The 55,494-nt window shown below is 54.1% G+C and carries 56 protein-coding genes, 2 tRNA genes, 2 rRNA genes and 2 pseudogenes (1 of these 62 cut by a window edge); 27 read left to right on the top strand and 35 right to left on the bottom strand.

Translation table 11 applies throughout. The features are described 5' to 3' along the window. Window positions 1–923: 923 nt before the first annotated feature. Window positions 924–1,979 carry a DNA polymerase IV gene (gene dinB / locus A6A26_RS09755; protein ID WP_063878548.1) on the bottom strand — a complete coding sequence of 352 codons (1,056 nt, stop codon included), beginning with the start codon at window positions 1,977–1,979 and terminating at the stop codon, window positions 924–926. Between the two features lie 246 nt (window positions 1,980–2,225). Here dinB and dpaA point away from each other — a divergent pair, with 246 nt between their 5' ends. Further along, complete coding sequence (gene dpaA, locus A6A26_RS09750; protein WP_063878547.1) at window positions 2,226–2,966, top strand: peptidoglycan meso-diaminopimelic acid protein amidase; 741 nt, start codon at window positions 2,226–2,228, stop codon at window positions 2,964–2,966. On the opposite strand, the gene A6A26_RS09745 is transcribed toward dpaA, so the two are convergent. Together A6A26_RS09745 and lpcA are read right to left on the bottom strand one after the other, a co-directional pair. Then, window positions 2,937–3,704: a class II glutamine amidotransferase gene (locus tag A6A26_RS09745; protein WP_063878546.1), complete on the bottom strand. Its 768-nt coding sequence runs from the start codon at window positions 3,702–3,704 to the stop codon at window positions 2,937–2,939. The genes dpaA and A6A26_RS09745 overlap by 30 nt on opposite strands. Before the next feature lie 54 nt (window positions 3,705–3,758). Further along, entirely contained in the window at window positions 3,759–4,337 is a 579-nt protein-coding gene (gene lpcA / locus A6A26_RS09740) for a D-sedoheptulose 7-phosphate isomerase (protein ID WP_063878545.1), read from the bottom strand. A 254-nt stretch (window positions 4,338–4,591) separates the two neighbouring features. On the opposite strand from lpcA, the gene fadE reads away from it, so the two are divergent. Then, window positions 4,592–7,039, top strand: coding sequence for an acyl-CoA dehydrogenase FadE (gene fadE, locus A6A26_RS09735; RefSeq protein WP_063878544.1), 2,448 nt, complete (start codon window positions 4,592–4,594; stop codon window positions 7,037–7,039). A gap of 32 nt (window positions 7,040–7,071) precedes the next feature. Here the strand turns inward: fadE and mtnK are convergent, their stop codons facing one another. Further along, window positions 7,072–8,271: an S-methyl-5-thioribose kinase gene (gene mtnK / locus A6A26_RS09730; RefSeq protein ID WP_063878543.1), complete on the bottom strand. Its 1,200-nt coding sequence runs from the start codon at window positions 8,269–8,271 to the stop codon at window positions 7,072–7,074. Between the two features lie 137 nt (window positions 8,272–8,408). Here mtnK and mtnA point away from each other — a divergent pair, with 137 nt between their 5' ends. Continuing rightward, a complete protein-coding gene (mtnA, locus tag A6A26_RS09725) occupies window positions 8,409–9,431 on the top strand; it encodes an S-methyl-5-thioribose-1-phosphate isomerase (protein ID WP_063878542.1) in 1,023 nt (340 codons plus the stop codon). Window positions 9,432–9,484: 53 nt separating this feature from the next. Here mtnA and A6A26_RS09720 read toward each other — a convergent pair whose 3' ends face one another. Genes A6A26_RS09720 through A6A26_RS09710 form a run of 3 tightly spaced genes read right to left on the bottom strand, consistent with a single transcriptional unit; the run spans window position 9,485 to window position 11,323 of the window. Next, the gene (locus A6A26_RS09720) at window positions 9,485–10,027 is read right to left on the bottom strand and encodes a 1,2-dihydroxy-3-keto-5-methylthiopentene dioxygenase (protein ID WP_014606507.1); all 543 of its coding nucleotides are present in this window, start codon (window positions 10,025–10,027) and stop codon (window positions 9,485–9,487) included. Between the two features lies 1 nt (window position 10,028). Beyond that, complete coding sequence (gene mtnC, locus A6A26_RS09715) at window positions 10,029–10,712, bottom strand: acireductone synthase (RefSeq protein WP_063878541.1); 684 nt, start codon at window positions 10,710–10,712, stop codon at window positions 10,029–10,031. Beyond that, window positions 10,709–11,323 (bottom strand): methylthioribulose 1-phosphate dehydratase, encoded by a 615-nt coding sequence (locus A6A26_RS09710; RefSeq protein ID WP_063878540.1) that lies wholly within the window; start codon window positions 11,321–11,323, stop codon window positions 10,709–10,711. Before A6A26_RS09710 ends, mtnC begins: the two co-directional genes overlap by 4 nt. 115 nt (window positions 11,324–11,438) lie before the next feature. On the opposite strand from A6A26_RS09710, the gene A6A26_RS09705 reads away from it, so the two are divergent. Then, window positions 11,439–12,599: a pyridoxal phosphate-dependent aminotransferase gene (locus A6A26_RS09705; RefSeq protein WP_063878539.1), complete on the top strand. Its 1,161-nt coding sequence runs from the start codon at window positions 11,439–11,441 to the stop codon at window positions 12,597–12,599. Next, complete coding sequence (locus A6A26_RS09700; RefSeq protein ID WP_063878538.1) at window positions 12,587–13,360, top strand: amidohydrolase; 774 nt, start codon at window positions 12,587–12,589, stop codon at window positions 13,358–13,360. The genes A6A26_RS09705 and A6A26_RS09700 overlap by 13 nt, the downstream gene beginning before the upstream one ends. Before the next feature lie 34 nt (window positions 13,361–13,394). On the opposite strand, the gene katG is transcribed toward A6A26_RS09700, so the two are convergent. From katG to hpxU, 10 genes are all read right to left on the bottom strand, one after another. Next, entirely contained in the window at window positions 13,395–15,593 is a 2,199-nt protein-coding gene (gene katG, locus A6A26_RS09695) for a catalase/peroxidase HPI (protein ID WP_063878537.1), read from the bottom strand. A gap of 136 nt (window positions 15,594–15,729) precedes the next feature. After that, entirely contained in the window at window positions 15,730–16,065 is a 336-nt protein-coding gene (gene uraH, locus A6A26_RS09690; RefSeq protein ID WP_063878536.1) for a hydroxyisourate hydrolase, read from the bottom strand. After that, on the bottom strand, window positions 16,062–16,556 hold the full coding sequence (gene uraD, locus A6A26_RS09685) for a 2-oxo-4-hydroxy-4-carboxy-5-ureidoimidazoline decarboxylase (RefSeq protein WP_063878535.1): 495 nt from the start codon (window positions 16,554–16,556) through the stop codon (window positions 16,062–16,064). The genes uraH and uraD overlap by 4 nt, the downstream gene beginning before the upstream one ends. After that, entirely contained in the window at window positions 16,557–17,810 is a 1,254-nt protein-coding gene (hpxK, locus tag A6A26_RS09680) for an allantoate amidohydrolase (RefSeq protein ID WP_063878534.1), read from the bottom strand. Continuing rightward, on the bottom strand, window positions 17,807–19,042 hold the full coding sequence (locus tag A6A26_RS09675; RefSeq protein WP_063878533.1) for a pyridoxal-phosphate-dependent aminotransferase family protein: 1,236 nt from the start codon (window positions 19,040–19,042) through the stop codon (window positions 17,807–17,809). Before A6A26_RS09675 ends, hpxK begins: the two co-directional genes overlap by 4 nt. A 21-nt stretch (window positions 19,043–19,063) precedes the next feature. Continuing rightward, the gene (locus A6A26_RS09670; protein ID WP_014592994.1) at window positions 19,064–19,795 is read right to left on the bottom strand and encodes an amino acid ABC transporter ATP-binding protein; all 732 of its coding nucleotides are present in this window, start codon (window positions 19,793–19,795) and stop codon (window positions 19,064–19,066) included. After that, window positions 19,776–20,432, bottom strand: a complete 657-nt coding sequence (locus tag A6A26_RS09665) for an amino acid ABC transporter permease (RefSeq protein WP_063881111.1) — start codon at window positions 20,430–20,432, stop codon at window positions 19,776–19,778. The genes A6A26_RS09670 and A6A26_RS09665 overlap by 20 nt, the downstream gene beginning before the upstream one ends. Beyond that, complete coding sequence (locus tag A6A26_RS09660) at window positions 20,432–21,097, bottom strand: amino acid ABC transporter permease (RefSeq protein ID WP_063878532.1); 666 nt, start codon at window positions 21,095–21,097, stop codon at window positions 20,432–20,434. Before A6A26_RS09660 ends, A6A26_RS09665 begins: the two co-directional genes overlap by 1 nt. Before the next feature lie 10 nt (window positions 21,098–21,107). Beyond that, complete coding sequence (locus tag A6A26_RS09655; protein ID WP_063878531.1) at window positions 21,108–21,893, bottom strand: transporter substrate-binding domain-containing protein; 786 nt, start codon at window positions 21,891–21,893, stop codon at window positions 21,108–21,110. Between the two features lie 191 nt (window positions 21,894–22,084). Beyond that, window positions 22,085–22,924 carry a MurR/RpiR family transcriptional regulator HpxU gene (gene hpxU, locus A6A26_RS09650; protein WP_063878530.1) on the bottom strand — a complete coding sequence of 280 codons (840 nt, stop codon included), beginning with the start codon at window positions 22,922–22,924 and terminating at the stop codon, window positions 22,085–22,087. 156 nt (window positions 22,925–23,080) lie between these two features. Between hpxU and A6A26_RS09645 the strand changes: the two genes are divergently transcribed. The 4 genes from A6A26_RS09645 to hpxZ are packed head-to-tail and all read left to right on the top strand — an operon-like array spanning window position 23,081 to window position 26,639. After that, a complete protein-coding gene (locus A6A26_RS09645; protein WP_063878529.1) occupies window positions 23,081–24,667 on the top strand; it encodes a gamma-glutamyltransferase family protein in 1,587 nt (528 codons plus the stop codon). Window positions 24,668–24,679: 12 nt separating this feature from the next. After that, a complete protein-coding gene (gene hpxX / locus A6A26_RS09640; RefSeq protein WP_063878528.1) occupies window positions 24,680–24,862 on the top strand; it encodes an oxalurate catabolism protein HpxX in 183 nt (60 codons plus the stop codon). Further along, window positions 24,859–26,259: an AtzE family amidohydrolase gene (locus A6A26_RS09635; protein ID WP_063878527.1), complete on the top strand. Its 1,401-nt coding sequence runs from the start codon at window positions 24,859–24,861 to the stop codon at window positions 26,257–26,259. The genes hpxX and A6A26_RS09635 overlap by 4 nt, the downstream gene beginning before the upstream one ends. Next, window positions 26,256–26,639, top strand: coding sequence for an oxalurate catabolism protein HpxZ (hpxZ, locus tag A6A26_RS09630; protein WP_063878526.1), 384 nt, complete (start codon window positions 26,256–26,258; stop codon window positions 26,637–26,639). Before A6A26_RS09635 ends, hpxZ begins: the two co-directional genes overlap by 4 nt. A 124-nt stretch (window positions 26,640–26,763) precedes the next feature. Here hpxZ and A6A26_RS09625 read toward each other — a convergent pair whose 3' ends face one another. Beyond that, on the bottom strand, window positions 26,764–27,669 hold the full coding sequence (locus A6A26_RS09625) for a LysR substrate-binding domain-containing protein (RefSeq protein WP_063878525.1): 906 nt from the start codon (window positions 27,667–27,669) through the stop codon (window positions 26,764–26,766). Window positions 27,670–27,767: 98 nt separating this feature from the next. Between A6A26_RS09625 and A6A26_RS09620 the strand changes: the two genes are divergently transcribed. Next, complete coding sequence (locus tag A6A26_RS09620; RefSeq protein ID WP_063878524.1) at window positions 27,768–28,541, top strand: 2OG-Fe(II) oxygenase family protein; 774 nt, start codon at window positions 27,768–27,770, stop codon at window positions 28,539–28,541. A gap of 52 nt (window positions 28,542–28,593) precedes the next feature. Here A6A26_RS09620 and A6A26_RS26270 read toward each other — a convergent pair. The 7 genes and pseudogenes from A6A26_RS26270 to A6A26_RS25815 all read right to left on the bottom strand — a co-directional run. Further along, window positions 28,594–28,758: pseudogene (locus tag A6A26_RS26270) on the bottom strand (acetylornithine deacetylase); the annotation flags it as partial. 2 nt (window positions 28,759–28,760) lie between these two features. Further along, a pseudogene (locus tag A6A26_RS26265) lies at window positions 28,761–28,934 on the bottom strand (acetylornithine deacetylase); the annotation flags it as partial. Beyond that, complete coding sequence (locus A6A26_RS09610) at window positions 28,912–29,586, bottom strand: DUF1028 domain-containing protein (RefSeq protein WP_063878522.1); 675 nt, start codon at window positions 29,584–29,586, stop codon at window positions 28,912–28,914. The gene A6A26_RS09610 and the pseudogene A6A26_RS26265, both read right to left, overlap by 23 nt. Next, window positions 29,583–30,017, bottom strand: a complete 435-nt coding sequence (locus A6A26_RS09605) for a RidA family protein (protein WP_063878521.1) — start codon at window positions 30,015–30,017, stop codon at window positions 29,583–29,585. Before A6A26_RS09605 ends, A6A26_RS09610 begins: the two co-directional genes overlap by 4 nt. A 17-nt stretch (window positions 30,018–30,034) precedes the next feature. Then, window positions 30,035–31,300 (bottom strand): flavin-containing monooxygenase, encoded by a 1,266-nt coding sequence (locus A6A26_RS09600; protein WP_063878520.1) that lies wholly within the window; start codon window positions 31,298–31,300, stop codon window positions 30,035–30,037. Between the two features lie 246 nt (window positions 31,301–31,546). Beyond that, window positions 31,547–32,458 (bottom strand): LysR substrate-binding domain-containing protein, encoded by a 912-nt coding sequence (locus A6A26_RS09595; protein WP_063878519.1) that lies wholly within the window; start codon window positions 32,456–32,458, stop codon window positions 31,547–31,549. Window positions 32,459–32,462: 4 nt separating this feature from the next. Next, window positions 32,463–32,648: a hypothetical protein gene (locus tag A6A26_RS25815; protein WP_109718271.1), complete on the bottom strand. Its 186-nt coding sequence runs from the start codon at window positions 32,646–32,648 to the stop codon at window positions 32,463–32,465. A 233-nt stretch (window positions 32,649–32,881) separates the two neighbouring features. Between A6A26_RS25815 and A6A26_RS09590 the strand changes: the two genes are divergently transcribed. The 4 genes from A6A26_RS09590 to A6A26_RS09575 are packed head-to-tail and all read left to right on the top strand — an operon-like array spanning window position 32,882 to window position 36,921. After that, complete coding sequence (locus A6A26_RS09590) at window positions 32,882–34,405, top strand: amino acid ABC transporter permease/ATP-binding protein (protein WP_063881110.1); 1,524 nt, start codon at window positions 32,882–32,884, stop codon at window positions 34,403–34,405. A gap of 27 nt (window positions 34,406–34,432) precedes the next feature. Further along, window positions 34,433–35,305, top strand: a complete 873-nt coding sequence (locus A6A26_RS09585) for a phytanoyl-CoA dioxygenase family protein (protein ID WP_063878518.1) — start codon at window positions 34,433–34,435, stop codon at window positions 35,303–35,305. Window positions 35,306–35,333: 28 nt separating this feature from the next. After that, window positions 35,334–36,146, top strand: a complete 813-nt coding sequence (locus A6A26_RS09580) for an ABC transporter substrate-binding protein (protein ID WP_063878517.1) — start codon at window positions 35,334–35,336, stop codon at window positions 36,144–36,146. Between the two features lie 43 nt (window positions 36,147–36,189). Further along, on the top strand, window positions 36,190–36,921 hold the full coding sequence (locus A6A26_RS09575) for a class II aldolase and adducin N-terminal domain-containing protein (RefSeq protein WP_063878516.1): 732 nt from the start codon (window positions 36,190–36,192) through the stop codon (window positions 36,919–36,921). 100 nt (window positions 36,922–37,021) lie between these two features. On the opposite strand, the gene puuE is transcribed toward A6A26_RS09575, so the two are convergent. The 3 genes from puuE to A6A26_RS09560 are packed head-to-tail and all read right to left on the bottom strand — an operon-like array spanning window position 37,022 to window position 39,466. Then, window positions 37,022–37,981: an allantoinase PuuE gene (gene puuE, locus A6A26_RS09570; RefSeq protein WP_063878515.1), complete on the bottom strand. Its 960-nt coding sequence runs from the start codon at window positions 37,979–37,981 to the stop codon at window positions 37,022–37,024. A 34-nt stretch (window positions 37,982–38,015) separates the two neighbouring features. Next, a complete protein-coding gene (hpxA, locus tag A6A26_RS09565; RefSeq protein WP_063878514.1) occupies window positions 38,016–38,747 on the bottom strand; it encodes an allantoin racemase in 732 nt (243 codons plus the stop codon). Next, window positions 38,744–39,466, bottom strand: a complete 723-nt coding sequence (locus A6A26_RS09560) for a GntR family transcriptional regulator (RefSeq protein ID WP_063878513.1) — start codon at window positions 39,464–39,466, stop codon at window positions 38,744–38,746. Before A6A26_RS09560 ends, hpxA begins: the two co-directional genes overlap by 4 nt. A 141-nt stretch (window positions 39,467–39,607) precedes the next feature. Between A6A26_RS09560 and A6A26_RS09555 the strand changes: the two genes are divergently transcribed. From A6A26_RS09555 to A6A26_RS09515, 9 genes are all read left to right on the top strand, one after another. Continuing rightward, on the top strand, window positions 39,608–41,107 hold the full coding sequence (locus A6A26_RS09555; RefSeq protein WP_063878512.1) for an NCS1 family nucleobase:cation symporter-1: 1,500 nt from the start codon (window positions 39,608–39,610) through the stop codon (window positions 41,105–41,107). A gap of 507 nt (window positions 41,108–41,614) precedes the next feature. Further along, window positions 41,615–42,163 (top strand): PTS glucitol/sorbitol transporter subunit IIC, encoded by a 549-nt coding sequence (locus tag A6A26_RS09550; RefSeq protein ID WP_013024730.1) that lies wholly within the window; start codon window positions 41,615–41,617, stop codon window positions 42,161–42,163. Window positions 42,164–42,180: 17 nt separating this feature from the next. Next, on the top strand, window positions 42,181–43,197 hold the full coding sequence (locus tag A6A26_RS09545; protein ID WP_063878511.1) for a PTS glucitol/sorbitol transporter subunit IIB: 1,017 nt from the start codon (window positions 42,181–42,183) through the stop codon (window positions 43,195–43,197). A gap of 24 nt (window positions 43,198–43,221) precedes the next feature. Beyond that, on the top strand, window positions 43,222–43,581 hold the full coding sequence (locus tag A6A26_RS09540) for a PTS glucitol/sorbitol transporter subunit IIA (RefSeq protein ID WP_063878510.1): 360 nt from the start codon (window positions 43,222–43,224) through the stop codon (window positions 43,579–43,581). 9 nt (window positions 43,582–43,590) lie between these two features. Continuing rightward, the gene (srlD, locus tag A6A26_RS09535; protein WP_063878509.1) at window positions 43,591–44,370 is read left to right on the top strand and encodes a sorbitol-6-phosphate dehydrogenase; all 780 of its coding nucleotides are present in this window, start codon (window positions 43,591–43,593) and stop codon (window positions 44,368–44,370) included. A 42-nt stretch (window positions 44,371–44,412) separates the two neighbouring features. Then, window positions 44,413–44,778, top strand: a complete 366-nt coding sequence (locus tag A6A26_RS09530) for a transcriptional regulator GutM (protein WP_063878508.1) — start codon at window positions 44,413–44,415, stop codon at window positions 44,776–44,778. Window positions 44,779–44,860: 82 nt separating this feature from the next. Further along, complete coding sequence (locus A6A26_RS09525) at window positions 44,861–45,634, top strand: glucitol operon DNA-binding transcriptional repressor SrlR (RefSeq protein WP_063878507.1); 774 nt, start codon at window positions 44,861–44,863, stop codon at window positions 45,632–45,634. Further along, complete coding sequence (locus A6A26_RS09520) at window positions 45,627–46,586, top strand: KpsF/GutQ family sugar-phosphate isomerase (RefSeq protein WP_063878506.1); 960 nt, start codon at window positions 45,627–45,629, stop codon at window positions 46,584–46,586. The genes A6A26_RS09525 and A6A26_RS09520 overlap by 8 nt, the downstream gene beginning before the upstream one ends. Before the next feature lie 46 nt (window positions 46,587–46,632). Next, window positions 46,633–47,301: a transaldolase family protein gene (locus A6A26_RS09515; RefSeq protein ID WP_063878505.1), complete on the top strand. Its 669-nt coding sequence runs from the start codon at window positions 46,633–46,635 to the stop codon at window positions 47,299–47,301. Between the two features lie 175 nt (window positions 47,302–47,476). On the opposite strand, the gene A6A26_RS09510 is transcribed toward A6A26_RS09515, so the two are convergent. Both A6A26_RS09510 and dnaQ read right to left on the bottom strand, forming a co-directional pair. Next, window positions 47,477–47,553 (bottom strand) — tRNA-Asp (locus tag A6A26_RS09510). Between the two features lie 134 nt (window positions 47,554–47,687). Beyond that, window positions 47,688–48,419, bottom strand: a complete 732-nt coding sequence (gene dnaQ / locus A6A26_RS09505) for a DNA polymerase III subunit epsilon (protein ID WP_063878504.1) — start codon at window positions 48,417–48,419, stop codon at window positions 47,688–47,690. A gap of 53 nt (window positions 48,420–48,472) precedes the next feature. Here dnaQ and rnhA point away from each other — a divergent pair, with 53 nt between their 5' ends. Then, on the top strand, window positions 48,473–48,940 hold the full coding sequence (gene rnhA, locus A6A26_RS09500) for a ribonuclease HI (protein WP_063878503.1): 468 nt from the start codon (window positions 48,473–48,475) through the stop codon (window positions 48,938–48,940). On the opposite strand, the gene A6A26_RS09495 is transcribed toward rnhA, so the two are convergent. Continuing rightward, on the bottom strand, window positions 48,925–49,659 hold the full coding sequence (locus A6A26_RS09495) for a class I SAM-dependent methyltransferase (RefSeq protein ID WP_063878502.1): 735 nt from the start codon (window positions 49,657–49,659) through the stop codon (window positions 48,925–48,927). The two genes, rnhA and A6A26_RS09495, sit on opposite strands and share 16 nt — an antisense overlap. A gap of 41 nt (window positions 49,660–49,700) precedes the next feature. On the opposite strand from A6A26_RS09495, the gene gloB reads away from it, so the two are divergent. Both gloB and mltD read left to right on the top strand, forming a co-directional pair. Then, entirely contained in the window at window positions 49,701–50,456 is a 756-nt protein-coding gene (gloB, locus tag A6A26_RS09490; protein WP_063878501.1) for a hydroxyacylglutathione hydrolase, read from the top strand. 75 nt (window positions 50,457–50,531) lie between these two features. Next, on the top strand, window positions 50,532–51,908 hold the full coding sequence (gene mltD / locus A6A26_RS09485; protein WP_063878500.1) for a murein transglycosylase D: 1,377 nt from the start codon (window positions 50,532–50,534) through the stop codon (window positions 51,906–51,908). 114 nt (window positions 51,909–52,022) lie between these two features. Here mltD and A6A26_RS09480 read toward each other — a convergent pair whose 3' ends face one another. Beyond that, a complete protein-coding gene (locus A6A26_RS09480; protein ID WP_063878499.1) occupies window positions 52,023–52,814 on the bottom strand; it encodes an endonuclease/exonuclease/phosphatase family protein in 792 nt (263 codons plus the stop codon). A 295-nt stretch (window positions 52,815–53,109) separates the two neighbouring features. Here A6A26_RS09480 and yafC point away from each other — a divergent pair, with 295 nt between their 5' ends. Then, window positions 53,110–54,048, top strand: a complete 939-nt coding sequence (gene yafC, locus A6A26_RS09475) for a DNA-binding transcriptional regulator YafC (protein WP_063878498.1) — start codon at window positions 53,110–53,112, stop codon at window positions 54,046–54,048. A gap of 131 nt (window positions 54,049–54,179) precedes the next feature. Here the strand turns inward: yafC and A6A26_RS09470 are convergent. The 3 genes from A6A26_RS09470 to A6A26_RS09460 all read right to left on the bottom strand — a co-directional run. Beyond that, a tRNA-Asp gene (locus tag A6A26_RS09470) sits at window positions 54,180–54,256 on the bottom strand. A 235-nt stretch (window positions 54,257–54,491) separates the two neighbouring features. Further along, a 5S ribosomal RNA gene (gene rrf / locus A6A26_RS09465) occupies window positions 54,492–54,607 on the bottom strand. Window positions 54,608–54,833: 226 nt separating this feature from the next. Next, window positions 54,834–55,494, bottom strand: a 23S ribosomal RNA gene (locus A6A26_RS09460); it runs 2,246 nt beyond the window's last position.

Genomic DNA, 55,494 nt, shown 5'->3' with positions numbered 1-55,494 from the left:
GGCATCCAGTCATGTAACTCTGAGAAGGTTTCGCTCGCCAGGCGGCGGGCAGTTTCAGCCCGCCCCGTGCGGGCGACCGACAAGGGGCCGCCAGTCGCCGCGGCCCCTTGACCCCGGGCTGCCGGGTTGCCGGGTTGCCAGCCTGAGCGGCGTTCAGTCATAAAGCTCCGGGAAGGTTTCGCTCGCCAGGCGGCGGGCAGTTTCAGTCCGCCCCGTGCGGGCGACCGACAAGGGGCCGCCAGTCGCCGCGGCCCCTTGACCCCGGGCTCCCGTCCTGCCCACCCGCCGCTGCGCGGTCCCTTCGCGGCTTCAGGATTTCTGCCGGACCGCCAGGACGCGCCATCCCTGGCGCGGCCTGGCTTTCGCCGACGTCCTGTCGGCTCATCCGGAAATCCTGCATCCGCTCAGCGGGACGGGAAGGCCGGCCCACTCCCCCGCTTTGATACCTGTGCCAAAACTACTTTCCGCGTCGCTTCAGATGCCAGAAAAGCATCACAGCCCATTTTTGTTTCATCAGACTTCCACTGTATCCCTTTAATAACAGGCGAAGCCGGTCTTTGGGAAAAATATACGCCCTCACAGGCGAGGGTTTGCTGGAGGCATCCGGCGCGCTGAGGAGAGAACGGAGGCCAGGACGGCGCGGCAGGGACGCCGCGACGAGGACGGCTGCGCCACGGAGGGCGCATCCGGACGGTCCGTCAGGCCGCAGTGAGTGACGAAGGGACAGCGACGGCTGCCGGACGCCTGGCGGGCGGAACATACTCAGTGCAAAACCGTAGCGCCCGGCCGCGCAGAATATGCTCAGCGGCAAAACCGTATCCCAACCGCCTCGCAGGCGGAACATGCTCAGAGCAAAACCGCATCGCCCGGGCCAGCCGGGCAGAACCAAAGCAAACCCCATCCCCGCCAACGGCGGCCCCCCCCTATAATCCCAGCAGCAGTTGCCGCTCCAGTTGCGGGTCCACCAGCGTCACATGCAATCCCACCAGCCGCACGCCGCGTCCAGCACGGCGCTCATCCCAGGTTTTACGCGCCACGGCAATCATGTCGTCTTTATTCAGCACCGGCCAGACATGCTCCTGGGTCGTCTGCTGAAAGTCACTGAACTTCAGTTTCACTCCCTGACGCGCAATATGCTTATCGGGCCGTATCTGAGTTAAGCGCCGATCAAGCTCGGCATAGAGGTAATCAATAATCTCCAGGCAGCGTTCCCAACTGTCGATATCGTCAGCCAGCGTGCGCTCAACGCCCAGCGATTTACGTTCGCGTTCAACCACCACACCGCGTTCATCAATACCGTGGCTGCGCTCCCATAAGATCCGACCAAATTTACCGAAGCGCTTAAGCAGTAACGCCAAATCGGCTTTTTGCACATCACCGCAGGTATGTAATCCCAGCTCTTCCAGCTTTTTTGCCGACACTTTTCCCACACCGGGAATTTTCGCCAACGGCAACGCCAGTAAAAAATCAGACATCTGTGCAGGAGTAATGACAAACTGGCCATCAGGCTTGTTTAAGTCAGAAGCAATTTTGGCGAGAAATTTAATCGGTGCGATGCCCGCAGAGGCCGTGAGTTGGGTTTCCCGATAGATAGTGGCGCGGATTTCCTGGGCAATCAGCGTAGCTGATCCCTGACAGTGCGTGCTGTCGGTGACATCCAGATAGGCTTCATCCAGCGACAGTGGCTCGATGAGGGAGGTAAAACGTGAAAAGATGGCGCGAATCTGGCTGGATGCCTCTTTGTAGACTTCGTAGCGCCCGGGTAATAAACGCAGATGAGGACATAGCTTCAGCGCCATGCCCGTTGGCATCGCACTGCGCACGCCATATTTGCGTGCCGGATAGTTAGCGGTACTGATCACTCCGCGCCGATCGCGGCTGCCGCCAATCGCCATGGGAATATCGCGCAATGAAGGGTCATCACGCATTTCCACTGCGGCAAAAAAGCAGTCCATATCGACATGAATGATCTTACGCATCGCCCCTCCAGCACTGGATAAGTATACAGTCCAAAGAGGCTTGTGCAATATTTCTTGCAGTTGCTAACAAACTTTACAAATTTTCGGCGCTATTCCGTCAAAGAAATGGACATTTTGCTCTGCGCTGTATTGCTAAAAAAACACACAATGTTTAATGTTGCGCTGCGGTAGCGGAAAGTTCCGATAATGCAAACAGAGGCGCACTTATCGCGCCGTTGTTCTTCTTCACTTCAAGGTGTACACAGCATGGGCAAAATCGCACTTCTGTTTGCGATGATTTTACTGCCAGCCCTCAGCATGGCAATGACTCCTGAGCCGGTTCAGCCACTGGCGCCGGTGAGCAAAGAATTAAAGAAACAGTTAATCGGTACGCCGGTTTATATTCAGATCTTCAAGGAAGAGCGTACCCTTGAGCTGTACGGCAAGATTGGCAACGAATATCGCTTACTGGATACCTATCGCATCTGCAACTTTTCTGGCGGCCTGGGGCCAAAACGTCGTGAAGGCGATTTTAAAAGCCCGGAAGGTTTTTACAGCGTAAAAATGAATCAGCTAAAGCCGGACAGCCGTTTCTATCGCGCGATTAATATTGGCTTCCCCAATCAATACGATCGCGACCAGGGCTACAGCGGTAACTATTTAATGATTCATGGCGACTGTAAGTCTATCGGCTGCTATGCCATGACCAATGCCTATATGGATGAGATTTTCACCTATGTGAATGCGGCATTACGTAATGGTCAGCAGGAAGTGAATATTGCCATTTATCCGTTTCGCATGACCGACAGCAATATGCAGCGTCATCGCTATTCCACCTATGCGGATTTCTGGAAGCAACTTCAGCCCGGCTACACCTACTTTGCGCAGTATCATCAGCCGCCGACCGTGAATGTGACCAGCGGCAGATATGTGATGAACAGCAGCCCGGTGATCACCCAACCTGAAGCGGCATCCCAGTCATTCCTGGCGCTCTCCAAGGTAAAATAATGCCCATTCGCCTGGCACAATTCGGTGCCAGGTTTCATTTCCCGTCAGCGGTTGTGTGGCAATGACGGTCACTATATCGTTCGCGCTGGTGTGTTTCTGGAAATCAATCTCCACGTCCTGATCAAGCAGCTGCGCCCGACCAAAAGGTGCACGGCGGGTAATCCAAAACAGATTGGTTGAGCAGAATGCCATTAAGTAGCGACCATCCGACAGCAGCATATTAAATACGCCTTTCTGCCGCAGCTCACCCGCCAGCTCCCCAATGTAGCGAAAGACTGCAGGCCAGTTCCCCGGCGTGCGTGGATAGCGCGTGGCCAGCTTATGCAGAATCCAGCAAAATGCCTTCTCGCTGTCGGTTTCCCCTACCGGACGAAACGTCCCGGTCTCCAGTTGCCTGTAGCCTTTAAGCTGCCCGTTGTGTGCATAAGTCCAGTGACGGCCCCATAATTCCCGGGTAAACGGATGCGTATTCTCCAGGGAGACCGGTCCACGATTCGCCTGGCGAATATGTGCCACGACCGAATGAGATTTAATTGGATATTCCTGCACCAGACGCGCAATAGGGGAATTAAAACTCGGTAAGGGATCTTTAAAGGTGCGGCAGCCTTTATCTTCATAAAACGTAATGCCCCAGCCGTCTTTATGCGGCCCTGTTCCGCCGCCACGCTGCACCAATCCGGTAAAACTGAAACAAATATCGGTGGGAACATTGGCGCTCATCCCGAGCAATTCGCACATAGCAACCGCCTTATGTCAAAACGCCTCCTGTCGACCAGGAGGCCAGTCGTGCTGTTACCTGACCATCTCTTTTTCAATCAGCAGCATCAGGATATGGATCACTTTGATATGGATCTCCTGAATGCGATCAGCATAACCAAAATGCGGTACACGAATTTCAATGTCCGCGCTGCCCGCCATCTTACCGCCATCTTTGCCGGTCAGGGTGATCACTTTCATGCCCTGCGCGCGCGCGGCTTCAACAGCCTTGATGATATTGGCAGAGTTACCCGAGGTAGAGATCCCCAGCAGCACGTCGCCTGCGCGCCCTACCGCTTCAACATAACGGGAAAAAACGTGGTCATAGCCAAAATCGTTACTCACGCAGGAAAGATGGCTGACGTCTGAAATGGCAATAGCCGGGTATCCAGGACGATTTTCACGGTAGCGGCCGGTGAGTTCTTCCGCAAAATGCATCGCATCACAGTGAGAGCCACCGTTGCCGCAGGAAAGCACTTTGCCGCCCGCTTTAAAGCTGTCAGCCAACATCACCGCAGCCCGCTGGATGGTGTGAATGTTCGCGTCGTCACTCAAAAAGTTATTCAACGTCTCTGCAGCCTCGTTCAGCTCTGAACGAATAATGTCCTGATACATAGACTTGTCCTTTGTAGGGGAGGTTAATCGCAGCAAGTTTAACGGAATGGCTGACGCGCGCAAAGCACCACACAGCCAGATACCGCATGCCCAGCGTTTTTTCGCGCCTGCTGTTTTCATCCAACGCGCTGTTTGGCTGATTTTGTGAGTCAGGTTGTAATTGCGATGTAAAAAAATTGATAAATGCCAGCATCTGATTTACACCTCTACTCATAACAGGTCAGACCTCTTACTACTTAACGGAGCACTTCATTATGATGGTTGTCTCGATTCTTGCGACAGTGGTGCTAATTGGCGCGCTGTTTTATCACCGCCTCTCTCTGCCCCTCAGCAGCGCAATTCTCCTGCTGTGGACTGCAGCGATGGCGGCGGCCCACCTTTGGACGCCCTGGCTGCTGTTACCGCTGGCGATTATTCTGCTGCCGCTGAACCTGACCAGTATGCGCCGCAAACTGTTTTCCCAACCGATGCTGCAACGCTTCCAGAAAGTGATGCCGCCAATGTCACGCACAGAGAAAGAGGCGATTGACGCGGGCACCACCTGGTGGGAAGGCGATCTGTTCCAGGGCAAACCCGACTGGCAGAAACTGCATAACTATCCACAACCGCGCCTGACACCGGAAGAGCAGGCCTTTATCGATGGCCCAGTGGAAGAAGCCTGCCGCATGGCAAATGATTTCCAGATCACCCATGAGCTGGCTGATATGCCGCCAGAACTGTGGGCATATCTGAAAGAGCACCGCTTCTTCGCCATGATCATCAAAAAAGAGTACGGCGGGCTGGAATTCTCTGCCTATGCACAGGCGCGCGTGTTGCAAAAACTGTCGGGCGTATCGGGTATTCTGGCGATTACCGTGGGCGTACCTAACTCACTCGGCCCGGGCGAACTGCTGCAACATTACGGTACGGAAAAACAGAAAGACCACTATTTACCGCGTCTGGCCCGGGGAGATGAAATTCCCTGTTTCGCGCTGACCAGCCCGGAAGCCGGTTCAGATGCCGGTGCGATTCCCGATACGGGTGTGGTCTGCATGGGCGAGTGGCAGGGCCAGCAGGTGCTGGGCATGCGCCTGACCTGGAACAAGCGCTATATCACGTTAGCCCCTATCGCTACCGTGCTGGGTCTGGCATTTAAACTCTCCGATCCAGAGCATTTGCTGGGCGAGAAAGAGGAGCTGGGCATTACCTGTGCCCTGATCCCGACCAGCACGCCAGGTGTGGAAATCGGTCATCGCCACTTCCCTCTCAACGTGCCGTTCCAGAATGGCCCAACCCGTGGCAAAGACATTTTTGTTCCTATTGATTTCATCATTGGTGGCCCGGAAATGGCCGGTCAGGGCTGGCGGATGCTGGTGGAATGTCTGTCGGTCGGTCGTGGCATCACGCTGCCGTCAAACTCAACGGGCAGCCTGAAAAGTGTGGCGCTGGCGACCGGTGCTTATGCTCACATCCGTCGTCAGTTCAAGCTGTCTATCGGCAAAATGGAAGGCATCGAAGAGCCGCTGGCACGAATCGCAGGTAATGCTTATGTGATGGACGCAGCCGCAACGCTGATTACCACCGGGATTATGCAGGGTGAGAAACCCGCCGTGCTGTCAGCCATTGTGAAATACCACTGTACCCACCGCGCCCAGCAGTCGATCATCGATGCTATGGATATCGCGGGCGGTAAAGGCATCATGCTGGGCGACAGCAACTTCCTGGCGCGTGCCTATCAGGGCGCACCTATCGCTATCACGGTGGAAGGCGCGAATATCCTGACCCGCAGCATGATTATCTTTGGTCAGGGCGCGATTCGTTGCCATCCTTATGTCCTGCAGGAAATGGCTGCCGCTGCCAGCAACGATGTTGCGGCCTTTGATAAAGCGCTGTTCAGCCATATTGGTCACGTAGGCAGCAATGCGATGCGCAGCCTGTGGCTGGGCCTGCTTGGCGGACGCACCAGCGCTGCGCCTACCCGCGATGCCACGCGTCGCTATTATCAGCACATGAACCGCATCAGTGCCAACCTGGCGTTGCTGTCAGATGTCTCTATGGCGGTGTTAGGCGGCAGTCTGAAACGTCGCGAACGCATGTCCGCCCGTCTGGGTGATGTGCTGAGCCAGCTCTATCTGGCATCTGCCACCCTGAAACGTTATGACGATGAAGGGCGTCACGAGGCGGATTTACCGCTGGTGCAGTGGGGCGTGCAGGATGCGCTGAATAAGGCAGAAAAAGCCATGGACGATCTGCTGAGCAACTTCCCGAATCGTCTGGTGGCTGGGGTGATCCGACTGGTGGTGTTCGCCGGTGGTCAGCACTGCCCTGCTCCATCCGATCGCCTTGACCATAAACTGGCAAAAATGCTGCAGGTGCCTTCCGCAACGCGCTCGCGCCTGGGTCGCGGTCAGTATCTGGAACCGAGCCAGCATAACCCAGCAGGTCAGTTAGAGCAGGCACTGCAGGATGTGATGGCGGCAGAAGTGATTCACGACCGCCTGTGCAAACAGCATAAAAAACACTTCTCGTTCACCCGACTTGATGCACTGGCAAAACAGGCGCTGGAGAAGGGCTGGATTGACGACAAAGAAGCAGAGGTGTTGAAACGCGCCGAGCAGAGCCGTCTGCGTTCCATTAACGTGGATGAGTTTGAGGCTGATGCGCTGGCCGTTCCGGCCAAGCAGGCTGTCTCTAAGCCCGCCCTCCCCAGCGAGGCGGCATAATCCATCAGGCCGACATCATGTCGGCCTTTTTTTTACCCTGCCTGACGAATGCGGGCAATCAATGCTTCGACATCCTCAACGTGCCCGGCGGCCAGAATCAGCGTGCGGCCCAACGTAATCGCATTACGAATGCAATCGGTGCGCATCTCATCATCCCGAATAAGCTTCATGTCCGCCACGTGCGACATACCCACCGTCCGACGGATCAACTCAGTGCCACAGTAGCCAATGGTATCCGCCCAGACTTTACGCAGAAACGCCTGGGCATAGCCTGGATAAGCCATGGCTACATCCTGCGTCTTGCTTTCTGCCAGCGCCAGGAAACGTGCTGCGAACGTATTCCAGACATCACGCACATCGCTAAGGCGCTGCTCGCGGGCATCAACGGCTTCGCGCGGTGCCAGCAGGCCGGGCAAACCGCAGTAATTAATCAGCAGATTACCCAGCGCGGTGCCAACATCGAAGCCGATTGGCCCAAAATAGCCAAACTCAGCGTCGATCGCTTTGAGGCTCCCGTCAGCCACAAAGATGGAGCCGCTGTGGATATCCCCATGCAGCAAGGCTTCGGCATGGCTAAAGAAACGGTGTTTAAGCCCGGCAACGGCAATACGCAACGCGTCGTCGGTGCGCAGTGAGGCGACCAGCGGCTCCAGCGCTTCAGGATAGCTGTTGCGCTCATGGTCAGTGTAGGGATCGTTGAAGAACAGGTCCTCGGTGATTTCGCACAGTTCCGGGTTGATAAAGCGCGCCACTTCGGCTTTTTTATGGTGCGGGTGCAGAATAAAGTCCGAGGTATGGAACAGCGTCTGGGCCAGGTATTCACCCAGCTGACGAGGTGCTTCAGGATAGTACGCGCCTTTGACCAGCTCACTGCGCCAGATTTGGTGGCTGGAGAGATCTTCCATCACCATCACCGCCAGTTCCGCATCGTAATGCGTCACGTTGACCGTGTGCTGAGGGCAATATTTGTAGTGCTCAACCAGGGTTTGCGCCTCAATGCGGGCGCGATCGAGCGTTAACGGCCACGACTCACCGACACAACGCACGTAGGGTAGCGCCTGCTTGACCACGACGCGGCTTTTCCCCTGATTGTCGTAAATCTTGAAGACCAGATTCAGGTTACCATCGCCGATCTCTTCCGCGCTGCATAAAACAGAAGGATCATCCATGCCGCCAAACGTTTTGGCATATTCCACAGCGTCAGCTGCAGTGAATGTACGGTATTGCGACATTGACCTTTCCTCATCAACAAACGCCGGTGCAAGCCGGACCTGATTAATCTTTCGTAATAAGCCGTTCAGACGTCTATACATCCGTTAAGCATGTTGGCACAATATCCGCCATTAACGCAACATGGAATTCACCAAGAATGCAGACATTCCAAACCACCAGCTTACAGGTTCGCAACAACCAGCTCTGGATACTGGATCAGCAGGCCCTGCCACAGCAACAAAACTGGCTGCCTGCCCATTCGGTCGCGCAGTTGGTTGAACACATTCATGCGCTGCGGGTACGCGGCGCCCCTTTAATTGGCTTGTCTGCCTCGCTGCTGCTGGCGCTACTGGCGGAACAAGGTGAAACGCGCGAGCAGCTGGCGCAGTCACTGGCGATCCTGCGCGCCGCCCGCCCGACCGCGGTCAACCTGATGAATAACCTGGACAGGATGAAGCAGGCGCTGGAAAAACCTGAAAGGGTGGCGAGCCTGGTGGACGAAGCGCTGCGTCTGGTTAATGAAGACAAACAGCTCTGTGAGCGCATCGCTGAAGCCGGAAGCGTGCTGGTCAAACCCGGAAGCCAGCTGTTAACCCACTGCAATACCGGTGGCCTGGCTACCGCGGGCGTCGGCACAGCACTGGGTGTTATCGCGCGCGCGCATCAGCAGGGCAAGGTTCGTAACGTTTGGGTCGATGAAACGCGCCCTTTGTTGCAAGGCGGACGCTTAACGGCGTGGGAACTCGGCGAGCTCGGCGTGCCCTATCATCTGATTACCGACGCGATGGCCGCCAGCCTGATGGCGGCGGGCAACGTCGATGCCATCTGGGTCGGTGCCGATCGCATTGCTGCCAATGGCGACGTTGCCAATAAGATTGGCACCTACAGCCTGGCGGTGCTGGCGCACTATCACGGTATTCCCTTTTACGTTGCCGCCCCGCATACCACGCTGGATCGCCTGTGTCCGACGGGGTCAGCCATTCCTATCGAACAGCGTGCCGCCAGCGAAGTCACCGGCGTTGCTGGTAGCTTCGGTAGCGTGCAGTGGGCACCTGCCGATGCCCGGGTATACAATCCGGCCTTCGACGTCACGCCAGCGGCGCTTATCAGCGGTTGGGTACTGGATACGGGCGTGGTCACCCCACAGCAGGTTCAGGACGGCCTCTTTCAGCCACAGTGATGAGCGATGCTGCTTCCCCACAGGAAGCAGCGCGCTTAACGATACCGGCTTACTTACGCCAGTCGTGGATAGGCATCTGCAATCTTGTCGCCGGTGAAATTGGCAATCCAGCCTTCCTGGTTATCAAAAATGCGGATCGCAGTAAAATGCGGGGACGATCCCATATCAAACCAGTGCGGTGTGCCAGCAGGCACCGAGATCAGGTCGTTCTTTTCGCACAGGATCTGCAAAATTTCACCGTCGAGGTGCAGACAGAACAGCCCTGCGCCCTCGACAAAGAAGCGAACTTCATCTTCGCCGTGCGTGTGTTCCGACAGGAATTTCTGGCGCAGAACGTCCTTCTGCGGGTTATCGGCGCGCATGCTGATCACGTCCCAGCTCTGATAACCTTTCTCGGCCACCAGGCGATCAATGGCATGTTGATAAGCATTGATAACCGTTTCCGCATCCGGGTTTTCCCCCAGATCGCGGTCGGCCTGCCAGCGTTCAAAACGGACGTCTTTGGCATTCAGCCGCGCGCGAATCGCTTCGGCATCGGTGCTGTGCCATATCGGCTGGCTGGGATCGCTATCGCTAAAAATGGTCAGTGCACTCATCTCAAATCGACTCCGGGTTAATCTGGGAAAAATTAGTGACCTGACGATGATGGCTGTCATCATCTGCCGCGTCACGAATCAGCTGCAGCGTGTGCCAGCCGGCCTGCTCTGCTGCGTCCAGCTCCTGATGAATATCAGAAAGAAACAGCAGTTGATCAGCCGGCAAGCCTGTTTGCGCGGCGATGTTCTGATACGACGTCATCTCGCGCTTGGCACCTACGTGAGTATCAAAGTAGCCGCTGAACAAACCAGTAATATCACCTTCATCGCTGTAGCCAAATAACAATTTCTGCGCGGCAACCGAGCCAGAGGAATATATATACAATTTAATACCTTGCGCGTGCCAGGCCGTGAGCGCAGGCAGCACGTCAGGATAAAGATGTCCGGTGAAACTGCCGTTCAGGTAGCCTTCTCGCCAAATCATCCCCTGCAGCGCCTTTAAACCGGTCGATTTGCGATCCGCATCCATGTAAGAAAACAGAATATCAATGACGCCGTTTATATCGGCATCGGGTTGCCCCGCTTCGGCACGCACCGCGTTCAGCGCCTGTTGCACGTCAGTCTGCGCCTGATGCTGGCGAACATAGTCCGCCAGATGCGCACGGGCATAGGGAAACAGAACGTTGTGTACAAAGCGGATATCGCTGGTGGTGCCTTCAATATCGGTAACAATGGCCTTTATCATGCTTTCTCCAGCAGGCGACGTTGGCGCTCGCATTCAAATAAAAATTCCAGACCTTCCAGATGGCGACGGGCTTCAGCGACGTCTTTGCCCCAGCAGGTCAGGCCGTGTCCACGCAGCAGAAAGCCATAGCGCAACGGAAAGCGGGCAGCATAATCTTCGATCTCTGACGCCAGCGCCGCCACATCCTGGCTGTTGTCGAATACTGGAATCGCCACGGTAGTATCATGCGTCGTCTGGCCGCTCAGCGACTTTTGCATCTCATAACCGTACAGCAACAAGGCCGCGCCCTGCTCAACCCGGGACAACACCGTGGCGTTTACCGTGTGCGTGTGCAACACCGCGCCCGCCTCCGGAAACAACCGGTAAATCAGCGTATGCAGCGCGGTCTCCGCCGAAGGTTTGCGACCCGAAGGCGCCTGACAGGTGGCAATCTCGACCTGGATAAAATCGTCGCGCGTCAGGCTGCCTTTATCTTTGCCCGACTCACTCAGCAGGCAAAAATGAGCATCCTGACGCACCGACATATTGCCGCCAGTGGCCGGTGCCCAGCCCTTCGCGCCTATCCAGTGACAGGCTTCCACCAGGTTTTCTACTGCAGATGAATCGGACATCACCGTTCCTTTTAGCCGTCTAAGCGTCTTGATTGCCAAATACTAGCATCCTGTTTATAGTGGCATCAACTAAGGGTTTCTCCGCTACCGTTTTTGCGCGTAAGGCTACCTAATCATGACGCAGTCCAACCTGACGCCCGAGAGCAAACTGCCTGCACTCGGCACAACGATATTCACGCAAATGAGCGCGCTGGCACAGCAGCATAATGCCATTAATCTTTCCCAGGGGTTTCCGGATTTTGACGGTCCGTCTTACCTGCAGGAGAGACTGGCTTACCATGTCAGCCAGGGCGCGAATCAGTATGCGCCCATGACCGGCGCGCAACCGCTTCGCGAAGCTATTGCGGATAAAACCGCCGCGCTCTACGGCTATCGCCCCTGCGTTAACGACGACATCACCGTGACGGCAGGCGCGACAGAAGCGCTTTATGCCGCCATCACCGCCCTGGTGCGGCCCGGTGACGAAGTGATCTGTTTCGATCCCAGTTACGACAGCTATGCGCCTGCGGTGGAGCTGGCAGGCGGCATGCTGAAACGCATCACGTTGCAGCCGCCGTTGTTCGCGGTGGACTGGTCGGCGTTCTCCGCGCTGTTAAGTGACAAAACCCGCCTGGTCATTTTAAACACGCCACATAATCCTTCAGCCAGCGTCTGGCACCAGGCGGACTATGCCGCGTTGTGGCAGGCTATCTCTGACCGGGAAATCTACGTGCTGAGCGATGAAGTCTATGAGCACATCTGCTTTGCCGAGGCAGGCCATGCCAGCGTGCTGGCCCATCCCGCGTTGCGCCAGCGTGCAATTGCGGTGTCATCCTTTGGTAAAACCTTTCACATGACCGGCTGGAAAGTGGGCTATTGCGTTGCGCCTGCCGCTATTAGCGCCGAGATCCGCAAGATCCATCAATACCTGACGTTTTCCGTGAACACGCCGGCTCAACTGGCGATTGCCGATATGCTGCGCCAGCATCCAGAGCACTACCGCGAACTCCCCGATTTTTATCGCGCGCGCCGTGATCGGTTGATGCAGGCGCTGAGCAGCAGTCGGTTCCGCCTGTTGCCGTGCGAAGGCACCTATTTTCTGCTGATGGACTACAGCGCGATTTCCGATCTGAACGATGTGGAGTTTTGCCAGTGGCTGACGCGCGAAGTGGGCGTCGCGGCGATCCCCCTGTCGGTGTTTTGTGCCGGACCTTTCCCCCACAAACTCATCCGGCTGTGCTTTGCGAAACAGGAAGCCACACTCGATGCAGCAGCGGAGCGGTTATGTCGACTTTAGCGATAACGCTGCTACAGGAGCCCCTGACGTGGATGGATGGCGAGGCCAATCTGCGCCATTTCGATCGGATCTTAGCCAACCTCACGCAACGGGATGTGATTATTCTGCCGGAAATGTTTACCACCGGCTTTGCGATGGAAGCCGCCCAGTCGGCGCTACCGCAGGCGCAGGTGGTCGAGTGGTTGGGACAACATGCGCGACGCTGTGATGCGCTGGTGGGCGGCAGCGCCGCCATTCATACCGCGGAGGGCGCCGTAAACCGTTTTCTGCTGGTTGAGCCGGATGGCACGTTGCATCAGTATGATAAACGTCACCTGTTCCGCATGGCCGACGAGCAGCATCACTATATTGCCGGTAAGGCACGCACGGTGATTCAGTGGCGCGGCTGGCGTATTTTGCCGCAAATCTGTTATGACCTGCGTTTTCCGGTGTTCTCGCGTAACCGGGATGATTACGATCTGGCACTGTATGTCGCTAACTGGCCGGCACCGCGCACCCTGCACTGGCAGGCGTTGCTGTTGGCACGGGCGATTGAGAATCAGGCATTTGTTGCAGGCTGCAATCGCGTGGGCAGCGATGGCAATCAGCACGAGTACAGTGGGGACAGTCGGATTATTTCGCCACAGGGCGAGATTCTGGCGGCAGGTGAATCCTGCAAAGCAGGCTGCGTTGATGCCGCGTTATCGCTGTCAGACCTGCGGGCATACCGCGAACGGTTCCCGGCCTGGCGCGATGCTGATGGCTTTACGCTAACGGAATGACGTCACCCCCGGACAGGCCGGGGGTGATTCAGGATTACTGCAGGTCGAAACGATCCAGATTCATCACTTTCGTCCAGGCCGCCACGAAGTCAGTAACAAACTTCTGTTTTGCGTCGCTGCTGGCATAAACTTCGGCCAGAGCACGCAGAATGGCGTTGGAACCGAACACCAGATCGGCACGCGTCGCGCTGAATTTCACCGCTCCGCTCTGACGATCGCGGCCTTCGAAGATCTCTTCACTGCCGTCAGTCGCACGCCATGCGGTGCGCATATCCAGCAAATTCACAAAGAAATCGTTACTCAGGACGCCCACTCGGTCGGTAAACACGCCGTGATGGCTGCCGTCAAAGTTGGTGCCCAGTACACGTAAGCCACCCACCAGCGCGGTCAGCTCTGGAGCACTCAGCGTCAGCTGCTGCGCTTTGTCCAGCAACAGGGTTTCTGTCGATGAACCACCCTGTACGCGACGGTAGTTACGGAAACCATCGGCCAGCGGTTGCAGCACGTTAAAGGATTCCACATCGGTTTGATCCTGACGCGCATCCACACGGCCTGGGATAAACGGCACCTGTGCGGCAACGCCTGCTGCGGCTGCGGCCATTTCGATACCGACGCTGCCCGCCAGTACGATCACATCAGCCAGCGAAGCCTTACCGGATTCCTGCTGAATCTGCTGCAGTTTAGGTAATACGTCGTTAACCACGCTGGCGTTTACCGCCCAGCTATTCTGTGGTGCCAGCGCCAGGCGGGCACCGTTAGCGCCACCACGTTTGTCACCGCCCCGGAAGGTCGATGCAGACGCCCAGGCAACAGACACCAGTTGGCTGACCGTCAGGCCCGACGCAGCGATTTTCGCTTTCAGTTCGCTAATATCGCCTGGCGTCGGCTGATGCGTAGGCTGCGGTAACGGGTCCTGCCACAGTAAATCTTCCTTTGGCACTTCAGGACCGATGTAGCGCGCTTTTGGCCCCATATCACGGTGGGTCAATTTGAACCAGGCGCGGGCAAAGGCTTCGTTAAAGGACTGCGGATCGTTCAGGAAACGGCGAGAAATCTTCTCGAACTCTGGGTCGAAACGTAACGTCAGATCCGTCACCAGCATGGTCGGCTTGCGCTTTTTCGCCGGATCGAACGGGTCCGGAATAATGTCGTCGGCATTGACTGCTTCATACTGAATAGCACCGGCCGGGCTGTGCGTTTTTACCCATTCGTATTTGAACAGGTTCTCGAAGAAGTAGTTGCTCCACTGCGTTGGTGTCTGCGTCCAGACCACTTCAAGACCCGAGGTAATCGCATCTGCACCCACGCCGCTACCATGGTTATTGCTCCAGCCAAAGCCCTGCGCTTCGATAGGTGAGGCTTCAGGATCGACGCCCACGTGGCTCGCAGCGGCGGCACCGTGGGTTTTACCCAGGGTGTGGCCACCCGCAATCAGCGCGACGATCTCTTCATCGTTCATGCCCATGTTGCCGAAGGTGGCGCGAATAGCAGGCGCGGCAGAGGCCGGATCGCCACTGGCGTTGGGGCCTTCCGGGTTGACATAAATCAGGCCCATTTCTGTGGCGCCCAGTGGCGCATTCGCCAGGCTTTCTGGATGGCGATGTGCCAGCCACTCGGTTTCATGACCCCAGTCCACGTCCATATCCGGTTCCCAGACGTCTTCGCGACCGGCACCAAAACCGAAGGTACGGAAACCTGAGTTTTCCAGCGAGACGTTGCCGGCGAGGATATAGAGGTCGGCCCAGGAGATTTTCTGGCCGTATTTCTGTTTCACCGGCCACAACAGGCGACGGGCTTTATCAAGGCTGACGTTATCTGGCCAGGAATTCAGCGGGGCAAAGCGCTGTTGACCACGACCTGAACCCCCACGGCCGTCGATGGTGCGGTAAGTACCGGCACTGTGCCAGGCCATACGGATAAACAAGCCAATGTAGGTGCCCCAGTCGGCAGGCCACCAGGATTGGGAGTCGGTAAGCAACGCCCGGATGTCGGCTTTCAGCGCAGCATAGTCCAGCTTGCTGAATTCTTCGCGATAGTTAAAGTCTTCGCCGAGGGGATTTGAACGATTGGAATGCTGGTTCAGCAGGTCCACGCGCAGCATATTTGGCCACCAGTCGCGATTGCTGGTGCCACTACCGGCTCCGCGAGCCAGAACGCTTTCTTCTTCCGATTTACCGTGATGAAAGGGACATTTTCCTGAAGCGGCTACATCATTATCTTTTGGCGTGCTCATTATCGGCTCCGTTGCCTTCACATTGTCATCCTTAAGATAACCCTGGTGTTAGCAAGAATATATTCGGATGGGCCGAAGGTTTTGATAGCCGGTAGCTCTCAAGCGCAGCGGAAAAGTGCCGCGCCTGATAACCCCGTCAGCTGCCGCGATAGGTAGACCAGCTCCAGGGCGAGATTAAAAATGGCAGATGGTAATGGCTGCCGCTTGCAGCAATCACGAAATCGATTTGCGCACTGACGTACAGCGCATCCCGTCCGGTCACGCGAAAGTAGTCGCCAATCGCCGCCGTCAGGCGGTAATGGCCTGGCGCGATCGGCTCTGGCGTCAAGTCCTTGAGGCGACCATCGCCGTCGGTGACGCCGCTGGCATAAGTTGACCAGCCTTGTGCCGTGCTCTGTTCCAGCAAGATTGCCACGTCAGCCGCGGGTTTCCCCAACGCGGTATCCAGAATATGGGTGCTGATTGTGCTCATGAAAAACTCTCCTTAAGCCGTAGCAGGGTGATCTCACGCAGCTGTTCCAGCGCTTCTTGCTGCTCGGTTTCGTGGTCGTTGTCCAGCCGTCGTGTGAGTTCGTCCAGCAGGTTTTGCGCGCTGCGCCCTTTTGCCCGGATCAGAAATACCCGATTAAAACGCGCCTCATAAGCCTGATTTCCCCGCAGCATTGCCTGCTGCAGCCCGTCGTCCGCCTGGTGCATGGCGGCTTGTTCACTGCGCGATAAACATTTTTCAATACCGTTGCCCTGCACCTTGTCACCGATTCGCGGATGCGCCGACAGGGCAAAATTGAGGTCTTCTGTCTGCCAGTCAGCTGTCAGCCGTTGTGCTTCGGCAATCAATGCCTCAAGGCTGTGAAAGGGGCGAGCCGCCACCATCGCCTGCTGCCAGCGTGGAATCGCGACGCAGTGCGACAGCGCAAGCTGAGCGGCGGCGTCGGGTAACTGATTAAAGGTGACGAGATCCATTTAGTGCTGCTCCGCAAGGTGGCAAACGGCCTGCAAATAAGCCTGAACGGCTGAGCCGACATCTGCTTCCTTCACCGATTCCGCCGGATGATGGCTAATGCCGCGATGGTTGCGCACAAACAGCATCCCTACCGGCCAGCGTTCCGCAATCGCGATAGCATCATGGCCTGCGCCGCTGGGCAGTGCCAGACTGCGCCCCTGTACGGTTTCAATCGCATGGCTCAGCGCCTGCTGTAACCTCGCATCGCAGGCCGTCGCCGCAATGCGGTAATATTCATGAGACGTAAAGGTCAAACCCCGACGCAGCGCAATGGCTTCCGCCTGGGTCAGTAACGTGGACAGCAGCGACTCAAGCGGCGCGTCCTCCGGCCCACGCACATCGAGTGACAGGTTCACCTCGCCCGGAATAACGTTAACCGCGCCCGGTGCACAGCTAAGCGTGCCTACCGTTGCCACTAACTGCCCCGGTTGTTCGCGCGTCGTGTGTTCAATAAATACCATCCATTCTGCCGCCGCCGCCAGGGCATCTTTACGGTGGTTCATCGGCACCGTACCGGCATGTCCGGCTTCGCCCGTAAAGCTGCAGTTCAGGCGGCGGGCACCGTTGATCGCCGTGACAACGCCCAGCGCGAGATCGTCCTGCTCCAGGCAAGGTCCCTGCTCGATGTGCAACTCCAGATAGGCCACGATATCGCTGACGGCACGCGCAGCACGCGGGATCTGGGCAGCATCCAGCCCCACATCGCGCATCGCCTGAGAAACGGTAATGCCGTTGCCATCCGGATGCGTTGGCCAGCTGTCGGGCCAGGTACCGGTGATACCACGACTGCCGAGTAAGGTGATGCCAAAACGCGTGCCCTCTTCATCACCGAAGCCGATGACTTCAATCGCCAGCGGCAGGCGACGCTGATGATCGCTCAGCCACTGCACGGTTTCGATGGCGCTCAGTACGCCCAGCATCCCGTCGTAGCGGCCCGCATTGCGGACCGTGTCCAGGTGCGAGCCCAATAACAGCGCCGGGGCACCGGGCTGGGCGGCCTCATAACGACCGCAAATATTGCCGACGGCATCCTGCCAGACCGTCATGCCGGCGGCCTGCATCCATTCGCCGACGCGCGCATTGGCTCGCAGGTGCTCTGGTGACAGGTAAACCCGAGTCAGCCCCTGATCGCTTTCGCTGATCTCAGCCAGCGCGTCACAGCGCGCCATGATACGCCGGGCGGCAATCTGAGCCTCGCTGGCATTCATCATCATGCATGGCTCCCGTAGTGATCCCAGGCGGCCTGCGAACCGGCACCCTGTGGCGCACGGTAGCCCACGTGCGCCAGCACCATTTCCAGCGCCGCCAGGGTTTGCATCACGCAGTCTTTACGGGCGTTGTAACCCATGGTGCCAATGCGCCAGACTTTGCCGTGCAGCGGGCCAAAAGAAGTACCGATTTCAATGCCGAAATCCTCCAGCATCAGTTTACGGACCTGATCGCCATTGACGCCCTGTGGAATCACCACGCCTAAAACGTTACTCATCTTGTTACTGAGATCGCCAAAGGTTTCCAGCCCCATTCCCTGAATGCCTTTCAGCATGGCGTCGCCGTGCAGTTTGTGGCGCGCAATACCGTTATCCAGGCCCTCCTGCAGGATCAGACGCGCACATTCGCGCGCGCCAAACAGCGCGCTGGTGGCTTCAGTATGGTGATTGAGTCGTTCCGGGCCCCAGTAATCCATGATCATGCCGAGATCGAAATAGTTGGAGTAGATCATCTCGTCGTCGCCATCCTGATGCGCGTCGGTGCGAATCCCCTGCTCCACGCATTTACGCTTGCGGATCACCGCCGCCATTTCATCGCTCAGGGTGACGGGTGAGGTACCCGACGGACCGCCCAGGCACTTCTGCATACCTGCGGACACAGCATCCAGTCCCCATGCATCGGTTTCCAGCGCATTTCCCGCCAGCGACGCGGTGGCATCGGTGTAAAACAGCACGCCATATTTTTTGCAGATTGCGCCCAGCTCAGCCAGCGGCTGCAGCATGGTGGTGGAGGTGTCGCCCTGCACGGTCAGCAACAGGCGCGGTTTGACTTTTTTGATGGCGTCTTCGACCTGATCTGGCGTGAAGACCTCGCCCCATGGAACGTCAATCGTGTGCACCTCGGCACGGCAGCGGCGGGCAATTTCGCACAGCAGATGGCCGAAACGCCCAAACACCGGCACCAGCACTTTATCGCCGGGGCGAATTGTCGACAGCAGAATCGCCTCAATACCGGCGCGGGAAGTACCGTCGATCAGCAGCGTCCAGCGGTTTTCCGTGCGAAACACGCCGCGATACAGCGCCATCACTTCATTCATATAATGCGTCATCGCCGGATCGTATTGTCCGAGCAGTTGGCTCGACATCGCACGCAGCACGCGCGGATCGGCATTGATGGGGCCTGGCCCCATTAACAGACGCTGAGGGGGATTAATTTGTGGAAATTGAGAGATATCCATAGTGAATTCCTTGTTAAGCACTCAAAGACGCACAGAGGAAATAAACTGCTTTAGCTCCGCCGTCTGCGGAGAGGCGAACAACGTTTTACTGTCGCCCTGCTCCCAGACGCGCCCCTGATGCATAAAGACCACACGATCGCCCACGTCGCGGGCGAAGTTCATTTCATGGGTGACGAGAATCAAGGTCATGCCTTCTGCGGCAAGCTGCTCCAGCACTTTCAGCACTTCGCCGACCAGTTCAGGGTCCAGCGCAGAAGTAATCTCATCACACAGTAATACGCGGGGTTCCATGGCCAGCGCGCGGGCAATGGCAACGCGCTGCTGCTGACCGCCAGACAAACTGGAAGGGTAATAATCCAGCCGCTCGCCCAGCCCCACTTTTTCCAGCATACGGGCCGCCAGTTCCCGGCACTCCGCCTGGCTTTTTTTCAGTACCCGACGCGGTGCCAGCATGACGTTTTCCAGCGCCGTCATATGCGGGAACAGGTTGAAGTTCTGAAACACCATGCCCACTGAACGGCTGATTTCCCGCGCCTGAGAATCACGGTCGGTAATCGTCATGCCGCCCAGTTTAATGCTGCCATCCTGATAGCCTTCCAGCCCGTTCATGCAGCGCAACAACGTACTTTTACCTGAACCGCTGCGGCCGATAATGGAGATCACTTCTCCCATATCGATATCCAGATCCACGCCTTTAAGAACATGGTTGGTGCCGTAATACTTCTGGACCTGATTAATGGTGATGAGCGGCATTAAATTTTTTCTCCAGATACTGGCTGTAACGCGACAGCGGATAACACAGCAGGAAGTAGCCCAGTGCGACCAGCCCAAAGACTTTAAAAGGCTGATAGGTCACGTTATTCAGAATGGTGCCGGCCTTGGTCAGCTCGACAAACCCGATAATCGACGCCAGGGCCGTGCCTTTAATCACCTGCACCGCAAATCCCACCGTCGGAGCGATAGCAATGCGAATCGCCTGCGGCGCGATCACCCGCGTCAACGTCTGGCCAAAACCAAGCCCGAGGCAGCGTGATGCTTCCCACTGTCCTTTGGGCAGGGCCTGAATACTGCCGTGCCAGATATCCAGCAGAAATGCGCTGGTATAGAAGGTCAGCGCCAGTGATGCGGCGGTCCAGGGTGCCACGTCAATGCCGAACAGCCCTACGCCAAAAAAAGCCAAAAACAGCTGCATCAGCAGCGGCGTGCCCTGAAACAGTTCGGTATAGGCACGAATCACCCGCGTCAGCCATTTACGCTTTAACAGGCGTAAAAACAGCAGAGGTAACGTGACGAGCGTGCCGCCTAAAAAGGCCACCAGCGACAGGGCGATCGTCCAGCGTGCTGCCAGCAGCAGATTGCGCAGGATGTCCCAGTCAGTAAAGGTTGTCATCATGCCTGCACTCCCAGCCATTTGCGGCCAATCGCCAGCAACAGCTGACGCATCACAATCGACAACGCCAGATAGATCAACGTGGTCACCGAATAGACTTCAAAACTCAAAAAGGTGCGCGACTGAATCAGGTTGGCGGCGAACGTCAGCTCCTCGTAAGAGACCTGCGAGACGACCGACGATCCCAGCATCACAATGATGCACTGGCTCACCAGCGCCGGATAAATTCGCTGCAGCGACGGTGGCAACACCACGCGCAGAAACGTCTGGCTGCGCGTCAGGCCCAGCACCCGTCCGGCTTCCCACTGCCCTTTTGGCGTGACCTGAATACCGGCACGGATGATTTCTGTACTGTAGGCACCAAGGTTGACCAACATGGCCAGCAAGGCCGCTTCACCGGCTGTCAGCTTCAGCCCCAGATTGGGCAAGCCGAACACAATAAAAAACAGCTGCACCACAAACGGCGTGTTGCGTATCAGTTCAACATAAAGGCCCCACAGGCGACTTGGCCAACTGGGTTTACCACTGCGAAGCGCCGCGCCGATGATACCGATGCTGACGCCGCCGACCGTGGCCAGCACGGTTAACTGGATCGTCACCCACAGGCCGGAGAGCAACTCCGGCCAGTACGGCCACAATGCAGGGAAATTAAGTTGCCCGGTCATTGCTCCGTCCTTATGCGCCCAGGTTGGCTGGCAGCGGCGCTTTCAGCCACTCTTGGGATAATTTATTCAGCGTGCCGTCTTTGATCGCCTGGTCAATCAGCGTATTCACTTTGTCTTTCAGCGCGGGTTCGTCTTTCTTCAGCCCGATATAGCACGGTGAGTCTTTCAGCATGAACTGCGCAACAGGGGCTTTAGCCGGGTTCTGACGCGTAATGGCGGCGACCACCAGGTTACCCGTTGCCACATACTGCACCTGACCAGAGAGATAGGCAGATAAGGTGGTGTTGTTATCTTCGTAACGTTTCACCTGCGCATCCTTAGGGGCCACCTCGCTCAGAACCATATCTTCTACTGCGCCACGGGTGACGCCGACAGATTTACCGCTCAGCGCCGCCGCATCTTTCAGATGTTCGCCTTTGGGACCAAAAACGCCCAGGAAGAACGGCGCATAAGCCCGGCTAAAATCAATCACCTTTTCGCGTTCGGGATTTTTCCCCATGCTGGAGATAACTAAATCGACTTTATCTGTTTGCAGGTAAGGTACGCGGTTCGCGCTGCTGACCGGCACCAGCTGCAACTTAAGTTTCATCTGTTTAGCCAGATACTTTGCCATGTCGATGTCATAGCCCTGAGGTTGCAGATCGGTCCCTACTGAGCCAAACGGTGGGAAATCCTGGGGGATCGCCACCCGCAGTACGCCGCGTTTCTGGATATCCTGCAGTTGATCAGCCAGCACGTTGCCCGCCTGCACCATCAGTACTGCCGCTGCTGCGACCGCCATCAAAACTTTTTTCATTATGCACCCCGGTGAGATTATGTGAAACAAAAGATTCTTATAGCTGGCATTCTGCAACTAATGTGCCAACGCGGTTGCACGATTAAAAAAGCGGATGAAGGGCGAAGAGAAGGCATTAGTGGTGATGGGGCAGATCCCGAGCGGCCTCGGGAGACGGTCCAAAAAGGGGCAAAGCACCAAAATGGTGCCTGTTAACGGTGCTCCAGCTCGTCAAGCTGGTGATAAAGATCGGCGATATGATGGATGCGCTGGCGTCCGTCTGACAGCAATTCATGCAGCAAGGCATTGGCAAGCAGGTTCACCAGGCTCATGGCCGATGCGTAGCTGTCAAAGGCTGAAACGCTGTCCAGCGGGGCGCAAAACTGCCAGCGCGCCAGGGAAATCACGCTCTGCGCCTGGGGCTCACACAGCGCCAGCACAGGGATTCCCGCGCTTTGCAGCTGCTGCATCAGCGGTTGGATAATGCGGGTGCGCCGTCGAAAAGCGATGACCACCACCATATCGTCGGGCGTAATATCCACCAGATCTTCGGCCAGCGTCTGTCCCGGCTGGGGCAGAATATGCACCTGCGAACGCGTCTGTATCAGCTGCTGGCGCAGGTGCAGCGCCACCGGATAGGCGTTACGCATACCAACGATATAGATACGTTTAGCCTGTGCCAGTTGGGCAATGACTTCAGTAAACTGCTGGGCATCGATGCTGTTCACCCACTGCGTAAGATTGGCCATCTCTTGCTTGTAATGGCGCGACAGTAAGGTATTGCCCTGCACCGCATCCCGGTTATCCGTCAACGGCATACCGCTCTGGCGCAGGGTACGCAACTCATCACGCATATCTTTGTATTTGTCATAACCGAGCCGCCTGAACAGCCGACTGACCGTGGCTTTTGACACGCCGCTCAGGCGCGCCAGCTCGGCACTGTTATAGCTAATCAGATCGTCGAAATGGTCAAAGATAAAATCGGCAATGCGCTGCTCTTGCGGCGAAAGCTGGGGATAATGCGTTTTGAGCCTTTCATCAAGCTGTTTCATTCAGGTCCTGTAACTTTTGTTTCAACCGCGGGGTTTGACAGAAGCTAGCATAATTTGGGCCAGGTAAACCTGTCCAGAGACGTTGCGGTGATAAAAACTGGAACGGCTCTTGCTTAGTTATTTGCTCTGTACCCTGAATAACACAATGAGAAGAGCATGATTCAGAGCAATATGGCCCCGCTGGGCATGGCGGTAACGCCTCATCATCTGGCCAGTGAAACTGCGCTGGCAGTGCTACGCGACGGCGGCAATGCGATTGAGGCAATGGTCGCCGCCGCCGCCACGATCGCTGTCGTGTATCCGCACATGAACGGCTTGGGTGGCGATGGCTTCTGGCTGATTATGCCGGGCAAAGGCGACCCGATCGCTATCGACGCCAGCGGCAGAGCCGGTTCTCTCGCAACCATCGACTTCTATCAGGGTGAAACACAGATTCCACACCGCGGGCCCAAAGCGGCATTGACCGTGGCAGGCACGGTGAGCGGCTGGCACGAGGCGTTAACGCTGTCAGCCGAGCTCGGCGGCACATCCCTGTCTCTGCCACGATTACTGCGTGACGCCGTGCGTTATGCGGCAGATGGCATTCCGGTTACGGCCTCACAAGCGTCGGCGACTCGCAGCAAGCGTGAAGAGTTACAGCATCAACCCGGCTTTTCCGCCCTGTTTTTGCCCGATGGCAATGTCCCGGCGGAAGGCAGCCGTTTTACCCAACCCGATCTGGCCCGCACGCTGAGTCTGCTGAGTGAAGAAGGGCTGGAAAGCTTTTATCGTGGCACGCTGGCGCATCATCTGGCAGGCGAAATGGTTAACCTGGGCATTCCTGTCACCCTGGCCGATTTACAGGAGCAACGTGCCCGCCGGGTCACGCCGCTGCATGTCAGCCATAGCGAAGGGGATATCTGGAATATCACGCCGCCGACACAGGGGCTGGTTTCTCTGGCGATCCTGGGCATTACCGATCATCTGGATATGGCCAATGCCGATGAAGCGCAAACCATTCATCGCATCGTCGAAGCCACAAAAAAAGCCTTTGCTCTGCGCGATCGGCACATCACCGATCCCCGTCATGTGGTTGAAGATCTGCAGGCCCTGCTCGACAGCGATCAGCTCGCCACGATTGCCAGCCAGATTGACGATCACCGCGCTGCGCCATGGGGAACCGGTCGTGGGCCTGGCGATACCGTCTGGATGGGCGTGATGGACAGTAGCGGGCTTTCCGTCTCCTTTATCCAAAGTATTTATCATGAATTTGGCAGTGGCGTGGTTCTGCCCGGCACCGGGATCGTCTGGCAAAACCGTGGGGCGGCTTTCAGCCTCGATCCCGATCATCTGCTGGCGCTGGCACCCGGCAAGCAGCCTTTCCACACGCTCAATCCTGCCGCTGCGCGCCTGAAAGACGGTCGCACAATGGTCTATGGCTCGATGGGCGGTGACGGACAGCCTCAAACCCAGGCGGCGATTTTTACCCGGCATGTGATACAGGGAATGCCGCTTCAGCAGGCAGTGAGTGCACCCCGTTGGCTGCTGGGCCGTACGTGGGGACAGACCTCTGACTCCCTGAAGCTGGAGAGCCGTTTTGCGCCTGAGACGCTGGAGCAGTTACGCCAGCTAGGCCATGAGGTGGAGTCGCTTCCGGCATTCAGTGAGGCCGTCGGCCATGCGGGGGCCATTGTTCGTCACAACAACGGTATGTTCGAAGGCGCAAGCGATCCACGCAGCAACGGCAGCGCCGCCGGTTTCTGACAGGAGTAAATGATGAATGATATTGAGTGGGCGGCTTATATCGCCCAGATGGAGCAGATCCTGAATCTGGAGCTGGATGAGGCACGCCGTGCAGCACTGCTGATCCAGATGACGCGTATTGCCGCTATGGCGGCACCGCTAATGGCTTATCCGCTGGACGATCGGCTGGAAGTGGCGGGAGTGTACCACGCATGAAACTGGACGAGGTTTCCATTCAGGCACTTCAACAGGCGATTCAGCGCGGGGATATCAGTGCCCGTGAAGTGGCAGAGCAGACGCTAACAGCAATAGAGAAACAGAATCCGCAGCTTAATGCCTGGACGGATATCACTGCAACGCGGATGAGGCAGGAAGCGGACGCGGTCGACCAACAGCGACTGCGCGGTGAGAAATTACCGCCGCTGGCGGGCATTCCCTATGCGGTAAAAAACCTGTTTGATGTGCAGGGCTATTCGACGCTGGCAGGGGCCGCATTATTCAGCCAGCGCCCCGCCGCGCAGCAGGATGCCTTTGCCGTGACGCGACTTCAGCAGGCGGGCGCACTGCTTTCCGGCATGGTCAATATGGATGCCTATGCTTACGGCTTTACCACAGAAAACAGCCACTATGGCGCGACGCGCAATCCGCACGATCTGGCGCGCATCGCCGGTGGCTCATCCGGCGGTTCGGCGGCAGCCGTGGCGGCCGGGCTGGTGCATTTTTCGCTGGGCACAGATACCAATGGCTCGATCCGCGTGCCGGCTTCGCTGTGCGGGATCGTTGGGCTGAAGCCGACCTTTGGTCGTCTGTCCCGCAGCGGCAGCCATCCGTTTGTCGCCAGTCTGGATCATATCGGCCCCTTTGCGCGTCGGGTGGACGATCTGGCGCTGATCTACGATCTGTTGCAGGGTAAGGACAGTGCGGATGCCTTCCAGGCAGATCAGCCGCAGGCTGCATCCTTGCCTTTGCTGGAACAGGGCGCGCAGGATTTACGCTGTGCCGTGCTGGGTGGTTTCTTTTCAACGTGGTGTAATGATGATGCGCGCACCGCCCAGATGAAGACCGCCAAAGCGTTACAGGCTGACGAAGAGGTGATCATGGCGGAAGCGGAACTGGCTCGCTCAGCCGCCTTTATCATGACCGCTTCGGAAGGCGGCAACCACTATCTGCCCGCACTACGTCAGCACCCCGAACAGTTTGAACCGCATTCCCGTGAACGCCTGCTGGCGGGCGCAATGCTGCCTGGTGCCTGGTATGTGCAGGCACAACGCTTCCGCCGTCATGTCCAACAGCAAATACTGCCGTTGTTTGATCGGTTTGATGTGCTGATTGCCCCTGCCACACCCTGCAGTGCCCCGCTGATTGGTCAGGAGACGATTGCCATTAACGGACAAAACTTGCCGACCAAGGCCAGCATGGGCATGTTAACCCAGCCGATCTCTTTTCTCGGCCTGCCCGTCTGTACTGTTCCGCTGGCAACGGCAAGCGGCTTGCCGATTGGCATACAGTTAATCGGCGCGCCGTTTAACGAACAGGCGGTATTGCGGGCGGCTTTTGCCCTTGAACAGCAAGGTCTGACATTTTCTCCCACCAACGTGGCTGGAGCCTCATGAACACCGACGAGATTAATCGCACTGATGTGCTGGACGCCGTAACCGCCGCATTCTACCGCTATGAACAGGCGCTAACGGGCAACGATATTGCCGTTCTGGATGAGCTGTTCTGGCACGATGCACGGACGGTGCGTCTGGGTGCCGGAGAGAATTTATACGGCATTGATGAGATTCGCGCTTTCCGCGCCGCCCGCCCTTCGGCGGGACTAGATCGCTCATTGCAGAATACCGTGATCACGACCTTTGGCGATGCTTTTGCGGTATGCAGTACCGAATTCACCCGTGCAGGCACTGAAAAAATTGGCCGTCAGCAACAAACCTGGGTGAAATTCCCCGCAGGCTGGCGCATCGTCGCGGCCCAGGTCAGCCTGATGAGTTAACCAAGCCGCGTTAAACTCCCCGTAGCGCCAGAGGCAAGGATGCCTCGCTTTATCTAAGATCGCTCAGGCTGTGACTGCCCGCGCACAGCGCTGCAACCTCTGCTCACCGCCAGCCGAATGCGCTTTATTCCCCTGCAGCGCGTTCGCGCAACCAGGCGATCATCTCCTCGCTTCCTTCCTGGTTGCCAGTGCGATTAGGCCAGGCAAGGTAATAGGGCTTACTGAGCGGTAAACATAACCCATCAATGACCACCAGCGCGCCCCGCGCCAGTTCCTGGGCAATCATCTGGCGTTGTCCCAACAGCAGTCCCGCCCCGGCGACCGCCGCATCAATCGCCAGTGAGGTCAGGTTAAACGTCAAACCCGGCTGAGCCCTGGGTTCGGCCATGCCTTTTGCCTCAAACCAGGCTGGCCAGTCAGGCAGAAAACGCCCTTCTTTTCCCCAGTCGAGATGAATCAGTGGCGCCTCGTTGAGGATATGTGCTGCAGAAAACGCGTTGACCAGCGCGGGGCTGGCGACCGGGAATACCTCATCGTGAAACAGATACTGTTTGTTCAGTTTGGGACAGGCGTCTTCACCAAAACAGATGACAAAATCCGCCGGGGTTTTACTGAAGTCCACTTCGGCGTGCGTGCCATGTAGAGAGAGACCGACATGTGGGCAGCGCTCGCGCCAGTGGTGAAGATGCGGTAATAACCATTTTGACGCCAGCGCGGGAAGCGCATACAGCGTAAGCTGAGCGGCGGTGTCCTTGCGCCCGATGTTTCGTTGCCCCAGTTGCAGAATATCGAAAGCCTCTGACACATAGCGAAGATATTGCTTGCCGATATCCGTCAGCATCACGCCGTGCTGGGTGCGTAAAAACAGCGCACATCCAAGATGCTCTTCAAGCTGACGAATTTGCTGACTGACTGCGGCTGGCGTTAACGCCAACTGCGCTGCCGCCTTCGTCAGGCTGCCGGTTTCCGCAGCCACCTTAAATGACTGAATAACGTTGATTTTAGGCAGGCGCGACGACGGCGTGGGCATTAAGGCTTCCTTATCAGGGTCTTAAATATTTATTGGTATTCAGTACGATCGGACCCCGTTAAAGTGATATCTCACTCTTGAAACGCGGGAAGCAAACGATGCCTGAAGCTCTGGTACGTACTGACTTACATCCTCTGTCCAGTCATGACTGGCGTCAACACTGTCGGACGCAACTTAACCAGCAAGGTGCACTGGTGCTACCTGATTTTTTGCAGCCCGCCGCCCTACAAGCCATCGTCGCAGAAGGTGATGCGCAACGCCATCGTGCTTACCATACCCAAAGTAAGCATAACGTCTATCTGATGAAAGCGGACCCAGACTTCAGCGATACGCATCCTCGCAACCGCGAAGTCAGTAGCACCAAAGGGTGCATCACTGACGATGTGATCGCGCCGGATTCCCCTTTGCGTCAGCTTTACGACGATGCACTTTTTCAGTCTTTTTTGTGTGAGGTGCTTGAAGAAGAAGCGTTGTATCCGTACGCCGATCCCTTGTCTTCCATTAACCTTCACTATGCGCCGCACGGCAAAGAACTGGGTTGGCATTTTGATAACTCTTCGTTTGCCATCACGTTGCTGGTGCAGAAACCGGTGGGTGGTGGACGGTTTCAGTATGTGAAAGACCTGCGGAATGCCGATGCGGGCGAGATGAATTATGCGGGCGTAGCCGCGGTGCTGGATGAACAGCAGCCGGTCGATGAGCTGGCGATTGAAGCCGGGGATTTAGTGCTGTTTCGCGGGCGTAATTCCCTGCATCGCGTCACGCCCACCGAAGGCGACGTGACACGTATGCTGGCGGTGCTGGCCTATAACACCGCGCCCGGCATTGCGTTATCAGAGACCGCGCGCATGACTTTTTATGGCCGGCTGTAAAAACGGGTTGAGCCGATAATCTGGCTATGCGGTGCGATCCGCCCCGCATGGCTTACCCGGTTGAGTTCGTGGGCGTTAACGCCATCCACTGACGCAGGTTGTTCAACATCGTCATACAACGTTCCAGCCGTTCGATACTGACAAACTCATCCGCTTTATGTCCCTGATCCATGCTTCCCGGCCCACAAACCAGGGTCGCCTCGCCAATGTCGTCAAATGATTGGCTTTTTTACCGCTGTCGTCATGCAGCCACTGCGTCTTAACGCCTCTGACCGTCAGGTAGTCGTCAATAAACTGAATCAGTGCCAGGTTTGACGCCCGGCTGGTTGTGTCAAAGGCCAGCAGTGAGGCCAGAAGCACACGTAAACCCTCATTCATCGCCGGGAACGCCATAGGCTGGCGCTTCACGCGGGTCCAGTGCGCGCGTGACATAGGCTTCCATCTGCGGTTCATAGGCAAGCCACAGTTGCGTCAGTTGCCCGACAGGATCATGCTCAGTCCAGTCAATGCGCAGATCCACCAGCGGCCAGGTATAGTCGTCCACCAGTTTGAGCGCGGCAGAATGTAACGGTCCGGCCTCCCCGCCCGCCGCCACGCCAGCCTGGAGGGCAGCAAGAAGCCGACTGGCCAGTTCACCGGAGGCCGCGTCATAAGCCGCACACATTGCTGCCGTCACGCCTTTATCCGCAAGCATATTGCCTGCGGCGATACAGTTTTTGCCTTCAGTCACGCTCCCGATGCCCAGCGTCTTGCTGCCACTGAAAAACGCCGTATTGCCCTGAATATCGATCGCGGCGACCTGACGGTAATCACTGAATCTGTCGTCAGCCAGCGCCAGCTTGAGCGCCACGTTCAGATCCCTGCCCTGATCCAGATGCACCAGAATCTGCTGCCCCAGAGAAGGCAGCGTAATGTTCTGGCTCGCTACCGCGCCCACGCCCGCCTGCAGCCAGGGACAGCGCGCCCCCACGGCTATGCTGGATGAGCTGATGGCAATACCGAGTTGACCGGTTTCTTCACAACGTGCCGTTACCGATAAGGTCATTGCATCGCTCCCTGTTTCCAGTCATCCGGAATCACCGCAATGACATCAATTTCCATCAGCCACTGCGGCTGTGCGAGCGCCGAAATCACCAGGCCCGTAGAGACAGGGAAGACGCCTTTAAGCCACTTTCCTACTTCCCGGTAAACCGGCTCGCGATAACGCGGATCGGTAATATAGGTGGTGGTTTTGACGATATGCGACAGATCGCTTCCTGCCTCTTCCAGCAGTTGCTGCACATTTTTCATCGCCTGCGCCGCCTGGGCAGCCGGATCGCCCAGGCCCACCAGATTACCGTCGAAGTCGGTGCCAACCTGACCGCGCAGATACACGGTGTTACCTGCACGTACGGCCTGGCAGAGATCGTTGTCCAGCGTTTGATTGGGATAGGTTTCTTTGGTGTTAAACATCCGAATACGAGTATGAGTCGGCATAATGACAATCTCCTGGTTCAATTTTCTGAAGCGGCACGGTAATCCTGATACTGACGTTGGATAGCGATGTGGTCGGCGACATATTTTGCGTCATGCCACACGCCCCAGATAAACGAGGAGCCCCGGCGTGACTGCCAGGGTAGCCCGAGAAAATAGAGCCCGGACTCGGGGGAGACGCCGCGTTGATGGATCGGTCTGTTCTTCTCGTCAAAGGCGTTAACCTTCAGCCAGGCGTAGTCGGTGGCGTAGCCCGTCGCCCAGATGAGGGTGGTGATCCCTGCGCGGACGAGGTTGAGGGACTGCACAGGGTGCGAGACACTTTCCGGATCGGGCAGAAACACGCGCGCGCCAGGATCTTCGGGCAAATCCAGCCCATGGCGCTCAACCCAGGCATCTGCCGCGTCAAGCAGGGATAAATAGTTTTCATCACCTGAGGCAATGTTTTGCGCCAGATCGGGCTTGAAAGTCACCTCATCGCCTGAAAAGCGTTCCGTCAACCCGACCAGGTTGATGCCCTGTTGCGCCAGCCTGCGAAAGTCGACTGTATGACCGCCGCGCGCACCGCTGACGGCAATGGTGACGTGTTCTTTACCGGGTTGACCGGCTGCTGCATCCCACAGACCAAGCACACCTAGCCACCAGCAAAAGTCCCGGTTGCGATAGCGTCGAGGCGGCCGATCGTGCGGCCCAACCGAGAGCCAGACGTCTTTTCCTGCACGCTGAAGCTCATCGGCAATCTGCACCCCTGATGAGCCCGCGCCGATAACCAGCACGCCGCCTTCAGGCAGTTGTTGTGGATTACGATAGTCCGCTGAATGCAACTGGGTGAATCGCGCATCAGTGGGCGCAATGGCGGGAATGATGGGCTTCTGGAAAGGACCGGTGGCAACGACCACGCGCTGTGCAACGATCGGGCCTTCAGAGGTAGAGACGTCGAAACCGCTGTGCCCGACACGAGGCACTACGCTGAGGACCTCGACGCCCGTTTTGACAGGCGCGTCAATGTGCCGTGCATACGCGTCAAAATAGTCAGCAATCTGTTCTTTAGAGACAAAGCTGTCCGGGTTCTGGCCCGGAAACGTCATGCCGGGAAACCGGTCGTGCCAGGCGGGACCGTTGGCAACCAGAGAATCCCAGCGGCGCGTCCGCCACGCCTCAGCAATACGATGTTTTTCCAGGACACAATGCGGAATGCCGAGCCGCCCCAGATGCTCGCTCATGGCGATGCCAGCCTGTCCTGCCCCAATCACCAGGGTGTCTGTTTCTTGCTCTGTTATTGTCATTCCATCATCCTCAAGCCCGCCGTTTCAATGACGTGTTCCTGACACGCGCTAGCGCCAAGACTATTTGAGGCAGATGAATGGGTAAAATATTATAAAGCTAATATCTGAATAAGAAATTAATAAGCAGAGGATGCACACCTGATTATTAAAGCCACTCAACGAATAAACTGTGAAATTTATCGACGACTTCCGCCATAAATACATTTCATTTTCTTACCGAATAGCAGGCGATATGCGCGGCCTTTTTCAGGTCGTTGGTCCCAGGGCACTATTCTGGCAATAGTCCATAAAAAGTTTTGTCGGACGCGTGGGTTCATTATGACTTAACCAGGCCATGATTAACGTAGAGGCTTCCATATCATCCTCAATATCAATCTGCGCAAGTTTTTTACCGTCATACGTCATATCCGTGTAAGGTCGGGTGACCAGTACTGAAAAGCCTAACCCCTGCCCCACCATGCAACGCACCATTTCAATTGAGGGCGAACTGTAGGCAACCTGCGGATGATAACCTTTGCTTTTGAAAATGTTGATGAAGTAATTCCTGCTGGGGACAGCATCCAGCAAAATCATCGGTTCCTGACTCAGCTCACGCAACGTGACGAGGGATTGTTGTGCCAGCGGATGGTTTACCGGTAAGAGTGCATAGGGTTTATGCGGGGCGTTCAGCGCCGCTTTTTGTATCGTGTTGTCCAGTTCAAGATCGTACAGAAAAGCCAGGTCAAAACGTCCGCGATGGAGTCCGTGCATCAGTTCATGCTGCTCGCCATCGTAAAGTTCAATGGTGATATCCGGATAGTGTTTTTTAAATCCGGCAATCAGTTTTGGCATATACAGAGGCGCGGCAGATTCAAAGCAACCCACCGTAATCGTTCCCGAAATCAGTGTGTTATCTGCCCGTGAATTTTGCTCAAACTCGTGTGTCAGGCGTAACAGTTCTTGGGCTTTTTCATAAAAACGACGGCCTCCGGGCGTCAGGGAAACCCCCTGGGCATGATGGCGAATCAACAGTTGCTGATCGAAGGCGTCCTCCAGATTTTTAATCGAGACAGAGATGGAGGGCTGGGCGATATGCAACTGACGCGAGGCTTCAGCAATGCTTTCCGTCTCTACCACGGCGACGAAATATCGGAGCTGTTTAAGTGTAAAGCGACTCATGGCGTTACCTCTTTTTTTTATGGTCAGCGAGAAGCACTGCTTCGTTTTGGACTAAGCACTGGTGCAAATGCTGTGCCACAACATGCTCAGTCGACCTGAGCGCCTTTTTTTCAAAAATATCGCCAGCCTGTTTTTTTATCTTCGACAGATCGCGAACGTCAAAAAAAGAAATTGCACCAATAACTCTCACGTTGCGTCCTAATGATCAGCGCGCTGCCCTAAATAAGCGCAAAAATGAAAGCAATACGCTAATTATTACCCTGTGACATTCAAAATACGCCGTTTAAAAGTGAGAGTAGAGTTGGATAGTTTTTTTAAAATCAGAACCAAAGAAATTACTAATTGCTATCGTTCCCATCATGCCGCCATAGTGAATTACAGAATGAAATGATTAACCCTTTTCTGTTTAATGCGAGCAAGCCCATGACATTTAACTGGAACTATATGTTCAGTCTGTTTAGCGACGCTAATTTCTGGCTGGCGACATGGACCGTCATCAAACTGAGCCTGCTGACCTGGGGAATGAGCATTATCGCGGGATTTATCCTGGCGCTGACCAAGCAGTCGCGTCATCCCTTATTGACGCTACCCGCCCGCTTTTATATCTGGCTCTTTCGCAGCCTGCCGTTACTGGTGCTGCTGATCTTTGTTTATAACCTTCCTCAGGCACTGCCCGCCACGTCGACGGTATTGAGCGATCCCTTCTGGGCCGGGTTTATTGCGCTGACCATTTGTGAGAGTGCCTACATCGCGGAGATCCACCGTGGTGGGCTGCTGTCGATTCCTAAGGGCCAGAGCGAGGCCGCCCGGGCATTGGGATTGCGCTATGCCGGTATTCAGTGGCGCATTATTATCCCGCAGGCCTTGCGTGTGGCGTTACCGGCGCTGGCAAATGAATACATCGCAATCGTGAAGCTGACGTCGCTGGTCTCTGTTATCTCACTCACCGAAATTTTGATGGTCGGCCAACGGCTTTATTCGCAAAACTTTCTGGTCATGGAAACCATGGCTGCCGTGGCCTTCTATTACGTGCTGATCGTGACCGTCTTTGACTTCCTGTTAAAACAGCTGGAACGCTATCTGGACGTGACGCAGCGTCAACCGTCCGGCAAACCCGACGCGCAACTGTTGGAACTTGCACAATGCGCTGCGGTGAATCCTGTACGCCAGGCGCTGCACACCGGCGGGCCAGCGTTGCAGGCAATGCGTCTTCATAAGGCTTACAACAATGTTGAAGTGCTGGGTGCCGTTAACCTGCAGATTCATCCTGGTGAGGTGGTTTCCGTGATCGGGCCTTCAGGCTCAGGAAAAACGACGCTGATCCGCCTGCTTAATGGTCTGGAGCAGATCGATAACGGAGAAATCCGTATTAACGGAAAACCCTTTATTCATCTCAGTCAGCAGGGAGAACAACGAAAGCCACGCTTCATTGAGCATAAGGAACACCGCCTCAATATTGGGATGGTCTTTCAGAGCTTTAATTTGTTCAGCCACCTCAATGTCATGGATAACCTGCTGCTGGCACCACGCTATCACAAGCTTGCGCCCACACAGACCTTAAAGCAGCAGGCGGCTGCACTGCTTTTCAAGGTCGGGATGCTCGAACATGCGTGGAAATACCCTCATCAGCTCTCCGGGGGGCAGCAGCAACGCGTCGCTATTGCACGCGCCTTGATGATGCGCCCCCAAATCATGTTGTTCGACGAACCGACGTCAGCGCTCGACCCTGAAAAAGTGAATGAAGTGCTTCAGGTCATTGAAGCCCTGGCAAGCGAAGGCATCACCATGGTGATCGTGACCCATGAGATGAACTTCGCCTTCAAAGTCTCTGATCGAATTGTCTTTATGGAAAAAGGCCGCGTCGTGTGTGACGACGCGCCACAAGCGCTACGCGATGGCCAGCATCCGCGCGTGGAAGCTTTTCTGAAGGATGTCTCGCTGGCGTAACGATGTATTAATCACGAGGGCACGACCATGATTGAACAATGGCAGATAGATCAGTATCACCAGCAAGGATTTCTGGTAGTTGAACATGTCCTGACAAGCGATGAAATCGCAGCGCTGCAACACGATTTTGATCAGTGGGTTGAGGAAAGCCGCAGCCAGAGTGCGCCCTGGGGCGATACGCAGGACGGCCGTCCGCGTTTCGACATTGAGAGCGATCACAGTGCCGATCACCCTTCATTACGCCGTGTGAGCTCACCGAACGACATCTCTGCCGCCTATCGCCATGCGGCCCTGCAGTCACGTATGGCGCATATTGCCGGGCAATTAATTGGTGGCAGCGGCACACGTTATCATCACAGTAAGATCAACTCGAAGCTGCCCCATACCGCAACCAAAGTGGAGTGGCACCAGGATTTTCTGTTCACCCCGCACAGCAACGACGATATTGTGACCGCGCTGCTGATGGTCAGTGAGGTCACGCCGGAAAATGGCCCGTTAAACGTGGTGCCGGGCAGCCATCAGGGGCCACTTTATTCACACTGGCAGGACGGACGCTTTACCGGTGCTGTCGATTCTGCGGTGGTGAAAGAACAGTGTGAGCAGCCTACTGCCTGCTTTGGTCCTTCCGGTTCCGTGTGTTTTATGCATACACGGCTGCTGCACGCCTCCAGCCCCAATGAAACCGCCTGGCCGCGCACACTGTTTATCGCCGTGTACGCGGCGGAAGATGCGCTGCCGTTCGGTGAAAACCCGTTACCCAGTCCGGATGCCGGAACGCTGGTCTATGGTCACGAGAGCGGCCTGGTCCGCAGCACCGCAAATGAACTTCGCCTGCCGCAGAAACCGCGGGGCGCCTCGTTCTTTGTTCAGCAGGCCGGTCAAGATCTTGCCAACGTCTGATAGCGCCTAACATAGAGAGATAATAACGATGAAAACATGTGTATTAAGTCTGCTCGCTGCAGGCGCTGTACTGGCGTCATTTAACGCCTCAGCTTTTTTACAACCAGGTAAAATCATCGCCGGATCGGATATGACCTTCTTTCCATATGAATATATGAAGGATAACAAGCCCGCGGGCTTCGACATTGAGTTTCTTGATGGCCTGGCAAAAGTGATGGGCCGTCAGGCCGTGAATATTGATACCCGCTTTCCTAACCTGATTACCGGCTTGCAGAGTAACCGGTTCGATATCACTAACTCATCAATGTATATCACCGCCGACCGCATGAAGGTGATCGATATGATTCCCTATCTGAAGAGCGGCGAAGCTATTCTGTCGCTGAAGGGCAGTGATTATCAGCCCAAAACGCCCGAAGCATTCTGCGGTCATAAAATTGGCTCGATGGGCGCCACCTCCTGGTTACAGCAGTTACATAAACTGTCTGACGATTACTGTGTGAAAAACGGTAAGCCGCCTATCGCGATCAGCGAATATGCTACCGATCCGCAGACGACGCAGGCGATGCTCTCCCACGCAGTCGAAGCGCAGATCACCGATGCCGCGGTCGCGCGTGGCGTCGTTCAAAAGCTGGGCAACCGCATTCAGATTTCCTCCACAACGCTCATCTACCCAGTGTTAAACGGGTTCGGCGTGAAGAAGGACAATACAGAAGTGAAACAGGCCCTGGTCGCCGCGCTGGAAACCTACCGTAAAACGCCAGAGTATGCCGCGCTGCTGAAAAAATACCATTTTGAAGCGCCGACAGCAGACGATCTCAAAACCTTGATGCCACAGCCTTAATCTCAAACGCGTGCCGGGCACGCGTTCATTTTCAGGAGGTAATATGGCACTTTCTTTCGAAGAAAAAACGCGTATCGATTTGGCTGCGGCCTTCCGCATTATTGCCCATCTCGGCATGCATGAGGCGGTAGCGAATCATTTCAGTGCCGCTGTCTCGCCGGATGGTAAGCAGTTTCTGATGAACCCAAAGTGGAAACACTTTTCACGCCTTCGTGCCAGCGATCTGCTGCTGCTCAATGCAGAGGACCCATCCTGTGCAGACCAGGAGGATGTTGATGCCACCGCCTGGTCTATCCATGGGCAAATTCATCAGCGACTGCCAGAAACGCGCGTCGTGATGCATCTGCATCCGGTTTACACCACCAGCGTCGCCTGTCTGGCACAGCCACACATTCCGCCGGTTGATCAAAACAGTGCGCGCTACTTTAACCGTCTCGCGGTGGATACGTTATACGGCGGCATGGCCGATACCAAAGAGGAAGGCGCACGACTGGCCAGCCTGTTGACCGATAAACGCCGTCTGTTAATGGGGAATCACGGTGTCATGGTGACCGCCCAGACGATTGGCGAGGCCTTTGATGACATCTGGACGCTGGAGCGCGCCTGCCAGATTTTGGTCACCGCCTGGTCTACCGGGCAACCTTTAAAAGTGTTGAGTGATGAAGTCGCGGAAAAAACCGCCCGCGACTGGGAAAGTATTCCCGACTTCTCTCTCCGTCATTTCGAAGAGATGAAGCAACTGATGATTGAGGCCGATCCCGCCCTGTGTGACTGAGTGGTTGCCTGCGCAGTTGTCTCGCGGGCAACAACGCCAGAAACAGCGGCAGCGCGTGCCGGCGCTCTTTTGCCGTCACGCGCTTACCGCCCGGAGGAGGTTACGCCTCTGGCGCGGGGTGCGTTTTCTTCCAGTGATCGGCAATCTGCTGCCGGGTACAGATCCACACCTCTTTATGCTGTTGGATATGATCAAGAAAATTTTGCAACGCGCGAAATTTGCCCGGACGGCCCAACAGGCGACAGTGCATCCCAACCGACATCATTTTGGGTGAGGTTTCGCCCTCTTCATACAGCACGTCAAACGTGTCACGCAAATAGGTAAAGAACTGCTCCGCGGTGTTGAATCCCTGTGGCGAGGCAAATCGCATATCGTTGCATTCCAGGGTGTAAGGAATGATCAGATGCGGTTTTACCGTGCCGTCCTGGCAGGTCACCTGGGTCCAGAACGGCAGATCGTCACCGTAGTAGTCACTGTCGTAGCTAAATCCACCCTGCTCAACCACTAAACGGCGCGTATTGGGGCTGTCACGGCCGGTGTACCAGCCCGTCGGTGCTTTGCCAAACAGATCGGACAACACATCTACCGCCTGCTGCATATGCTGGCGTTCGGTTTTGGCATCCATGCCCTGGTAATGAATCCAGCGCCAGCCATGACTGACCACGTCGTAATTGGCCTGTTTTATCGCGTCAACGATTTCCGGATGACGCGCCAGCGCCATCGCCACACCAAAAACGGTGAGGGGCAAACCCCGTTTCTGAAATTCGTTATGAATGCGCCAAAAACCGGCACGGGAACCGTACTCGTACAGCGATTCCATCGACATATGCCGATCGGGATAGCTGGCGGCACCGATAATGTCAGACAGGAACTGCTCTGAACCTGTGTCGCCATGTAATACGCTGTTCTCGGCCCCTTCCTCGTAGTTAAGTACAAACTGCACCGCGACACGGGCCTTCTTCGGCCAGGCCGCATGAGGAGGATTAGCGCCATAACCGATCAAATCGCGCGGGTAATTTTTATTGAAGCTGTAGGTTTTCTTATCCTGGCTTTCAGTCATAACGTGCATCCTGTCGGTGAACGGGAACATCTGCTTAGTTTAGGTGCTGAAAGGCACCAGAGAGTGGTTTATGTAAAGGATAAGCCAAATCGCCCTGTTTGCTGGTGCCAAACCCTAGCGCCACCAGCGATTCCACCATTTTTACTGCTGCACTGACGCCATCGATCACCGGCATCCCCAGCTCCTGGGTGAGCGACGCCGCCAGCTTTGCCATACCGCCGCAGCCTAAAACAATCGCACCACTGCCGTCTTCCTGCTTCGCCTGGAGGCAACGCTGACGCACTTTCTCCTGTGCCAGCCCGCTTCCATCTTCTAATGCCAGCACCGGCAAATCGATGGCATGTAAGCCTGCACAATGATGAGTAAAGCCATACTGCTGGAGCAAATGACGGGCGATCACCAACGTTCGGGGCAAAGTGGTGACAATGGAGAAGCGCGTCGCCAGTAAGGTTGCGGTGTGCATGGCCGCTTCCGCAATACCAATCACCGGCCCGCTGGCCAGTTCGCGAGCCGCAAGCAACCCCGGATCGCCGAAGCAGGCAATGACGTGGCCACTGACGCCCTGCGCTTTGCCGAGCTTAATCTGTTCCAGCACGCCAATCGCCGCGATCGCTTCGTCGAAATGCCCTTCAATGGAAGGCACGCCCTGTGTAGGACAGACGGCCAGAATTTCCGTGCCGGGCGCTGCCACCGCGCGCGCCGCCTGACCGATGGTTTCCGTCATCGCCTGGCTGGTATTGGGATTAATTACCTGAATCAGGCTCATGATAAGGCTCCTTTATGACCCGAAAATAACCGGGTGAAATCCGGCAACGTTTCGCCTCCGCGTTCAAAGTGCAGGCTGGAAACAATATGTTCAAAGTGGTGCTGCATCGAGCTGGTTAGCGGTACTAACGCCTTATCTCGTAAACGTTTTAACAGTTGCTCATGATCATCACAGCGGCAACCGCGCTGCCAGGGAGCGCCCCAGGCGGCAATGACCAGGGAAGATCGTTGGGTCAGTCGCGTAACGAGATCGGTTAACACCTGATTGCCGGAAATAGCCTGCAGCTGGATATGAAACGCCGCCGACAGACGAATTGCCGCAGGGCCGTCATGCTGTTCGATGGCCGCCTTTTCCTGCTCAACCAGCGCAGCCAACGCGGCAAGGTGAGGTGCCTGCATATGTTCCAGTACGGCAGGAAGGTTGGCGCATTCGAGTAGACTGCGGGTTCGGAAAATGTCACGCGCTTCCTCCACTCCGGGCGTCGCGACATGTGCACCACGTTTGGGCGTAAGCGTCACCATTTGCACCGCAGCAAGGCGCTGCAACACTTTCCGAATGCCTGTGCGGCTGACACCGAATACGTCTGAAAGCGCCTCTTCCGGTAATTTACTTCCGGGTGGCAACTGATGTTCGACAATGGCGTTCATCAACGCCTGATAGATAGGCTCATCTTTATCATGCAGATCGGCCGCCGTTCTCTGGCCTGTTTCACTCTTCATTACCCGCTCCGGTAAACATCTTTGCGTAACTTATCGTATACGTTAAAAATAAATATTGTATACAAAAATCAAATTTGGCCTGAATCCTGCAACGTTTACACATAGGGTCATTTATTCATGTCTTTGAGAGGAGCAGGTTTCATGCCAAATCATTCAACGGTGGGTAACACATCGGCCTCTGAAGCCGAAGCAGCGTACAGTCCAAGGCTATGTAATGCAGACCTGGCGCCCACCCGCAATCAAAACTGGTCGTGGTACAACATCTTTTCGTTTTGGATGTCGGACGTACACAGCATGGGTGGATATGTGGTAGCGGCAAGCTTCTTTACGCTCGGGCTGGCCAGTTGGCAGGTGCTGCTGTGTCTGCTGGCAGGGATCTGTATCGTGCAGCTTTGCGCCAACCTGGTGGCTAAGCCGAGTCAAATGGCGGGCGTGCCTTATGCGGTTATTTGCCGTCAGGCATTTGGTGTCTTTGGCGCCAATATTCCGGCGGTGATTCGCGGATTGATTGCTTTCGCCTGGTACGGCATTCAGACCTGGCTGGCGGCCAATGCGCTGATGTTGGTGCTGTTAAAGTTTTATCCTGCGCTCGAAAGTCTGACACACAGCCACTGGCTTGGCCTGTCTCAGTTGGGATGGTGCTGCTTTGGGGTGATGTGGATTCTCCAGGCCATGGTGTTCTGGCACGGCATGAGCGCGATCAAACGCTTTATTGATGTTGCCGGTCCTGCAGTTTACGTGGTGATGCTGGCGTTGGCAGGCTGGATTGTATACAAAACAGGTTTCGACGGTATTTCGTTTACGCTTGCCAGCAAACAACTGACGGCAGGTGAACAGACCTGGCAAATGATTACCGCCACGGCGCTGGTTGTCTCTTACTTCTCAGGTCCGCTGCTGAATTTTGGCGATTTCTCGCGTTACAGCAAAAGCATGGGCGACATTCGTCGGGGTAATCGCTGGGGGCTGCCGTTCAACTTTCTGTTGTTCTCCATCGTTACCGTGGTGATTGTCTCCGGCACACAGTCGCTGTTTGGTAAAATGATCACCGATCCAATCGAAACCGTCAGCATGGTGGGGAGTGATTTAGCCGTGGCAATTGGCCTGTTGACGATGATTACCGCCACGATTGGTATCAACATTGTTGCGAACTTTGTGTCACCCGCTTTCGATTTTTCAAACTGCTCACCGCAGAAAATTAGCTTCCGTACAGGTGGGATGATTGCGGCAGTAGGTTCGGTGCTGTTAACGCCCTGGAATCTTTTCCAGTCGCCGGAACTGATTCACTACACGCTGGATGTATTGGGCTCTTTTATCGGCCCACTGTTTGGCATTTTATTAGCGGATTTTTATCTGATTAAAGGTGGCCGCGTTTATGTTGATGACCTGTTTGATGACACGCCAAAAGGGCGCTACTGGTATCGCGGTGGATTTAATCCAAAAGCCATTGGTGCATTATTGCCTGCGGTCGCAATCTGCCTGGTGATCAGTTTTATCCCTGCCCTGCATCAGGTGGCCAACTTTAGCTGGTTTATTGGTGTGGCGCTGGCTGCCGGTGGCTACTGGATGGTGGCACGCGAAAAGCAGACCGTTGAGAAAGATCGCTCAATGGCTTCTGGTGCAGCGGTGATGCAGAAGGAATAGCGGCCTGTCCACAAGCCCTGTGGCTGTACAGTAACCCCATAAAACGACTCTACGTAGAGTCGTTTTTCGTTGGGCCGCAGACCACCGGACTGCATTGATGAGGAATGATTTTGACTGGTTTTTCTATTCAGCCTTGAGTGCCCTATCCTACATCCGCGTATCAACACGCTATCTTGATGCATATCAGCCCTCCCTCTTTCGTAGAAACGCTCCGCGTTCGCATTGATCCTGTCTTTGCCAGCTGAAACTCAGTAGGTATAAAAAACTTAAAAATCATAAGCATAAACCTTTACAGAGTCAGCTAACCCTGTCGCAACGGCAAATAAAGAATGCGATGCCCCCACCAGACAAAAAATTCATTTCAAAACAAAAAATAGTTCAAATTGAAAGTTAAATAATTTATTTGTGATCTATATAAAATATTTATCCCTTCAAAACGATTATATTTTTTTGCGAGTTAAGGCGTAGCAAGCGCGAAAATCCAGGCAACCTTAAAGGAGTGGCAACATGATTGATGCAATCACCTTTGGTGCGGAATGGTTTATTGGACTGTTCCAGAAAGGAGGTGAAGTTTTTGTCGGCATGGTGACAGGAATTTTACCTTTGTTAATTAGTTTATTAGTCGTAATGAACGCGTTGATCAGATTCGTAGGGCAACATCGAATTGAGCGACTGGCACAAAAATGTGCGGGCAACCCTGTTTCACGCTATCTGCTTTTACCGCTTATCGGCACCTTCGTTTTTTGTAACCCTATGACACTCAGCCTGGGGCGATTTATGCCCGAAAAATACAAGCCAGGATACTACGCGGCCTCTTCGTACAGTTGCCATTCCATGAATGGATTATTTCCTCATGTTAATCCAGGCGAACTTTTTGTTTATTTAGGCGTTGCCAGCGGCCTGACAACCTTAGGTTTGCCCTTAGGTCCTCTTGCTGTTAGCTATTTTCTGGTTGGACTTTTTACTAATTTTTTTCGGGGCTGGATTACCGATCTCACCACCAGCCTGTTTGAAAAAAAGATGGGCATTAAGCTCGACAAAAACGTTCAGCTTTAATAAAGGCGGAAAATAAAATGACGACACAAATCCGTATCGAGAAAGGAAGCAGTGGTTGGGGCGGCCCTTTACAACTTGATATAACACCCGGGAAAAAAATTGTTTACATCACAGCAGGCACCCGACCGTCAATTGTGGACAGGCTCAGCGAAATCACCGGTTGGGAAGCCGTAGATGGTTTTAAACAAGGTGAACCACCCGCTGATGAGATTGGCCTGGCAATCATCGATTGTGGTGGCACGCTACGTTGTGGTCTTTATCCCAAACGAGGTATTCCCACTGTGAATATCCATGCCACGGGGAAATCCGGACCGCTGGCGCAATATATTCTGGAGAACATTTATGTCTCTGGTGTTAAGCCTGAGAATATAAGCATCGTCAATGAAGAGCAGCATGACAGTAAAGAGCGGGTAAACGAGCATGACGCAAAGCTTGCTGCCCTGGCACCGTGTGATTCAACTACGGGTAAAGATTACGATCCGAGTAAAAAAATCACCGAGCAAAGCGACGGTTTACTGGCAAAAATCGGCACGGGAATGGGGACCATCGTCGCCGAATTTTTCCAGGCCGGCCGCGATACAATCGATACCGTACTCAAGACTATTCTCCCTTTTATGGCATTCGTTGCTGCCATCATTGGAATCATCATGGCCTCAGGTTTGGGGGATATGATTGCCCACGGGCTGACCCCACTAGCCACCAATCCGCTTGGATTAATCACGTTGGCGTTAATTTGTTCGTTCCCGCTACTGTCGCCGTTCTTAGGACCGGGGGCGGTGATTGCCCAGGTTATCGGTGTACTTATTGGCGTTCAGATCGGACTGGGTAATATTCCGCCCCATCTTGCCCTGCCTGCCCTGTTTGCCATCAATGCACAAGCTGCTGCGGATTTTATTCCTGTCGGTTTATCGCTGGCGGAGGCGAAACAGGACACCGTGCGCGTGGGGGTTCCTTCTGTACTGGTAGGCCGTTTTCTGACCGGTGCACCGACTGTGCTGATTGCCTGGGCCGTCTCTGCTTTTATTTATCACTGAACGTTAACCTTCTGGAGAAAAGTCATGACGCACTTTGAAACTGAAATAATCAAAGTTGGCATAAATGCCCACGATGCGCTGCTTGAAAACATGATGATTTTATTTCGGGAAGGCGCACCAGCCGATATTCAGGATTATTGCTTTATTCATCAGCATGGCATGCTGATGGGACATCCTGTAACGGGTTCAACCCTACAGCTGGGAGAAAGGTGTTATCCAGTGACCGCTATCGGTGAGGTCGCGATTGAGAACCTACGCGAGCTGGGACATATCACCGTCGTTTTCGATGGGCAGTCAATAGCGCAATTACCCGGATCAATCCATGTCAGTGGAAAAGCGCCCGAAAGGATCACCCCTGAAACATCCGTCAAACTCTTTGCTTAGGAGCCTGTTATGTCTGAAGTTGCTGTTGTAATCGGTGGAGGGCAAACGCTGGGTGCGTTTCTGGCGAAAGGATTGGCCGAAGCGGGCTACCGCGTTGCCGTAGCAGATTTGAAGGGTGAAAACGCCAGAAAAGTTGCCTCAGAAATTAACGCCGAATATGGCGCTGATCTGGCCGTGGGGTTTGAGGTTGATGCAACAGATGAGAAAAGTGTTATTGAGCTTGCTGGCAATATCGATACGATCTTTAAACAGGTCAATGTGATGATTTATAGTGCCGGCATGGCAAAAGCCTCCTTCGTCACTGATTTTGCATTAAAAGATTTTGAAGTATCTTTGCAGGTCAATCTCGTAGGCTATTTTCTTTGCGCGCGTGAATTTGCCAGGCTGATGATTCGCGATAATATTCCAGGCCGCATTATTCAGATTAATTCAAAGTCGGGTAAAACAGGCAGTAAACATAATTCGGGCTATAGTGCTGCTAAATTTGGCGGGGTAGGATTAACACAGTCCCTGGCACTTGATTTAGCGGATTATGGCATCACGGTACATTCACTGATGCTGGGTAATTTGCTCAAGTCGCCGATGTTTCAATCTCTGCTCCCCCAGTATGCAAAAAAATTGGGCATCTCCCCCAACGAAGTTGAAGCCAGTTATATTGCGAAAGTGCCACTCAAACGCGGATGCGAGTATCAGGATGTCCTGAATGTCTTGTTGTTTTATGCCAGTGATAAATCCTCGTATTGCACTGGACAGTCTATCAACATCACGGGCGGTCAGGTGATGTTCTGATCGACCCGATCATGATTAGCTGGCATCGCTCAGGAGAAGACGATGAGTAGCGGGATAATTGCTGTAGCACTTTTAGCATGGCTGGCACATACGCTGTTTGGCTGGTATCAGCTACGAAGCTTTAACCGCATGTTAGATGGCTTATTTCAGCAAGGCAGAGTCGGAATTGGGCGTTCAGCATCTACCCGCTTCAATGTTGAACCACGCGTTATTATCGCACTCGCTGTAGATACAAAAGGACGAATCATATCGGCTGTCATTATGAAAGGTTTCACCGTTTTTGCCCGTCCACGCGCGCTACCTTTGTTAAATGGCTGTTATCTTAATGATATAGATGCGAAAAAAATTTTTCCTGAGCGTGAAACGTGTCAAAAAGCCTTACTTTCCGCCATATCAATGAAAGAGTAATGTGTTAAATTGAAAGCAGGATGAAAATTACAGCACTGCTTTAATTTTGATAAAAAAACACCTTTCAGATAAGGCTTTACCAATGAAACCGCGACAAAGACAGGAAGCCATCCTTGCCTATCTACAAAAAAATGGCAAAACCACAATTAGCGATCTGATCGAACATTTTAAAGCAACAGGCACCACTATTCGTAAAGATTTGACCGAGATGGAGAAGCGCAGTGAGGTTATTCGTATTCACGGTGGCGTCATTCTGAGCCATGAAGAAGGCGATCAACCTATCGACCATAAAACACATATTAACAGTGACAGGAAAAGGCGCATTGCTGAATCGGCCGTACAACTGGTTAACGATGGTGATTCGCTGATCCTTGATACCGGCAGTACAGTGCTCCAAATGGTCAGGCATCTCAAGCCGTTCAATAACATTACTGTTATGACAAACAGCCTACACATTGTGAATGCGCTGATGGAATTAGACGGCGATCAGACCATTTTAATGCCCGGCGGAACGTTAAGAAAAAAGTCAGCTTCATTTCATGGAGGGCTTGCCGAGTCAGCATTCCGCTCTTTTAACTTTGATAAGTTATTTATTGGCGCCGATGGCATTGATTTGGATATGGGGATCACCACCTTTAATGAAGTTCATGCCGTTAGCACATCGATGTGCGCGGCTGCTGACAAGATTATTGTGTTAGCTGACTCATCCAAGTTTGGTCGCAAAAGTCCGAATGTTGTTTGCAGCCTGGACAAGGTTGATACCATTATCACGGATGCCGGTATTACTGCTCATTACCTTCAACAATTAGCGGATAAAAAAATCAACGTCATTGTCGCAGGAGGTGATGATGAATAATCCAGAAGTGCTGCTGGACTATGCCAGAGAGGCGCTTTCGCTTGAAATTACCGAAGCTCAGAATCTGTTTAATAGTTTAAATGGTGAGTTTATACAAGCCTGCAAGCTGATTTTACAGTGTCAGGGGAAAACCATTGTTTCAGGAATCGGTAAATCCGGTCATATTGGTAAAAAAATAGCCGCCTCGCTGGCCAGCACAGGTACACCGGCTTTTTTTGTGCATCCCGCCGAGGCCTTGCATGGCGACCTTGGTATGATTACGTCTCATGACGTATTTATCTTTATCTCTAATTCGGGCAGGGCCGCTGAACTGCAGATAATTATTCCTGCACTGCGGGCACTCCAGGTACCCATTATTGCGATAACCAACGTTACCAGTTCCTTTCTGGCACAACAGGCCGACTGCGTTTTACACCTTGCTGTCAATCGTGAAGCCTGCCCGATGGGGCTTGCTCCCACGTCAAGCGCCGTGAATACCCTGTTAATCGGCGATGCCCTGGCGATGGCACTGATGCGTTCACGCGATTTCAACGAAGAGCAATTTGCCCGTTCCCACCCCGGCGGCAGCTTAGGTGCAGGCTTACTTAATTCGGTTACGCAGCTCATGCGAAAAGGTAGCCGCATTCCTCGCGTCAATAAAAACGCCTCCGTTTTAGATGCGATGGAAGAACTTACCCGCACCGGTATGGGAATTGTTATTGCCTGCGATGATAACAATGATATTGAGGGTATTTTTACTGATGGCGACCTGCGTCGTGCCTTATTGGCAGGTAAAAAGCTGGACGATCAACTTGAGCCACTCCTGACACGTCCCGGTTATAAACTGGCCGAGCACCTCAGCGTTGCGGCGGCTACGCAGAAATTATATGACCGACGCATTAGCGCGGCACCGGTGGTCAACCAACAAGGTACGTTAGTCGGGGCCATCAATATCTATGATTTGCATAAATGACATTCATTAGCGAGTGACTGAAACACCAGAATACCTGAGAGGGAATATGGAATTATATATCGATAGTGCAGATACGTTTGCTATTCGCGAGATGGTAAAAATTTTACCCGTCAATGGCGTTACCACCAACCCTTCGCTGGTTGCTAAATCTGGCGTCGAACTGACGCACTTAATCAGTGACATCCGGACTATTTTGGGTGAGGAGAAACTTATCTTTGCTCAGGTTTTAGCAAGCGATACACCAAATATTATTCGCGAAGCGCAGTATCTGCATGAAATGTGCGCCAATATGATCGTAAAAATACCCGTCAATCGTGCAGGGCTGGCCGCAATGACTCAGTTGAAACAGCGTAACATTCCAACGTTAGGTACTGCGGTTTATTCCACCTCACAGGCGATGTTAGCAGCCTTCGCGGGCGCTGATTATATTGCGCCCTATTTTAATCGCATGGAAAATAACAATATTAATGCAAAGCAGGCCATTTCAGATATTCAGCAGTTTATTCAACTGCACAAGATGGATTGCAAAATACTCGCTGCCAGCTTTAAAAACACCACTCAGGTGGCAGACTGTCTGCTGGCGGGAGCGGCGGCTGTCACATTGCCTGTCGATGTTATGTATGAAATGTTTAACTCCCCTCTGGCAAAGCACGCCATTGATGATTTCAGCCATGACTGGAATCAGGCATTTAACCGTCAGCAGTTGATTATTTAGTTCTGCGAACGCGTTAATAGTGCATAAGCGAGAGCAAAGTTTTGCTGCGGGCACAGCATCTTCTGTTTGGCAGCATTAACGCTTTGGACGAGTGAGTGAAGGGGGGGAATGCTTCGTGCTTTCAGTCGCTAAAAAGCAAAAACGCCATGCTGATAACCAGCATGGCGTCAAAATTTGGCGGAACGGACGGGGCTCGAACCCGCGACCCCCTGCGTGACAGGCAGGTATTCTAACCAACTGAACTACCGCTCCGCGCTTTGTTCCCCGTCGGGAACGAGGCGCATATTAATCACAACGTCTTTACGCGTCAACGCTTTTCCCCGCGTAACATTCCGTTTGCTGCTATTTTCGCCCCAATGTTGATTTTACACACAAAACGTTGGCTTTCAGACGCGCCACAGGCAGTTGCCGCCCTTCTTCATAATCAAATCTAAGCGTGACTCGTGTTCGTTAACTTCATCCGCGCTGGCGGTGACGACACGCAAGCCTGAGCTGGGACGAACGATACGCTGAATGCCCTCGCTCTGCTGCTGGCGCGCTCGCTCCTCTTCCGACGAGAACGACAACGACGTCTGCCCACCGGTCATCGTTAAGAAGACTTCAGCCAGAATCTCGGCATCAAGCAGTGCGCCGTGCAGCGTACGCTTGCTGTTATCTATTTCATAGCGCGAACACAGCGCATCAAGGCTGTTACGCTTGCCAGGAAACATGCGGCGCGCCATCGCCAGGCTGTCGGTTATCTTGCAGAAGGTTTCGGTTTTTTCAATGCCGCGCTGAAGCTTGCCAAACTCGTAATCCATAAAGCCGATATCAAACGACGCGTTATGAATAACGAGTTCCGCCCCGCGGATGTAGTCGAGAAACTCATCGGCAATATCGCTGAAGGTGGGTTTATCCAGCAGGAATTCATCGGCGATACCGTGAACGCCAAACGCTTCAGGATCGACCAGCCGGTCAGGCTTCAGATACATATGGAAGTTGTTCCCCGTCAAACGACGGTTAACTACTTCAACCGCACCTATCTCAATGATGCGGTGACCTTCATAATGCACCCCGATCATATTCATACCGGTGGTTTCAGTATCGAGAACAATTTGACGGTTATTTGCAGTGCTCATAGGGCTCGTTTTATGTCAGACTTGGCGTTTTGTCAGAAGGAAGTCTACCAGAGATGCGTAAACAGGTAGAGATTTTCACCGATGGATCTTGTCTCGGCAACCCAGGTCCGGGTGGTTATGGCGCAATTTTGCGTTACGGAGAGCATGAAAAAACCTTCAGTGCGGGTTATCGCCTGACGACCAACAATCGTATGGAGTTGATGGCGGCCATTGTTTCACTGGAAGCCCTGAAACAGCCCTGTGATGTGGTGTTGAGTACCGACAGTCAGTATGTGCGCCAGGGCATTACGCAATGGATACATAACTGGAAAAAGCGTGGCTGGAAAACCGCCGAAAAGAAGCCCGTTAAAAACGTCGATTTATGGCAACGGCTTGATACTGCGCTCAGCACTCATACGATTCAGTGGGAATGGGTTAAAGGCCATGCGGGCCATCCCGAAAATGAACGCTGTGATGAACTGGCGCGCAGTGCGGCTAACAATCCGACCTTTGATGATATTGGCTATCAGCCCGAATCCTGATCGTTAGCCTGTCGAAACTGGCGCGTCGCATTGACGGTCTGGGGTAATTGCCTTTTGCTCAGACTCATCCGCGCCTTCGTGGGCGTGAGCGGAAAACTTCGTTTACGCGCCACGACAATGTTCAGGCAACCTAACGCGGGTAAATGAGCGCTTATCATTTTCCCCCCCTGTCGATGCCAGGGCAACACCTGGAAACGCGTGCGGAAAACCACTTCGTAATTCAGCAGGCCCAGCCAGTCCAGTAAACGCATCTGACTAAACATGCGGCTGCTCCAGGGCGCTTTACGATGAATGCCCGGCACCATCTTACTGATCCCCAGCAAACTGAACGGATTGAAGCCGCTGATGATCATCCAGCCATCATCGATTAGCACACGATCGACTTCCCGTAATATCCGATGGGGGTCCTGACTCCATGACAACGTATGTGCCAGTAAGCAGGCATCAACCGATTTTGACTCAAACGGCAGTTGTGCGGGATTGGCCAGTACCTGTAACTGTTCTCCCTCAGTGCCAACACTGACCTGATGTGAAATAGCGCAATTTTCCGTGTTGATTTCTGCGCTGAGGTTGCCAAGCTTAAGCATATGAAAGCCGTACAGCTTTCCAAGGTAAGGCTGAAGTTGCTGTGTCAGTGCATCGCGGAAGTAGACTCCCCATGGCATGTCGCGCCATGAGAGTGGCGCGTTCAGGATTTGGCGTGTTTTAGCGGACTTCATGCTTTACCATTTTCCTTTTTTACGGCCAGCGAGAGGGTTTTATGAATCTTACCAGTATTCCTGCATTACAAGATAACTACATCTGGACGTTAACAGATGACAAGGGAAAATGCCTGATTGTTGATCCCGGTGAAGCCCAGCCGGTGCTGGAGAAGATTCACGCGAACGGCTGGCAGCCCGAAGCCATTCTGTTAACCCATCACCATAATGACCACGTCGGCGGCGTTAAAACCTTGTGTGAACACTTTCCCGACATTGTGGTTTACGGTCCACAGGAAACGGCGGACAAAGGCGCAAAAAACCTTGTCAGTGAAGGGGATAAGTTTGACGTTTTGGGTCTGTCCTTCGAGGTCATCGCCACCCCGGGGCACACTTTAGGACATATCTCATATTACAGTTCGCCTTATCTTTTTTGTGGGGACACGATGTTTTCAGGCGGCTGTGGAAGGTTATTCGAAGGTACGCCAGAACAAATGTATGAATCTTTTCAAAAGCTTAATAAGCTTCCAGGAGAGACTCTGGTGTGCTGCGCACATGAGTATACTTTATCCAATCTGAAGTTTGCTGCTGCAATTTTACCCCACGACCCGCAAATAACGGCTGAATACCACAAAATTAAGGACTTACGGGCCGAAAAGCGTATTACTTTACCTACAAAACTGGCCCACGAGCGCGTGATAAATTTATTTCTCAGAACGCAAGATCCTGATTTACAACGTGCTTTAGACCTTGATTCAGAGGTTGGGCCGGTATGGCAGACATTTGCCGTTCTACGCGAGAAGAAAGATCGTTTTTGATTTTTCAGGTTGTGTTGTGAAGCACCGTCACGTATAGTTGCTCGTCTTTTAAGCGAACGAACTATTGACACACATATGAAGGCTAAAGCGATATTACTCGCCTCGGTCTTGCTGGTAGGATGTCAGGCATCACGGAATGACGCCAATATCCCCGAACAGCATGCACAGAGTCTGTCTTCAGCTGGTCAAAGTGAAAATGGAAAATACGGTGATCGACTTTTATCGCCGCGATGGCAGGAAGATGGAACTGGCCTCGCAGAAGATAGTGATCTCTGGAGTTTCATTAGTGACGAGTTGAAGATGGGGATTCCGGAAAACCCGCGAATCCGCGAACAAAAATTAAAATTTTTAAAAAATAAGAGCTATCTCCACGATGTAACATTACGGGCAGAGCCGTACATGTACTGGATAGTCGAGCAGATTAAGAAACGTAAGATGCCGATGGAACTGGTACTGCTACCCATAGTGGAGAGCGCTTTTGATCCTCATGCAACCTCGTCTGCAAATGCCGCTGGCATCTGGCAGATTGTGGGAAGTACGGGTCGAAACTATGGTTTAAAACAGAACCGTTATTACGATGGTCGTCGCGACGTTGTCGCCTCAACCAAGGTTGCGCTGGATATGATGCAGCGTCTCAACACCATGTTCGGCGGTGACTGGCTTCTGACAGTTGCTGCTTATAACAGTGGTGAAGGACGTGTGCTAAAAGCGATTAAACAGAACAAGGCGCGCGGCAAGCCCACCGACTTCTGGCATCTTTCGCTTCCACGTGAAACCACGGTTTATGTCCCGAAAATGTTGGCCTTGAGCGAACTTCTCAAGAACAACAAGCGTTACGGAATTAAACTGCCGACGCCTAATGAAAACCGCGCATTAGCACGTGTTGAAGTAGGCCAGCAGATTAAACTGACGCAGGCCGCAGAAATGGCTGGTATGCCGCTCAATAAATTAAAGAGCTTTAATACCGGATACAAAGGCGGCGCGACAGCACCAAATGGGCCACATTACATTATGGTGCCGAAGTCTAACGTCGCACAATTGCGTGATTCACTGGCTTCCGGTGATATCTCCGCAGTACAGCCGACCCAACTGGCGAAAGCCAGTGGCGATGGCGGTTACAAAGTGCGAAATGGCGATACCCTGTCGGGAATTGCGAATAAGTTAGGCGTCAGTGTTGCAACACTGAAGCAGCAAAACAATCTGCGCAGTGCCAGTATTCGTCCAGGTCAGGTACTGACTGTCGGATCGAATGGCACCAGCCTGGCGGATAATGGCAACAGCATCACCTATCGCGTTCGTAAAGGTGATTCTCTTGACAGTATCGCCCGTCGTCACGGCGTAAACATTAAAGACGTGATGCGCTGGAACAGTGTTGTGAGTAACGCGAAAGATATTCAGCCTGGCGATGAGTTAACGTTGTTCGTGAAGAATAACGCAACGCCAGATACCTGATACATTGAAAAGGCTGACATTTGTCAGCCTTTTTTCTTATTCGATTCTGCCGCAATCTGCCTGACCTCGCGCTTTTCCGCCTTCCCCCTGACAGAAAGACTCCCGCCATCATCTTTACCTTTTGGCGTTAAACTCGACCAGTAAAGGATTATGATCGGATGCGCGCGTGACCAGCACAGAGGCTTCGCTGACGCGCATGTCGCGATAGAACACGAAATCTAACGGTCGGCCAAAGGCTTTACGTCGATGATCGGCAGTAAACATCACCTCTTCCAGTTGCATCTGGTGAGCAAAACGGTAAAGGGCATTGATTCGCTGGCGACTCCAGGCGTTGAAATCGCCGGCCATGATCACCGGCCCACGGTGATGGATGATCTGTTCCCCAATGGGGCCCAGTTGTTTGCTGTAAACGTCCACGCCCAGACTAAAGTTTACGGCGTGAATATTTACTACCATTAGCGTTTCGCCGGTAGGTAACGGATAGGCGGTAACAAGTGCCGATTTAGAGAGCCTTAGCAGCGGCTCTCGTTCGCGCAAAGGACAACAGTAGACTGGGTGAGCAGAAGCCAGCGTCATAACGCCTGAGGGATGCTGAGGCAACACGAAAGCAGGGACCTGATCGGCCGCCAGATAATTACTGGTGGCAAAGCGGATAAGCTCAGGCGTCGTCTGCGCTTCCTGTAGTAAAACGAGATGCGCATCTTTGCCGAATCCTTCCAGTACAGACATCCAGTCGGCACGCTGCTGTTTGAAGATATTCCATACCAGCACTTTAAGATTGGGATCGGCAGGGAGCGGTGCGCCAGGAGGCAATGCCTGACCGAGATGAAACATTGCACCCGGGGGAAAGATCCTTTCCGCTGGCTGTCCGGCTACATATCTCATCGCATAGGTTTTTTTGCGCACTTTCCCGCCTGGCTAATCATTCAAAAATTCGTGTGACTTATCTGTTATAGGGATTTTAGTACGCAGTTTCAATGGATGCTGCCGATTGTTCTCACCCTACCCCGTTTTATTTCCGTGATAACCGGCACCTGATGGCCGCGTCAACATCTTCTCCGTTCTCTCATCCGCTGTAAAATGGCAGACTGGTGATACCTCGATATAATGAAAAAGCCTTCTACGCCAAGGGCTCCGGTAGAGGCTGTGCTTTAATAACAGTCATGTTGGTCTTACAGGCTATTTCACGTGAAGAGAAACCATGAAGGCATCGTCTGAAGAACTGAAAGTATTTGTGAGCGTCGTTGAAAGTGGAAGCTTTAGTCGGGCCGCTGAGACGTTACAGATGGCCAATTCAGCCGTGAGTCGTACGATAAAAAAGCTGGAAAACAAATTAGGCCTGGCTTTGCTTACACGTACCACCCGGAATCTGGCGTTAACTCAGGAAGGGGAACGCTATTTTCATCAGGTTCAAAATTTCCTTCAGGTCATGACCGCTGCGGAAAATGAGTTAATAGAAAGCCGTGAGATGCCGAAGGGGTTATTGCGTATAGATGCTGCAACGCCGGTCATACTGCATCTGCTTCTGCCGATGATAAAGTCCTTTCGGGAACGCTATCCGGAAATAGACCTTTCGCTTATTTCTTCTGAAAACTTTATTAACCTTATCGAGCGTAAAGTTGATGTGGCGATCCGCGCAGGAAGCTTAACGGATTCAGGCCTTAGAGCACGGTTGCTCTTTATCAGCTATCGCCGTCTCATTGCGTCACCTGACTATCTGGAAAAATACGGCATCCCTCAACGCGCGGCCGATCTGGATAACCATCAGTGTCTTGGTTTTATTGATGCGCCTCGTCTTAACCGTTGGCCCGTAGCCTGTGAAGGTGGTGAGCTCTATGGCATTCGTTCAGAGCTTGATTCTAACAGCGGGGAAACGATCAAGCAGTTGTGCCTTGACGGCAATGGTATCGCCTGTCTTTCTGATTACATGGTGCATAAAGAAATAGAAGAAGGAAGTCTGGTGGAAATCATGTCCGAGCAGCGGCTGCCGGTAGAGATGCCGTTTAACGCCGTATATTACAGCGATCTTGGCGTCACCCAGCGTGTTCGCGCTTTCATTGATTTTCTAAGTGAGTGGGTGGTGAAGCAGCCCTGGCATGTGCAGACACAGTTGCTGCATCAGCTCTCTTTAAAGTCCTGACAGAGCTACGTCGGCCTGAGTGTTTTAAGTGCCTGCTGACGTAGAGCCTGCAACTGCGGAGAACACTACTGAAAATTTCCGCGCAGAAATGGAAAAAGCCCTGACCGTTAAGTCAGGGCTTTCCAATTAAGTGGCGGAACGGACGGGGCTCGAACCCGCGACCCCCTGCGTGACAGGCAGGTATTCTAACCAACTGAACTACCGCTCCACCGATTCTGTACTGACGTCAGAAAAACGTTCTGATATCAGGTGTTTCGCCCTTCCGCGTCACCGGTAAGGTCACGACCAGCGTACTGGTCTTAATTTGATGCCTGGCAGTTGATGAATCACGCGGTGATTCACCCTTCGGGCCGCTGCTCTGCAGCGTTCAAAAGCATTCGCTTTTGTCCTACTCTCTTTGAGTAGAGAACTGCCCGAAGTAACGTGCAGGTTTTCAATTTGATGCCTGGCAGTTCCCTACTCTCGCATGGGGAGACCCCACACTACCATCGGCGCTACGGCGTTTCACTTCTGAGTTCGGCATGGGGTCAGGTGGGACCACCGCGCTACAGCCGCCAGGCAAATTCTTTGTGCTCTGTCCTGCGTCTTTTACGCTGCTGCTGCGTTGGCTGTGCGCGCGCTGCTCAGTCACATACTTCAGTATGCTCCTTCACATCGTCTTACACGCCGCCCTGCTTCAGCGCAAAATCCTTCGGACTCTCGTCCGCAGAACAGAACTAAATGCTTTTCCGGTAAACAATGCTGAAAATTTAATCGTCTCTCAACCAAAACGCCTCTGGCGTTGTAAGGTTAAGCCTCACGGGTCATTAGTACCGGTAAGCTCAACGCATCGCTGCGCTTACACACCCGGCCTATCAACGTCGTCGTCTTCAACGTCCCTTCAGGACCCTTAAAGGGTCAGGGAGAACTCATCTCGGGGCAAGTTTCGTGCTTAGATGCTTTCAGCACTTATCTTTTCCGCACTTAGCTACCGGGCAGTGCCACTGGCGTGACAACCCGGACACCAGCGGTGCGTTCACTCCGGTCCTCTCGTACTAGGAGCAACCCCCCTCAATTCTCCAGCGCCCACGGCAGATAGGGACCGAACTGTCTCACGACGTTCTAAACCCAGCTCGCGTACCACTTTAAACGGCGAACAGCCGTACCCTTGGGACCTACTTCAGCCCCAGGATGTGATGAGCCGACATCGAGGTGCCAAACACCGCCGTCGATATGAACTCTTGGGCGGTATCAGCCTGTTATCCCCGGAGTACCTTTTATCCGTTGAGCGATGGCCCTTCCATTCAGAACCACCGGATCACTATGACCTGCTTTCGCACCTGCTCGAGCCGTCACTCTCGCAGTCAAGCTGGCTTATGCCATTGCACTAACCTCCTGATGTCCGACCAGGATTAGCCAACCTTCGTGCTCCTCCGTTACTCTTTAGGAGGAGACCGCCCCAGTCAA

It is taken from the genome of Pantoea sp. OXWO6B1 (genome assembly GCF_001641135.1).
Classification (GTDB): Bacteria; Pseudomonadota; Gammaproteobacteria; order Enterobacterales; family Enterobacteriaceae; genus Pantoea; species Pantoea allii.
This window is presented reverse-complemented; position numbering and strand designations above follow the sequence as displayed.

Excerpts from the sequence above, each read along its gene's own strand:
- dinB (WP_063878548.1), bottom strand. The coding sequence starts at position 1,979 with ATGCGTAAGATCATTCATGTCGATATGGACTGCTTTTTTGCCGCAGTG.
- dpaA (WP_063878547.1), top strand. The coding sequence starts at position 2,226 with ATGGGCAAAATCGCACTTCTGTTTGCGATGATTTTACTGCCAGCCCTC.
- A6A26_RS09745 (WP_063878546.1), bottom strand. The coding sequence starts at position 3,704 with ATGTGCGAATTGCTCGGGATGAGCGCCAATGTTCCCACCGATATTTGT.
- lpcA (WP_063878545.1), bottom strand. The coding sequence starts at position 4,337 with ATGTATCAGGACATTATTCGTTCAGAGCTGAACGAGGCTGCAGAGACG.
- fadE (WP_063878544.1), top strand. The coding sequence starts at position 4,592 with ATGATGGTTGTCTCGATTCTTGCGACAGTGGTGCTAATTGGCGCGCTG.
- mtnK (WP_063878543.1), bottom strand. The coding sequence starts at position 8,271 with ATGTCGCAATACCGTACATTCACTGCAGCTGACGCTGTGGAATATGCC.
- mtnA (WP_063878542.1), top strand. The coding sequence starts at position 8,409 with ATGCAGACATTCCAAACCACCAGCTTACAGGTTCGCAACAACCAGCTC.
- A6A26_RS09720 (WP_014606507.1), bottom strand. The coding sequence starts at position 10,027 with ATGAGTGCACTGACCATTTTTAGCGATAGCGATCCCAGCCAGCCGATA.
- mtnC (WP_063878541.1), bottom strand. The coding sequence starts at position 10,712 with ATGATAAAGGCCATTGTTACCGATATTGAAGGCACCACCAGCGATATC.
- A6A26_RS09710 (WP_063878540.1), bottom strand. The coding sequence starts at position 11,323 with ATGTCCGATTCATCTGCAGTAGAAAACCTGGTGGAAGCCTGTCACTGG.
- A6A26_RS09705 (WP_063878539.1), top strand. The coding sequence starts at position 11,439 with ATGACGCAGTCCAACCTGACGCCCGAGAGCAAACTGCCTGCACTCGGC.
- A6A26_RS09700 (WP_063878538.1), top strand. The coding sequence starts at position 12,587 with ATGTCGACTTTAGCGATAACGCTGCTACAGGAGCCCCTGACGTGGATG.
- katG (WP_063878537.1), bottom strand. The coding sequence starts at position 15,593 with ATGAGCACGCCAAAAGATAATGATGTAGCCGCTTCAGGAAAATGTCCC.
- uraH (WP_063878536.1), bottom strand. The coding sequence starts at position 16,065 with ATGAGCACAATCAGCACCCATATTCTGGATACCGCGTTGGGGAAACCC.
- uraD (WP_063878535.1), bottom strand. The coding sequence starts at position 16,556 with ATGGATCTCGTCACCTTTAATCAGTTACCCGACGCCGCCGCTCAGCTT.
- hpxK (WP_063878534.1), bottom strand. The coding sequence starts at position 17,810 with ATGATGATGAATGCCAGCGAGGCTCAGATTGCCGCCCGGCGTATCATG.
- A6A26_RS09675 (WP_063878533.1), bottom strand. The coding sequence starts at position 19,042 with ATGGATATCTCTCAATTTCCACAAATTAATCCCCCTCAGCGTCTGTTA.
- A6A26_RS09670 (WP_014592994.1), bottom strand. The coding sequence starts at position 19,795 with ATGCCGCTCATCACCATTAATCAGGTCCAGAAGTATTACGGCACCAAC.
- A6A26_RS09665 (WP_063881111.1), bottom strand. The coding sequence starts at position 20,432 with ATGACAACCTTTACTGACTGGGACATCCTGCGCAATCTGCTGCTGGCA.
- A6A26_RS09660 (WP_063878532.1), bottom strand. The coding sequence starts at position 21,097 with ATGACCGGGCAACTTAATTTCCCTGCATTGTGGCCGTACTGGCCGGAG.
- A6A26_RS09655 (WP_063878531.1), bottom strand. The coding sequence starts at position 21,893 with ATGAAAAAAGTTTTGATGGCGGTCGCAGCAGCGGCAGTACTGATGGTG.
- hpxU (WP_063878530.1), bottom strand. The coding sequence starts at position 22,924 with ATGAAACAGCTTGATGAAAGGCTCAAAACGCATTATCCCCAGCTTTCG.
- A6A26_RS09645 (WP_063878529.1), top strand. The coding sequence starts at position 23,081 with ATGATTCAGAGCAATATGGCCCCGCTGGGCATGGCGGTAACGCCTCAT.
- hpxX (WP_063878528.1), top strand. The coding sequence starts at position 24,680 with ATGAATGATATTGAGTGGGCGGCTTATATCGCCCAGATGGAGCAGATC.
- A6A26_RS09635 (WP_063878527.1), top strand. The coding sequence starts at position 24,859 with ATGAAACTGGACGAGGTTTCCATTCAGGCACTTCAACAGGCGATTCAG.
- hpxZ (WP_063878526.1), top strand. The coding sequence starts at position 26,256 with ATGAACACCGACGAGATTAATCGCACTGATGTGCTGGACGCCGTAACC.
- A6A26_RS09625 (WP_063878525.1), bottom strand. The coding sequence starts at position 27,669 with ATGCCCACGCCGTCGTCGCGCCTGCCTAAAATCAACGTTATTCAGTCA.
- A6A26_RS09620 (WP_063878524.1), top strand. The coding sequence starts at position 27,768 with ATGCCTGAAGCTCTGGTACGTACTGACTTACATCCTCTGTCCAGTCAT.
- A6A26_RS09610 (WP_063878522.1), bottom strand. The coding sequence starts at position 29,586 with ATGACCTTATCGGTAACGGCACGTTGTGAAGAAACCGGTCAACTCGGT.
- A6A26_RS09605 (WP_063878521.1), bottom strand. The coding sequence starts at position 30,017 with ATGCCGACTCATACTCGTATTCGGATGTTTAACACCAAAGAAACCTAT.
- A6A26_RS09600 (WP_063878520.1), bottom strand. The coding sequence starts at position 31,300 with ATGACAATAACAGAGCAAGAAACAGACACCCTGGTGATTGGGGCAGGA.
- A6A26_RS09595 (WP_063878519.1), bottom strand. The coding sequence starts at position 32,458 with ATGAGTCGCTTTACACTTAAACAGCTCCGATATTTCGTCGCCGTGGTA.
- A6A26_RS09590 (WP_063881110.1), top strand. The coding sequence starts at position 32,882 with ATGACATTTAACTGGAACTATATGTTCAGTCTGTTTAGCGACGCTAAT.
- A6A26_RS09585 (WP_063878518.1), top strand. The coding sequence starts at position 34,433 with ATGATTGAACAATGGCAGATAGATCAGTATCACCAGCAAGGATTTCTG.
- A6A26_RS09580 (WP_063878517.1), top strand. The coding sequence starts at position 35,334 with ATGAAAACATGTGTATTAAGTCTGCTCGCTGCAGGCGCTGTACTGGCG.
- A6A26_RS09575 (WP_063878516.1), top strand. The coding sequence starts at position 36,190 with ATGGCACTTTCTTTCGAAGAAAAAACGCGTATCGATTTGGCTGCGGCC.
- puuE (WP_063878515.1), bottom strand. The coding sequence starts at position 37,981 with ATGACTGAAAGCCAGGATAAGAAAACCTACAGCTTCAATAAAAATTAC.
- hpxA (WP_063878514.1), bottom strand. The coding sequence starts at position 38,747 with ATGAGCCTGATTCAGGTAATTAATCCCAATACCAGCCAGGCGATGACG.
- A6A26_RS09560 (WP_063878513.1), bottom strand. The coding sequence starts at position 39,466 with ATGAAGAGTGAAACAGGCCAGAGAACGGCGGCCGATCTGCATGATAAA.
- A6A26_RS09555 (WP_063878512.1), top strand. The coding sequence starts at position 39,608 with ATGCCAAATCATTCAACGGTGGGTAACACATCGGCCTCTGAAGCCGAA.
- A6A26_RS09550 (WP_013024730.1), top strand. The coding sequence starts at position 41,615 with ATGATTGATGCAATCACCTTTGGTGCGGAATGGTTTATTGGACTGTTC.
- A6A26_RS09545 (WP_063878511.1), top strand. The coding sequence starts at position 42,181 with ATGACGACACAAATCCGTATCGAGAAAGGAAGCAGTGGTTGGGGCGGC.
- A6A26_RS09540 (WP_063878510.1), top strand. The coding sequence starts at position 43,222 with ATGACGCACTTTGAAACTGAAATAATCAAAGTTGGCATAAATGCCCAC.
- srlD (WP_063878509.1), top strand. The coding sequence starts at position 43,591 with ATGTCTGAAGTTGCTGTTGTAATCGGTGGAGGGCAAACGCTGGGTGCG.
- A6A26_RS09530 (WP_063878508.1), top strand. The coding sequence starts at position 44,413 with ATGAGTAGCGGGATAATTGCTGTAGCACTTTTAGCATGGCTGGCACAT.
- A6A26_RS09525 (WP_063878507.1), top strand. The coding sequence starts at position 44,861 with ATGAAACCGCGACAAAGACAGGAAGCCATCCTTGCCTATCTACAAAAA.
- A6A26_RS09520 (WP_063878506.1), top strand. The coding sequence starts at position 45,627 with ATGAATAATCCAGAAGTGCTGCTGGACTATGCCAGAGAGGCGCTTTCG.
- A6A26_RS09515 (WP_063878505.1), top strand. The coding sequence starts at position 46,633 with ATGGAATTATATATCGATAGTGCAGATACGTTTGCTATTCGCGAGATG.
- dnaQ (WP_063878504.1), bottom strand. The coding sequence starts at position 48,419 with ATGAGCACTGCAAATAACCGTCAAATTGTTCTCGATACTGAAACCACC.
- rnhA (WP_063878503.1), top strand. The coding sequence starts at position 48,473 with ATGCGTAAACAGGTAGAGATTTTCACCGATGGATCTTGTCTCGGCAAC.
- A6A26_RS09495 (WP_063878502.1), bottom strand. The coding sequence starts at position 49,659 with ATGAAGTCCGCTAAAACACGCCAAATCCTGAACGCGCCACTCTCATGG.
- gloB (WP_063878501.1), top strand. The coding sequence starts at position 49,701 with ATGAATCTTACCAGTATTCCTGCATTACAAGATAACTACATCTGGACG.
- mltD (WP_063878500.1), top strand. The coding sequence starts at position 50,532 with ATGAAGGCTAAAGCGATATTACTCGCCTCGGTCTTGCTGGTAGGATGT.
- yafC (WP_063878498.1), top strand. The coding sequence starts at position 53,110 with ATGAAGGCATCGTCTGAAGAACTGAAAGTATTTGTGAGCGTCGTTGAA.